50 protein-coding genes, 1 tRNA gene and 4 pseudogenes (2 of these 55 only partly in view) are annotated in these 56,655 nt (G+C 69.9%); 25 read left to right on the forward strand and 30 right to left on the reverse strand.

All coding sequences use genetic code 11. The features are described 5' to 3' along the window. Positions 1-10, reverse strand: partial view of a DUF4190 domain-containing protein gene (locus ACVW19_RS17775; RefSeq protein ID WP_457460337.1) — the beginning only. The gene continues 278 nt to the left of window position 1, outside the view; only the first 10 of its 288 coding nucleotides appear in the window; it begins with the start codon at positions 8-10; the stop codon falls past the left edge of the window. 307 nt (positions 11-317) lie between these two features. Between ACVW19_RS17775 and ACVW19_RS17780 the strand changes: the two genes are divergently transcribed. Both ACVW19_RS17780 and ACVW19_RS17785 read left to right on the forward strand, forming a co-directional pair. Beyond that, entirely contained in the window at positions 318-1,193 is an 876-nt protein-coding gene (locus ACVW19_RS17780; protein ID WP_457460338.1) for a hypothetical protein, read from the forward strand. Positions 1,194-1,211: 18 nt separating this feature from the next. After that, the gene (locus tag ACVW19_RS17785) at positions 1,212-1,439 is read left to right on the forward strand and encodes a hypothetical protein (RefSeq protein WP_457460339.1); all 228 of its coding nucleotides are present in this window, start codon (positions 1,212-1,214) and stop codon (positions 1,437-1,439) included. Positions 1,440-1,740: 301 nt separating this feature from the next. Here the strand turns inward: ACVW19_RS17785 and ACVW19_RS17790 are convergent, their stop codons facing one another. After that, entirely contained in the window at positions 1,741-2,049 is a 309-nt protein-coding gene (locus ACVW19_RS17790) for a hypothetical protein (protein WP_457460340.1), read from the reverse strand. 715 nt (positions 2,050-2,764) lie between these two features. Next, positions 2,765-3,550, reverse strand: coding sequence for a GntR family transcriptional regulator (locus tag ACVW19_RS17795; protein WP_457460341.1), 786 nt, complete (start codon positions 3,548-3,550; stop codon positions 2,765-2,767). Between the two features lie 323 nt (positions 3,551-3,873). Between ACVW19_RS17795 and ACVW19_RS17800 the strand changes: the two genes are divergently transcribed. Beyond that, a complete protein-coding gene (locus ACVW19_RS17800; protein ID WP_457460342.1) occupies positions 3,874-4,311 on the forward strand; it encodes an ATP-binding protein in 438 nt (145 codons plus the stop codon). Between the two features lie 492 nt (positions 4,312-4,803). Here ACVW19_RS17800 and ACVW19_RS17805 read toward each other — a convergent pair whose 3' ends face one another. Beyond that, positions 4,804-6,270, reverse strand: a complete 1,467-nt coding sequence (locus ACVW19_RS17805; RefSeq protein WP_457460343.1) for a hypothetical protein — start codon at positions 6,268-6,270, stop codon at positions 4,804-4,806. A gap of 113 nt (positions 6,271-6,383) precedes the next feature. On the opposite strand from ACVW19_RS17805, the gene ACVW19_RS17810 reads away from it, so the two are divergent. Next, positions 6,384-7,619, forward strand: coding sequence for a molybdopterin-dependent oxidoreductase (locus tag ACVW19_RS17810; RefSeq protein WP_457460344.1), 1,236 nt, complete (start codon positions 6,384-6,386; stop codon positions 7,617-7,619). Further along, positions 7,619-8,086 (forward strand): hypothetical protein, encoded by a 468-nt coding sequence (locus ACVW19_RS17815; RefSeq protein ID WP_457460345.1) that lies wholly within the window; start codon positions 7,619-7,621, stop codon positions 8,084-8,086. Before ACVW19_RS17810 ends, ACVW19_RS17815 begins: the two co-directional genes overlap by 1 nt. Before the next feature lie 327 nt (positions 8,087-8,413). Here ACVW19_RS17815 and ACVW19_RS17820 read toward each other — a convergent pair whose 3' ends face one another. The 3 genes from ACVW19_RS17820 to ACVW19_RS17830 all read right to left on the reverse strand — a co-directional run bounded on the left by ACVW19_RS17820 (position 8,414) and on the right by ACVW19_RS17830 (position 10,998). Beyond that, complete coding sequence (locus ACVW19_RS17820) at positions 8,414-9,070, reverse strand: TIGR04282 family arsenosugar biosynthesis glycosyltransferase (protein WP_457460346.1); 657 nt, start codon at positions 9,068-9,070, stop codon at positions 8,414-8,416. Beyond that, complete coding sequence (locus ACVW19_RS17825) at positions 9,067-9,762, reverse strand: glycosyltransferase family 2 protein (RefSeq protein ID WP_457460347.1); 696 nt, start codon at positions 9,760-9,762, stop codon at positions 9,067-9,069. The genes ACVW19_RS17820 and ACVW19_RS17825 overlap by 4 nt, the downstream gene beginning before the upstream one ends. Positions 9,763-9,996: 234 nt before the next feature. Beyond that, entirely contained in the window at positions 9,997-10,998 is a 1,002-nt protein-coding gene (locus tag ACVW19_RS17830; RefSeq protein WP_457460348.1) for an NAD-dependent epimerase/dehydratase family protein, read from the reverse strand. Positions 10,999-11,135: 137 nt separating this feature from the next. Here ACVW19_RS17830 and ACVW19_RS17835 point away from each other — a divergent pair. From ACVW19_RS17835 to ACVW19_RS17850, 4 genes and pseudogenes are all read left to right on the forward strand, one after another. Beyond that, a pseudogene (locus tag ACVW19_RS17835) lies at positions 11,136-11,867 on the forward strand (flavodoxin family protein). Positions 11,868-12,402: 535 nt separating this feature from the next. Beyond that, positions 12,403-14,439 carry an FAD-dependent oxidoreductase gene (locus ACVW19_RS17840; RefSeq protein ID WP_457460349.1) on the forward strand — a complete coding sequence of 679 codons (2,037 nt, stop codon included), beginning with the start codon at positions 12,403-12,405 and terminating at the stop codon, positions 14,437-14,439. Next, complete coding sequence (locus tag ACVW19_RS17845; protein ID WP_457460350.1) at positions 14,436-16,316, forward strand: thiamine pyrophosphate-binding protein; 1,881 nt, start codon at positions 14,436-14,438, stop codon at positions 16,314-16,316. Before ACVW19_RS17840 ends, ACVW19_RS17845 begins: the two co-directional genes overlap by 4 nt. Positions 16,317-16,397: 81 nt before the next feature. Further along, a complete protein-coding gene (locus ACVW19_RS17850) occupies positions 16,398-16,907 on the forward strand; it encodes an inclusion body family protein (RefSeq protein ID WP_457460351.1) in 510 nt (169 codons plus the stop codon). Between the two features lie 425 nt (positions 16,908-17,332). Here the strand turns inward: ACVW19_RS17850 and ACVW19_RS17855 are convergent, their stop codons facing one another. Beyond that, positions 17,333-17,914, reverse strand: coding sequence for a hypothetical protein (locus ACVW19_RS17855; protein WP_457460352.1), 582 nt, complete (start codon positions 17,912-17,914; stop codon positions 17,333-17,335). A gap of 364 nt (positions 17,915-18,278) precedes the next feature. Beyond that, a complete protein-coding gene (locus ACVW19_RS17860; RefSeq protein ID WP_457460353.1) occupies positions 18,279-18,479 on the reverse strand; it encodes a hypothetical protein in 201 nt (66 codons plus the stop codon). Between the two features lie 409 nt (positions 18,480-18,888). Between ACVW19_RS17860 and ACVW19_RS17865 the strand changes: the two genes are divergently transcribed. The 3 genes from ACVW19_RS17865 (at position 18,889) to ACVW19_RS17875 (ending at position 22,583) form a co-directional block, all read left to right on the forward strand. Further along, a complete protein-coding gene (locus ACVW19_RS17865) occupies positions 18,889-21,261 on the forward strand; it encodes an SCO7613 C-terminal domain-containing membrane protein (RefSeq protein WP_457460354.1) in 2,373 nt (790 codons plus the stop codon). 609 nt (positions 21,262-21,870) lie between these two features. Then, positions 21,871-22,131: a ribbon-helix-helix domain-containing protein gene (locus ACVW19_RS17870; RefSeq protein ID WP_457460355.1), complete on the forward strand. Its 261-nt coding sequence runs from the start codon at positions 21,871-21,873 to the stop codon at positions 22,129-22,131. Next, complete coding sequence (locus ACVW19_RS17875; RefSeq protein WP_457460356.1) at positions 22,128-22,583, forward strand: PIN domain-containing protein; 456 nt, start codon at positions 22,128-22,130, stop codon at positions 22,581-22,583. The genes ACVW19_RS17870 and ACVW19_RS17875 overlap by 4 nt, the downstream gene beginning before the upstream one ends. A gap of 791 nt (positions 22,584-23,374) precedes the next feature. On the opposite strand, the gene ACVW19_RS17880 is transcribed toward ACVW19_RS17875, so the two are convergent. From ACVW19_RS17880 to ACVW19_RS17905, 6 genes are all read right to left on the reverse strand, one after another. Beyond that, complete coding sequence (locus ACVW19_RS17880; RefSeq protein WP_457460357.1) at positions 23,375-24,628, reverse strand: cytochrome P450 family protein; 1,254 nt, start codon at positions 24,626-24,628, stop codon at positions 23,375-23,377. 70 nt (positions 24,629-24,698) lie between these two features. After that, positions 24,699-25,964 carry a cytochrome P450 gene (locus ACVW19_RS17885; protein ID WP_457464653.1) on the reverse strand — a complete coding sequence of 422 codons (1,266 nt, stop codon included), beginning with the start codon at positions 25,962-25,964 and terminating at the stop codon, positions 24,699-24,701. Positions 25,965-25,966: 2 nt separating this feature from the next. Continuing rightward, positions 25,967-26,566, reverse strand: coding sequence for a GTP-binding protein (locus ACVW19_RS17890; protein WP_457460358.1), 600 nt, complete (start codon positions 26,564-26,566; stop codon positions 25,967-25,969). After that, positions 26,544-26,909, reverse strand: a complete 366-nt coding sequence (locus ACVW19_RS17895; RefSeq protein ID WP_457460359.1) for a DUF742 domain-containing protein — start codon at positions 26,907-26,909, stop codon at positions 26,544-26,546. The genes ACVW19_RS17890 and ACVW19_RS17895 overlap by 23 nt, the downstream gene beginning before the upstream one ends. Then, positions 26,906-27,313, reverse strand: a complete 408-nt coding sequence (locus ACVW19_RS17900) for a roadblock/LC7 domain-containing protein (protein WP_355889307.1) — start codon at positions 27,311-27,313, stop codon at positions 26,906-26,908. The genes ACVW19_RS17895 and ACVW19_RS17900 overlap by 4 nt, the downstream gene beginning before the upstream one ends. A 2-nt stretch (positions 27,314-27,315) precedes the next feature. Next, complete coding sequence (locus ACVW19_RS17905; RefSeq protein ID WP_457460360.1) at positions 27,316-28,869, reverse strand: ATP-binding protein; 1,554 nt, start codon at positions 28,867-28,869, stop codon at positions 27,316-27,318. Between the two features lie 443 nt (positions 28,870-29,312). Between ACVW19_RS17905 and ACVW19_RS17910 the strand changes: the two are divergent. Beyond that, a pseudogene (locus ACVW19_RS17910) lies at positions 29,313-30,312 on the forward strand (tyrosine-type recombinase/integrase); the annotation flags it as partial. Positions 30,313-30,615: 303 nt separating this feature from the next. Here ACVW19_RS17910 and ACVW19_RS17915 read toward each other — a convergent pair. The 3 genes and pseudogenes from ACVW19_RS17915 to ACVW19_RS17925 all read right to left on the reverse strand — a co-directional run. Next, positions 30,616-30,789: pseudogene (locus tag ACVW19_RS17915) on the reverse strand (IS256 family transposase); the annotation flags it as partial. Positions 30,790-31,237: 448 nt separating this feature from the next. Next, entirely contained in the window at positions 31,238-31,819 is a 582-nt protein-coding gene (locus ACVW19_RS17920) for a hypothetical protein (RefSeq protein WP_457460361.1), read from the reverse strand. A 402-nt stretch (positions 31,820-32,221) separates the two neighbouring features. Next, complete coding sequence (locus ACVW19_RS17925) at positions 32,222-32,347, reverse strand: hypothetical protein (RefSeq protein WP_457460362.1); 126 nt, start codon at positions 32,345-32,347, stop codon at positions 32,222-32,224. 329 nt (positions 32,348-32,676) lie between these two features. Here ACVW19_RS17925 and ACVW19_RS17930 point away from each other — a divergent pair. Next, positions 32,677-32,760, forward strand: a pseudogene (locus ACVW19_RS17930) (hypothetical protein); the annotation flags it as partial. Between the two features lie 558 nt (positions 32,761-33,318). Here the strand turns inward: ACVW19_RS17930 and ACVW19_RS17935 are convergent. Further along, positions 33,319-33,519, reverse strand: coding sequence for a hypothetical protein (locus ACVW19_RS17935; protein ID WP_457460363.1), 201 nt, complete (start codon positions 33,517-33,519; stop codon positions 33,319-33,321). 272 nt (positions 33,520-33,791) lie between these two features. On the opposite strand from ACVW19_RS17935, the gene ACVW19_RS17940 reads away from it, so the two are divergent. Beyond that, on the forward strand, positions 33,792-34,130 hold the full coding sequence (locus ACVW19_RS17940) for a transposase (protein WP_457460364.1): 339 nt from the start codon (positions 33,792-33,794) through the stop codon (positions 34,128-34,130). Between the two features lie 74 nt (positions 34,131-34,204). Here the strand turns inward: ACVW19_RS17940 and ACVW19_RS17945 are convergent, their stop codons facing one another. The 5 genes from ACVW19_RS17945 to ACVW19_RS17965 all read right to left on the reverse strand — a co-directional run bounded on the left by ACVW19_RS17945 (position 34,205) and on the right by ACVW19_RS17965 (position 38,643). Further along, positions 34,205-34,828: a transposase gene (locus ACVW19_RS17945; protein WP_457460365.1), complete on the reverse strand. Its 624-nt coding sequence runs from the start codon at positions 34,826-34,828 to the stop codon at positions 34,205-34,207. Positions 34,829-34,885: 57 nt separating this feature from the next. Further along, a complete protein-coding gene (locus ACVW19_RS17950; protein ID WP_457464655.1) occupies positions 34,886-35,839 on the reverse strand; it encodes a transposase family protein in 954 nt (317 codons plus the stop codon). Between the two features lie 252 nt (positions 35,840-36,091). Next, entirely contained in the window at positions 36,092-36,649 is a 558-nt protein-coding gene (locus ACVW19_RS17955) for a hypothetical protein (protein WP_457460366.1), read from the reverse strand. 508 nt (positions 36,650-37,157) lie between these two features. Further along, positions 37,158-37,658, reverse strand: a complete 501-nt coding sequence (locus tag ACVW19_RS17960) for a hypothetical protein (protein WP_457460367.1) — start codon at positions 37,656-37,658, stop codon at positions 37,158-37,160. Positions 37,659-38,295: 637 nt separating this feature from the next. After that, entirely contained in the window at positions 38,296-38,643 is a 348-nt protein-coding gene (locus ACVW19_RS17965) for an anti-sigma factor family protein (protein WP_457460368.1), read from the reverse strand. A gap of 716 nt (positions 38,644-39,359) precedes the next feature. On the opposite strand from ACVW19_RS17965, the gene ACVW19_RS17970 reads away from it, so the two are divergent. After that, positions 39,360-39,854 (forward strand): hypothetical protein, encoded by a 495-nt coding sequence (locus ACVW19_RS17970; RefSeq protein WP_457460369.1) that lies wholly within the window; start codon positions 39,360-39,362, stop codon positions 39,852-39,854. Here ACVW19_RS17970 and ACVW19_RS17975 read toward each other — a convergent pair. Continuing rightward, on the reverse strand, positions 39,820-40,602 hold the full coding sequence (locus ACVW19_RS17975; RefSeq protein WP_457460370.1) for an IS5 family transposase: 783 nt from the start codon (positions 40,600-40,602) through the stop codon (positions 39,820-39,822). The two genes, ACVW19_RS17970 and ACVW19_RS17975, sit on opposite strands and share 35 nt — an antisense overlap. Before the next feature lie 1,146 nt (positions 40,603-41,748). On the opposite strand from ACVW19_RS17975, the gene ACVW19_RS17980 reads away from it, so the two are divergent. After that, on the forward strand, positions 41,749-42,213 hold the full coding sequence (locus ACVW19_RS17980) for a helix-turn-helix domain-containing protein (protein ID WP_457460371.1): 465 nt from the start codon (positions 41,749-41,751) through the stop codon (positions 42,211-42,213). A gap of 1 nt (position 42,214) precedes the next feature. After that, entirely contained in the window at positions 42,215-42,781 is a 567-nt protein-coding gene (locus ACVW19_RS17985; protein WP_457460372.1) for a PIN domain-containing protein, read from the forward strand. A gap of 552 nt (positions 42,782-43,333) precedes the next feature. On the opposite strand, the gene ACVW19_RS17990 is transcribed toward ACVW19_RS17985, so the two are convergent. Beyond that, positions 43,334-43,407 (reverse strand) — tRNA-Gly (locus tag ACVW19_RS17990). Between the two features lie 527 nt (positions 43,408-43,934). Between ACVW19_RS17990 and dcd the strand changes: the two genes are divergently transcribed. Both dcd and ACVW19_RS18000 read left to right on the forward strand, forming a co-directional pair. Continuing rightward, the gene (dcd, locus tag ACVW19_RS17995; protein WP_387042538.1) at positions 43,935-44,510 is read left to right on the forward strand and encodes a dCTP deaminase; all 576 of its coding nucleotides are present in this window, start codon (positions 43,935-43,937) and stop codon (positions 44,508-44,510) included. Positions 44,511-44,512: 2 nt separating this feature from the next. After that, entirely contained in the window at positions 44,513-45,037 is a 525-nt protein-coding gene (locus tag ACVW19_RS18000; RefSeq protein ID WP_457460373.1) for a phosphoribosyltransferase, read from the forward strand. 80 nt (positions 45,038-45,117) lie between these two features. Here ACVW19_RS18000 and ACVW19_RS18005 read toward each other — a convergent pair whose 3' ends face one another. Together ACVW19_RS18005 and ACVW19_RS18010 are read right to left on the reverse strand one after the other, a co-directional pair. Next, positions 45,118-46,200, reverse strand: coding sequence for a Yip1 family protein (locus ACVW19_RS18005; RefSeq protein WP_457460374.1), 1,083 nt, complete (start codon positions 46,198-46,200; stop codon positions 45,118-45,120). A gap of 138 nt (positions 46,201-46,338) precedes the next feature. Beyond that, positions 46,339-48,621, reverse strand: a complete 2,283-nt coding sequence (locus ACVW19_RS18010) for a (Fe-S)-binding protein (protein ID WP_457460375.1) — start codon at positions 48,619-48,621, stop codon at positions 46,339-46,341. A gap of 509 nt (positions 48,622-49,130) precedes the next feature. On the opposite strand from ACVW19_RS18010, the gene dnaK reads away from it, so the two are divergent. The 5 genes from dnaK (at position 49,131) to ACVW19_RS18035 (ending at position 54,852) form a co-directional block, all read left to right on the forward strand. Continuing rightward, on the forward strand, positions 49,131-50,984 hold the full coding sequence (dnaK, locus tag ACVW19_RS18015; RefSeq protein ID WP_457460376.1) for a molecular chaperone DnaK: 1,854 nt from the start codon (positions 49,131-49,133) through the stop codon (positions 50,982-50,984). Then, a complete protein-coding gene (grpE, locus tag ACVW19_RS18020; RefSeq protein WP_452984042.1) occupies positions 50,981-51,652 on the forward strand; it encodes a nucleotide exchange factor GrpE in 672 nt (223 codons plus the stop codon). Before dnaK ends, grpE begins: the two co-directional genes overlap by 4 nt. Before the next feature lie 90 nt (positions 51,653-51,742). Continuing rightward, complete coding sequence (gene dnaJ, locus ACVW19_RS18025) at positions 51,743-52,930, forward strand: molecular chaperone DnaJ (RefSeq protein WP_457460377.1); 1,188 nt, start codon at positions 51,743-51,745, stop codon at positions 52,928-52,930. A gap of 5 nt (positions 52,931-52,935) precedes the next feature. Then, complete coding sequence (locus ACVW19_RS18030; protein WP_457460378.1) at positions 52,936-53,388, forward strand: heat shock protein transcriptional repressor HspR; 453 nt, start codon at positions 52,936-52,938, stop codon at positions 53,386-53,388. 357 nt (positions 53,389-53,745) lie between these two features. Further along, entirely contained in the window at positions 53,746-54,852 is a 1,107-nt protein-coding gene (locus ACVW19_RS18035; protein WP_457460379.1) for a sugar ABC transporter substrate-binding protein, read from the forward strand. A 93-nt stretch (positions 54,853-54,945) separates the two neighbouring features. Here the strand turns inward: ACVW19_RS18035 and ACVW19_RS18040 are convergent, their stop codons facing one another. After that, positions 54,946-56,109, reverse strand: coding sequence for a DUF418 domain-containing protein (locus ACVW19_RS18040; RefSeq protein WP_457460380.1), 1,164 nt, complete (start codon positions 56,107-56,109; stop codon positions 54,946-54,948). 17 nt (positions 56,110-56,126) lie between these two features. Next, positions 56,127-56,655, reverse strand: partial view of a hypothetical protein gene (locus tag ACVW19_RS18045; protein WP_457460381.1) — the 3' portion only. The gene runs 356 nt beyond the window's last position; only the last 529 of its 885 coding nucleotides appear in the window; the start codon falls outside the window, past its right edge; the stop codon is at positions 56,127-56,129.

Below are 56,655 nucleotides of genomic sequence, written 5' to 3' on the forward strand. Positions count from 1 at the left end.
GACTCGTCATTGGATACTCCCGGTTGTCGGTTGCACGGACCGAACGGGCCGCACTCTCCTTGCTTTTGGCTTGTTTGTCCGGATGCCCCGTCAGGACGTTTCCATGTCGATGCCCCGTCAGGCGCGAAGCCCGTCCTGCGAACTCCCGTACTCCCCTGGGCAGTCAGGAAGGGCCGCTCACCGCGCTGCCTCCGCCTCCCGGACTCCCGGGCCGACATCGCGCCGGAGGCTTCTTCCAGCGCCTCCAGGTCCGTGGCCGGCGGTGTGACCAGTGGTCGGCCCACTTACAGGGAGTGGATGACGTCAGAATGCAGCCCATGCCCGAACGAACACACCCCTCCCTCGGGGCTCCGCTCACCGAAGCCGATGCGCTCGCTCTGACGGGTGCGGATGCCACGGCGGTCGAGCGCCATGTCCTCCCCGGCACGGAAGTGCTGTCCGGCCCGGAGGGGGCGGTGTTCACCGTGGAGGCAGGGGATCAGCCGGGCCGGAGCGGGGTCTGGAACGCCGACGAGATACGGCTCGTCGGCCCCGCGTCGGAACCGGTCGTCGCGTTGCTCCGGTGGAACCCGTGGCGCGGGGAACACCCTCCCCTGCACTTCGCCGTGCGCACTCCGCAGGACACCCTGTACCTGGGCAAGGGATATGCGGGTCAGTACGGAAGGCTTGACGGCGCGTTCATCGATGCCCGAATCCGCCCCCTCACCAGCCTGCCCCGTGTCCTCCTCGACCGTGCCCGCCCGCCCCTGCCGCCCGTGGAACTGCCCGGCCTGGCATGGCTCGACCATGTGAACGGCGATCGAGCGAAGGCCCTTGAGCTTTTCGTCACCGCCTGGCACCCCGTCGAGAACCCGGAGGAGACCCTACGGCCGGAAGCGTCCGCTCCCTCCCTGCCGACCGCCCTCCGGCACTTCTACCGCCTGGCGGCCGGTCGCCCCCAAGTGCTCGGCCGGCAGAACCACATCCGGCCCGCCGACATTCTCCGCGTCGACGACGCCGGGGAAATGATCATCCTCGGTCACGAGAACCAGGGAGGTTTCCGCTGGCTCCTCCGCTGGACCCTGGACGACTCCGAACCCGACCCGACGGTCTGGTACGACGAGGACGGTGAGCCCCTCGTCCCGGAGACGGAGCCCCTGAGTGGATTCCTTCTCCAGTTCTGCCTCTTCGAGGCGGCCCTGTGCTCCGCATAGCGTGGTTGGGCATATCCCATGACCGCGGCCGAAGTCGCACAGCTCACCGATCCCCTCCGGGAGGTACCGCTGCACCCTTTCTGGCCCGGGAAGCGCACCCGCTTCTTCGTCGCCCCCGGCCTGGTCGCGGCGATCGGTGACGGCTGGGAGAACGGCACCTTCGACGTCACTGTCGGCGCCACGCACCGCCAGGCTCTGGCACCCCTTGTGGACGTCCCCGTCAACTGGTCCGGCTTCGACGGCTGACCTGCCTCGAAGAGCCGACATCCCAACGGTCCTCACTCTCTCCCGGTGAGCAACAAACCGCCCCCAGACCGCCGACCTGAAGCTTCTCTCCGGAGCGGATGACGAGAATCGAACTCGCGCTCTCAGCTCGGGAAGCTTAAGTCTTCCGGAAGTCGTCGCCGGGCTGACCTGCGGGGGCGCGACGCTGGGCGCTTGGATGTCTGCCGCCTTGATCCCCGGTGTTCCCCGTGGTTCCCCGCAGGATCTGGCACGCATCTGGCACGGGAGGGTGACCAGCGGAGACAGTGCTCACGATGTGCGATCACTCGGCCTGGTGCATCAGTTCCATCACGATGGGCGCGGCAGAGCCGATCTCGATCGTGGCTCCCTCATCCTCCTGCAGCGGGTCAGTGGGGTGATCAACGGGCAGCACGACCAGCATGGTGTGTGGTCGGGGGAGCCGGCCGAGGTCCGCGGGCGGATCGTAGTGAGCGATGTCGATGACACGTACGAGGGTCTCGGGGATGCCGACCTGGCATGGGTCCCCAGATCTCAAGTCCTGAGGGCTTGGTTCGGTGCGGAACAGCGTGTGCGACCACTCCCATGAGTCAGGGTCGACCGGGAAGGCCACTTGCCCGTCCCACCGAAACCTGGAGTCCGGATCGATTTTTTCCCATGGCCAGTGAAGAGAGACGTAGGAACCCAATACCTTGGCAACTCGTGCCGGGGCTGGGGAGCAACTCACTTTCAGCACATCGCCTACTCGGTAGGCCGGTTGACCGACTCCGTCTTTCACTACTTTGCCCCCACTTGCTAGATCCGTAGCCGGAGGCTACCGCTGGCCGCGGTCTTCTTCTTTCCCTGGGTCTTGCCGGGGATCTTGGTGACCTGCGTTTTCGCTGCTCAGAGACGGTGGGCCTGTGCGCCTGATGGTCGTCGTTGGTCGTCATTGGCCACTGTCGAGCGGCCTCGGACGGCCCAGAGACGGCCCAGCTCTGCCGCACTCGACTGACGGCCGGCACCATGATGCGTCCCGTCTGAGCCTCAGCCGACGACAGTCAGCCGCGACGGCGGGCGCGCCGACAGATGAGGTGCGCGTATGTCTCGCTGCACCCTCACTGGCCTCAGCCACGCAATCGAGTGTGTCGTCGACCAGAGCAAGTGGTACGGCCGGGCCGTGACGACGGCGGAGCCCTCAGCTGGGAAGCCCCGGGGCTGCGACCACGCAGTTTGAGTGAGTCCGTTGAGTTCCAGGCCGGTACTGCACTCAACCAGCTCTCTGAGAACGTGAGAAGTCAGCATACTCAGCGTGTTGTTGCCCTAACCTTGGGCTCGAAGGTCGTAACTCAGCTGTTGGCCGGGGCGGTTCTCGGGCTTGCGTCGAAGTCGTACTCCAGGACGTAGGAGGCGGCGTCCAGTGTCATCTCGTTGACCTCGACGGGGTGGCCCTGGTCCGTGAGGGCGGTGCGGCAGATGAGGATGACCGGAGTGCCTGCGGACATGCTCAGCTGTGCCGCCTCGTCCTTCGACGGCATGCGTGAGCGGATCTCTTCGCGGAAGTGCACCGGCTCGTATCCGAGTTCGGCGAGCCTGGCGTAGGTGCCGCCCGGCCCGGTGTCCTCCTGGGTGATCGCGGATCCGGCGACCAGGGACATGGGGAGATAGCTCGTCGCGAGCAGGACCGGTTTGCCGTCCAGGACGAAGCGTCGGCGCCTCACACATGCCGTCTCGTCGTCGGTCAGGTGCAGGGCTGCGGTGATGCGGTCGGGCGCCCTCTCCTCGGACACGGTGGTCCGGTCGACGTCAAGTACCCGGTCCCCGACGTCTGTCGACCAGATGGAGCGGCCATTGCTCCACTGGTCGCGGGCCAGTCGCTGGATGCCTCGGCGTCGGATCGGGTGGAAGGCCCGGACGAACACGCCGGCGCCCTTGCGGGCTTCGGCGACGCCTTCGTCCCGGAGGACGCTCAGGGCCTGGCGGGCCGTCATGCGGGCCACGCCGTACGTGGTCATGAGGTCGTTCTCCCCCGGAAGCCGATCACCGGGACCGTAGTCGCCCGACTGGATCGCCTCACGCAGGGCGTCCGCGATCCGCTGGTACTTGGGCCGACGGTCGTCGTCGGTAGTCGCCATTCCAGGACCCCTCCTCGCTTCTCTAGACACCGTAGGCCATAGGTCGGGGGGCTCGCTCGCTGCGTGTAACCGCTCGGGCTTCCTGCTCAAGGGCACCCTGGTTGACATCTCTAGAGATGTGGCAGAATCTGTAGATGTCTAGAGAGATCGTGCTTCGGTCTCTGTGGACGCGGGGCGCCCGTGTGCCGTCGTTCGGCATCGGCCCCTGCTCGATGACCGGGCGGCGGTGCCGTCCTTCGATGCTGTGGCGCCGCTCGAGACGCTTCGACGGCCGGAACCAGCGCTGCCGTGCTCGCGACGGCGGCGGCAGAAAGTGAGCGCGGATGACCTTCGTGATCGACCGGTACGCCTGTGAGGAGTCGCCGCGGATCGGGATGATGGCCCTGCAGCCGACCTTGGAGTCCGTCCCCCGGGCCCGGCGCTGGTTCCGGAGGTTCATCACCCCCTACCAGCCGCTGTGCGCGGTCGACGACTGCGTGCTGATGCTCTCGGAGCTGGTGACCAACGCGATTCTCTACGGGCGGTCGGACGAGGCGTGGGTCGTACGGGTCGAGTGGTTCCGGGAGGGGACCTCGCTGCGTGTGGAGGTGCACAACCCGGGATGCCCGGCGAGCGTGTGCCTCCGCCGGCCGGAGGCCGACGACGCGCACGGACGCGGGCTGCTCCTGGTCGACTCCCTCGCTGCCTCCTGGCACTTTGGCCCGAGCCGTTTCGGGGGGACGGTCGTCTCCTTCGTGATGGCTGACGCCTGGCCGGCCTGAGGGGGCTTGGGTGGCATACGGCACGGGGAGATCGCCGGGTGCCCGCGGGCCGGCGCCGGGCGTCGCCGTCGCGCATGCCTGACCGTCACGCCGGGGAGGCGGGCGGTGAGTCTCTGGCGCGGATCTGGCACGCGGCAACCGATGACTGGGGACAGCGGAAAGGCCCGGGTCTTTGACCTGGGCCTTCTTCGTGGAGCGGGTGACGAGAGTCGAACTCGCGCTCTCAGCTCGGGAAGCGACGGTGCTTGCGCGGCCAGATGGGCGCTGACCTGCGTCGATTCGCTGCGCTGACGCTGTTTCATGGGTCTGGTCGCACCGCTGTCGACCGTGGTTGTCCGCCCTTACGGGCACGGACGGGGGCACGGCCTCGAACTGTGCCGCCCGGCATTCCCCTTTTGCCGGTGGAGAGCCGTACCGGCGGCACGCCGACAGCCGCCCCCCGGCCGTCACGGCGATCGCCGTGGCTTCAGGCTTCCGCATCCTCGGGAGCGGTCACCACCTGGTGAGCAGCAGGTGGTTGAGGAGCAGGGCGAGCAGCGCCTGGGCAGTGAGCCAAGCGCGGACGGGGGTCCCCCCTGCTCGTGGGGGTCCCCCCTGTTCGAGCACAGTCGAGAACTTGGGGGAGGAGCCGGAAGCTCGGGGGAGGGTGAGGAACGCGCACGCCGGGAGCAGCCACAGGGTGAAGGGCAGCCAGATGCGTTCCGTCTCCGCCTTGCTCATGCCGGACAGGTCGGCGACCAGCAGGGCGAGGAGGGCGGCGGACACGAGGAGTGCGAGACGGGCCTCGGCTGCCCGTCCGGCGCCATCGCGACGGCGCCGGACGAGCACCGCACCGGTCCGCCGCAGGCCCGCCGCCGTCGCCAGGCCCGTGACGAGCACCGTGCAGGCGAGGTTGGCCCACACCCAGTAGCCGTAGGGGCGGATGCCGCCCACGCCCTGGTGGTAGCGCGTGACCAGCAGGCGGTACGCCTCCCACCAGTCGAACCCGGCGAGCGTGAACGCCGTCGGGACCACCGCCAGTCCGGCGAGCAGGGGCACCAGCAGGGCGGGGCGCCCCCGGATCCCGTGTCGGCCGAGCACCAGTACCGTCGCCGCGATCAGCGCGACGAGCGTGAGGCCGTACGACAGGTAGCAGGTCAGGCCGAACAGCAGCCCGGACGCCCCCGCCCACCACGGGGACCGTCCGGTGACCGCCAGGGCGAGCAGCGCCACCGCCCACGCGGCCACCGCCGCGAAGTACGCGTCGGCCGAGGTGCCCATCCACACGGCGGTCGGGGCCAGGACGAGGAAGGGCGCCGCTCCTCGCGCGAGTCCCTCGTCGGCCAGGGCGCGGACCGTGACCAGCACGGCCACGCAGGCCGTCGCCCCGACGGTGACGCACCACACCCCGGCCCAGCCCCCGCCCCGCAGCCCGATCCGGTCGAGCAGGACGAAGGTGAGCGTGGCCGCGGGCGGGTGGCCGGCGGTGTGGGCGGGCCAGTGGTCGGGGGAGCCGAGCAGGATGTGCCGGGTGAAGCCCCGCAGTGCCGCCGGGATGTCATGGAAGCGGTCGATGACCTGGAGGTACTCGTGAGGGGTGGTGAGCCGGCCCGCGATGCCCCGCTGCCAGCCGTCGACCAGGGCGAGGGAACAGGTCCACGCCGTGGCCGTGCCCCACGTCAGGGGAAGCAGGGCCCGCCAGGGGAGACGGGCCGCGAGAGGGGGACCGTACGCCACGGTGGCGATCGCCACCAGGACGGCCGCCGGAGTGCCGGGGCCGAGGTGGGGCTCCCAGGACGCCACCAGTGGGGGCCAGTCGGCGAACAGCGTACGGCTGGTCCCCTGGATGTGGCGGCCGACCAGCACGGCCGCCGTCACGAGCAGCACGGCGGCCCCGGCGGCGCACAGGTCACGGCTCGGGCCGCGGGGCACGCCGGAGTGCTCGGTGCCGGGCTCGGTGGAGGGCAGGGGGCGGATCACACCGGAACGCTAGGCCGCCCGGCCGGTCACGGACCGCCGTCCGGGTCCGATGTCAGCGTTTCGGCATGGGTCGCTCACCCTTTCGCGGGGTGCTTCCGGCCTACCGTCGGGACATGCGTGACCCCGACGCCCCACGGTCTCCCTCCTCGCCCGGCTTCTGGCGCAGCCCCCTGCGCGGCCCCTGGTTCACCTCGGTGCTGGGCCTCGTCCTGCTCGCCGGCATCACCGTGCTGTTCGTGACGGGCCTGGTCTCGTACGCCGCTTACAACCCCGATCTGTCGCCGGTGAACGACAAGACGCCGGACAAGGGGATCCTCGGCTTCTACCTCTTCGCCTGGCCGACGGACCCGCACTGGCTGTACCGGCTCAACCAGGGCGTCCACGTCACCCTCGGCATCACCCTGATCCCCGTCCTGCTCGCCAAGCTGTGGTCCGTGGTGCCGAGGCTGTTCGCGCTGCCGCCGGCCCGTTCGCTCGCGCACGCCCTGGAGCGGGTCTCGCTGCTGCTCCTGGTGGGCGGCGCACTGTTCCAGTTCGTGACCGGTGTGCTCAACATCCAGCTCGACTACGTCTTCCCCGGCTCCTTCTACCGGCTGCACTTCTACGGGGCGTGGGTGTTCTTCGCCGCGTTCGTCGTCCACGTGCTGCTGAGGCTGCCCACGGCGCTGCGCAATCTGCGGCACCTGCGGGAGGAGAAGGACGACCTGGTGTCCCCGCGCCCCGCCGAGCCGACCTTCTCCCGGCGGGGCGCCCTGTGGTTCGTCGGGGGCGGCTCGCTGCTGCTGTTCGCCACCACGGTGGGGCAGAACTTCGACGGTCCGCTGCGGCGCACCGCCCTCCTCGCACCGCACGGCGGCGGCGATCCCGGCAGCGGCCCGAACGGCTTCCAGATCAACAAGACCGCCGCGTACGCCGGGATCGACGCGGCGGAGACGGGCCGGGACGCGTGGCGGCTCGTCGTCAGGGGACGCACGGGCACCGTCCGCCTCCGCCGGGACGAGCTGCTCCGGCTCCCTTTGTACAGCGCGGCGTTGCCCATCGCCTGCGTGGAGGGCTGGTCGACGTCGGACCAGTGGTGGCGCGGGGTGCGGCTGCGCGACCTCGCGGCGCTCGTCGGGTACGACGACCCGCCGGACGTGTTCGTCGAGTCCCTCCAGCGCAGCGGCGCCTTCCGGGAAGCCGCCCTGCGCGCCAACCAGGTCGCCGACCCGCGTTCCCTGCTCGCCCTGTACGTCAACGGCGAGGAGCTGTCCCCCGACCACGGCCACCCGGCGCGGATCATCGTGCCCGCCGCGCCCGGTGTGCTCAACACCAAGTGGGTGGCCCGGATGACGTTCGGAGACCTGTGATGCTTCCGCGGCTTTTGCGCGTTCCGGTCGGCAGCCCCCTGCAACTCCTGCTGCTCGCCTGCTCGTTCGCGCTCGCCGCCTACGCGGGGGTGCGGCTGCTCGCGGACGACTGGTTCGGCGTGGCGCTGTGGTTCGTGGGGGCGGCGCTGCTGCACGACCTCGTGCTGCTGCCCCTGTACACGGTCGCGGACCGGGCGGTCGTACGGGGGCTCGGTGCGGTCCGGCGCCGGGAGTGGGTGCCGTACGTGCGCGTACCGGCGGCCCTCTCCGGGCTGCTCCTCCTCGTGTGGTTCCCGCTGATCAGCGGGAGGGTGGAGCAGCGCTACCGGCTCGGCACCGGGCTGTCGGCGGACGTGTTCCTCGCCCGCTGGCTGCTGGTCACCGCCGTCCTCTTCGGCGGCTCGGCGCTGCTGCTGGCGCTGCGGCTGCGCAGGGCGGCGAAGCACCGTCCGCCGGCCGTCCACTGACCGGCCCGCTCCCAGCCCTGTGCGTACCGGAGCAGCGCCCGCCTCCCGAGCCGCACGGTGTGGTCCACAGCGGCCTTTCCGACGTCGATGCCGAGGACGGCCCGGCCCCGGGCGCACCAGCGGTCCACCTCCAGCGGTAGCAGCCGGCCGACGGCGCGGCGCAGGAACAGCGTGCCGCGGCCGACGCGCAGGGCGGCGGAGGGGGCGGCGGTCGCCCGGGCGAGGGCGGTGGTGGGCGGGGTGCTCATCGGGGTGTGGCCGGGGCGGAGTCTGCCCCGCGACGGGCCGGGGCCGGTGGGGAGTCCGGTCGTTCGATGGGGAGTCCGGTCAGTCGTTCGGCGGGTCGGCCCCCGCGACCGGTCGCGCATCCGGCCGCGCGACCGCCGTGCACCGGGCCAGCCGTGCCGCGAAGCGGCCGTGCGGGACCAGGGCGGCGACGGCGTGGGCGTCGGCGGCGGTGTCGACGTCGCGCAGGGGCGGCAGGTCGCGCACCCGCAGGCCGGCGGTGAGGAGCCGGTTCCGTTGGGCCGCTCCCGTCACCGGGGTCGACATGGGCACGCCCCGCAGCAGGTCGGGATCGGGGTGCGCCAGGCCGAGGGCCCAGAAGCCGCCGTCCTCGGCCGGACCGAAGTGGGCGTCGCAGTCGGCGAAGTCCACGGTGAGCAGCTCCGGCGTCACCTGCGGGGTGTCCATGCCGATGAGCAGGGCAGGGCCGGCGCAGCGCGCGAAGGCGTCCGCCAGCCGCTCGTCCAGCCCGCCCGCGCACTGCGGTACGACGTCGAAGCCGGGCGGCAGCCAGGGGCCGGGGGTGCCGTCGAGGACGAGGACGCGCCGGGAGGCGGGCGTGGCCGCCACGGCGTGCAGGGTGTCCGCGAGGGCCGCCTCGGCCAGCTGAGCCGCCTGGCCGGGCGTGAACGGCGGGGTGAGCCGGGTCTTGACCCGGCCCGGCCGCGGCTCCTTGGCGATGACGAGGAGCGTGGTCAACGGACGGTTCCTCCTCCGTGCGCGGGGGGTTCGTTCAGCACGCGGCCCATGTCCCGTACGGCCTGCCAGGTGCCGCGCCAGGTGCCCGTCACCTTCGAGGCCCCGGTGCGCGGCAGGTACGGCACGTCGTGCTCGGCGATCCGCCAGCCGGCGTCGGCCGCGCGGACGACCATCTGGAGCGGATAGCCGCTGCGCCGGTCGGTGAGGCCGAGGGCGAGCAGGGGCTCGCGGCGGGCGGCGCGCAGGGGACCGAGGTCGTGCAGGCGCAGCCCGGTGCGGCGGCGCAGCATCCGCGCGAGCGCCAGATTGCCGGCGCGGGCGTGCGCGGGCCACGCGCCCCGGCCCCGCGGACGCCGCCGGCCGAGCACCAGGTCGGCCTCGCCGTCCCGGACCTCACGGACGAAGGGGATGAGGAGCGACGGGTCGAGGGAGGCGTCGCCGTCGCAGAAGCACACCACGTCGGCGGTGGCGGCGGTCAGCCCGGCGTGGCAGGCGGCGCCGAAGCCCCGGCGCGGCTCGTGCACGACGGTCGCGCCGCACGCGCGGGCGACCTCGGCCGAGCCGTCGGTGGAACCGTTGTCGACGACGAGCGCGCGCCAGCCCGGCGGGATCCGTTCGAGCACCCAGGGAAGGGCCTCGGCCTCGTTCAGGCAGGGCAGCACCACGTCGACGTCCGGAGGAGCCGTTGTCACGGTCTCACCCTACGAACGCGAACCGGGCATACCGGACTTCCGCCCCGTGTGAAACGCGGACGCCCGAGGCCGGGGTGGTGTTCGGGGGATCGTGCAGGCACACCGGGGTGGGGATCGTTGAGGCGCACCAGGGCCGGGCCACCGTGCGCAACGCTCCCGGCGGGTGCCGTTTCGAGGTGGTGCTGCCCGCCGCCGCTTCCTGAGCGCGGGCGGCACCACCGGTCCACCGCGGTCCTACGCCCTTCGCATTCCGGCCCGCGCGAACTCCGCCATGCCTTCCTCGAAACCGACCTCCGGCTTCCACCCCAGCCCGGCCCGCAGCCGCGACGAGTCCGCGGTGATGTGCCGTACGTCCCCGAGCCGGTACTCGCCGGTGACGACCGGTGCGGGCCCGCCGTACGCGGCGGCCAGCGCCCGGGCCATCTCGCCGACGGTGTGCGGTTCACCGCTGCCGGTGTTGTACGCCGTGAGCACCCCCCGGGCGGCCTCCGCCTGCAGCGCCACCGCGTTGGCCGCCGCCACGTCCCGGACGTGCACGAAGTCCCTCAGCTGCCGCCCGTCCTCGAACACGCGCGGTGCCTCGCCCCGGGCGAGCGCCGAGCGGAAGAAGGAGGCGACACCGGCGTACGGGGTGTCGCGGGGCATTCCGGGGCCGTACACGTTGTGGTAGCGCAGCGACACCGCCGACCCGCCGGTGCAGCGGGCCCAGGCGGCGGCCAGGTGCTCCTGGGCGAGCTTGGTCGCCGCGTACACGTTCCGGGGGTCGACCGGGGCGTCCTCGCCGACCGGGCCGGGGGCGAGGCCGTCCCCGCACATCGGGCAGGTGGGCTCGAACCGGCCCGCGTCGAGGTCGGCGACGGCGCGCGACCCGGGCCGTACGGTCCCGTGCCGCGGGCACTCGTACCGCCCCTCCCCGTAGACGACCATCGACCCGGCCAGCACGAGGCGCCCGACGCCGGCCTCCGCCATGGCGGCGAGCAGCACGGCGGTGCCCAGGTCGTTGCGCGAGACGTACTCCGCCGCGTCGGCGACCCCGTTGCCGAGCCCGACCATCGCGGCCTGGTGGCACACGGCGTCCACACCGGGCAGGGCACGGCGGACGGCTGCGGGGTCCCGCACGTCGGCGCCGGGATCCTCCCGCACGTCGAACACGAGCGGCTCGTGTCCGCGCTCCCGGAGCGCGGCGACGACATGGGACCCGATGAACCCGGCGCCGCCGGTGACCAGTACGCGCATACGGCCACGCTAGGCCCGCACCGGCGCCGCACCACGGGACCGCGCCCGTACGTCATGGCTCCGTGAGGCATGCGGGGGAGGCATGCGCGGGTGCGTCGAACCGGGGCAAACCGGAAACCGTGCGAGAGGCTGCGCCCATGACCGCCTCACCCTCCACCGGCACCCCGTACCGCTACGACGACCTGACCGCCCTCTACGTCAACTGCACCCTCAAACCGTCCCCGCAGCTCAGCCACACCCAGGGCCTGATCGACAGGAGCCGGGCCCTCATGGACGCCGCCGGCGTGACCACGGACCTGATCCGCGCCGTGGACCACGACATCGCACCCGGCGTCCACCCGGACATGACCGAGCACGGCTTCGCCACCGACGCCTGGCCCGGGCTGTACGAGAAGGTGATGGCCGCCGACATCCTCGTGCTCGCCGGCCCGATCTGGCTGGGCGACAACAGCTCCGTCACCAAGCGGGTCGTCGAGCGTCTCTACGCCTGCTCCTCGCTGCTCAACTCCCAGGGCCAGTAAGCCTACTACGGCCGCGTCGGCGGCTGTCTGATCACCGGCAACGAGGACGGCGTGAAGCACTGCGCCATGAACGTCCTCTACGGCCTCCAGCACCTCGGCTACACGATCCCGCCCCAGGCGGACGCCGGCTGGATCGGCGCGGCCGGCCCCGGGCCGTCGTACCTCGACCCGGGCTCGGGCGGCCCGGAGAACGACTTCACCAACCGCAACACCGCCTTCATGACCTGGAACCTGATGCACCTCGCCGCCCTGCTGAAGCACGCCGGAGGCATCCCCGCCCACGGCAACCAGCGCACACAGTGGGACGCCGGCTGCCGCCCGGACGCGGACAACCCCGAGCACCGCTGACCGGTCCCCGGCGGACGTAAGGATTTCGTCATCCGCCGAGCGGCCCGGGACGGCCGCTCCGCCCGTCGAACGGGAGTGGGACGAGAGGGGCGTACCCGCGGTCGGCATGGAGCGCGCGGGGCTTGCGCCGGGGCCGGCCCCACTCGCCTCGTACCGGCGGCGGACCGTCGGCCGGCGGGCAAGGGCCGGACGACGTCTTCGCATCACGCCGCCGCCTTCCACACCGGCATCCACGGCTCCCGGGAACGAGGCCGCGGTGGCGACGGCCGGGCGGAAAATCGCCGTCCTGGCGTTCTTTCCGGCCCGGCCGGCCGGCGGGACCACCGCCATTGAGGCACCAGGATTTCCGCACTCCGTAAGTGCATTATCGATTCGGCTTCGTTTCTTTTTCCTCATCCGTCCCTGGTGAATCTGCCGTCCGTCAAGAGGAACCCGGGAAAGCCGAATTTCCGTCGAGCGATGCGATCGGTGTTTTTTGGACTTTATCCGCCGAGGAAACCGAAAAACCGTTCCTCCATCTCTACGATCGCACGTCATGACCGACATTCCACGGGAGAACTCGGCCATTCGCGCCCGCTGGCAGACCTGTCTCAGGCTTGCCCGCGAACTCCTTCTCGTCGGGCCGGACGACGAGGACCTCAAGCTCGGCTACCTCCACACCCTGATCGACACGGGCCACCTCGGCCCCACCCACCACCCGCGCAAGAAGATCCTCGTCATCGGCGCCGGCATCACCGGCCTCGTCGCCGGCCGCCTGCTCAAGGACGCCGGCCACGACGTCACCGTCCTCGAGGCCAACACCGGCCGCGTCGGCGGGCGCATCAAGACCTTCCGCGCCACCGGGCACCACCGGCCCTTCGCCGATCCCGCCCAGTACGCCGAGGCCGGCGCCATGCGGCTGCCCGACTTCCACCCGCTCGTCCTCGCCCTCGTCGACAAGCTCGGGCTCGGCCGCCGCCAGTTCTACAACGTGGATGTGGACCCCTCCACCGGCAGCGGCCCCGACGTCCCCGTCCCCCCGGTGAGGTACACCTCCTTCACCGGCCGGACATGGACCTACGGCGACGACAGCCCCGACTTCCGCGAACCCGGCAAGCGCGGCAACTCCTGGATCCGCGCCAACCGCGTCCAGGTGCGGCGTGCCGCCTACACCACCGGTCCCGAACGGATCAACGAGGGCTTCCACCTCACCGACGACGAGGTCCGCGCCCCCGTCGTGAAGATGGTCGACGACGCGCTGGAGAGCGTGCGCGACTACTACTCCGACGTCGTCGACGGCAGGCGCGTCGACAAGCCGTTCCACGAGTGGGTCGAGGGTTGGGCCCGGGTGATCCGCGACTTCGACGGCTACTCGATGGGCGGCTTCCTGCGCGACCACGCCGGGCTCAGCGACGAGGCGATCGAGGCCGTCGGAACCCTGGAGAACATGTCCTCACGGCTGCACCTCTCCTTCTTCCACAGCTTCCTGAGCCGCAGCGACATCAACCCCACCGTCCGCTACTGGGAGATACCCGGCGGCAGCTGGCGCCTGCCGCACGCCCTTCACCAGGGCCTGCGCGACGAGGTGCGGCTCGGCCACCGCATGATCCGCCTCGAGTACCACGACCCCAGCCGCGACGCCGACCCCGAGGGCACCGGAGCCGTCGGTCCCGACGGATGGGGCGTGGCCGTGCAGACCGTCGACGAGAACGACCCGCAGGCCCCGCCGCGCCTGTGGACCGCGGACCTGGCGGTCGTCACCATCCCGTTCTCCGCCCTGCGCTTCGTGGAGATCGTGCCCTCGATGTCGTACAAGAAGCGCCGCGCCGTCATCGAGACCCACTACGACCAGGCCACCAAGGTGCTGCTGGAGTTCAGCCACCGGTGGTGGGAGTTCACCGAGGACGACTGGCGGGCCGAACTCGAAAGCATCGCACCGGGCCTCCACGAGTTCTACCGACTGAGCACCGGGGCGGACACCGACCCCACCCCCACGCTCGCCGGGGCGGACGCCGGCCTGCTCGGTGCCGCGGTCAAGGACAGCGGCGTCACCGAGGAGATGCGGCGGCTCAACAGCACCATGCCGTTGCGCGGCCCCGCCGTCCGCCCCGCCACCCACTGCTTCGGCGGGGGCTCCGCCACCGACAACCCCAACCGGTTCACGTACTACCCCTCGCACCGGGTCGAGGGCAGCACCGGCGGCGTGGTGCTCGCCTCGTACTGCTGGTCCGACGACGCCGCGCGCTGGGACTCCATGCGGGAAGCGGAGCGCTACGTCTACGCCCTGCGCAACCTCCAGGCCCTGCACGGCCGCCGCGTCGAGGTGTTCTTCACCGGCCGGGGCGCCACCAAGAGCTGGGCCCGCGACCCGTACGCCTTCGGCGAGGCCGCCCTCTACACCGCGCACCAGATGACCAGCTTCCACCTGGACGTCTCCCGGCCCGAAGGCCCCGTGCACTTCGCCGGCGAGCACACCTCCCTCAAGCACGCCTGGATCGAGGGCGCCCTGGAGAGCGCCGTCCGCGCCGCCGTCGCCGTCCACCAGGCCCCGCCGGTGACCACGCCGGGCCCCAGCGAGGAGGACCGCCCGTGACCGCGACCACCCCCGGGTGCACGGTCGCCCGTTACCTCGCCCTGCGCCTGGCCGAGCTGGGCATCACCCACCTGTTCGGCGTCCCCGGCAACCACCTCGGTCCGTTCCTGACCACCCTGCGGGCCGAGGGCGGCATCGAGTGGGTCGGCACCCCCACCGAGGGCGGCGCGGGCCAGGCCGCCGACGCCTACGCCCGCCTCCACGGCGTCGGCGCGGTCGCGGTCACCTACGGCGTCGGCGCGTTCAACCTGCTGGGCGCCTGCGGCGGCGCCTACGTCGAACAGGTCCCGCTCGTCGCCGTCAACGCCTCCCCGTCCTACGAGCAGTGGCAGAACCACCGCGCCCTCGGCATGCTCACCTCACACATGAGCCCCCGCCCGGAGAGCAACCTGGACGTCTACCGGCAGGTCACCGTGGATGCCCAGGTCATCTCCCACCCGGGCCGCGCCCCCGGACAGATCGACGCCGCGCTCACCGCGTGCCTCTCCGAGCACAGGCCGGTCTACCTGGAGGTCATGGAGGACCTGTGGGACGAGCCCTGCGCCAGGCCCGAAGGGCCGCTCCTCCGCCGCGAGCGGCCGTTCGGCGCACGCGACCAGACCATGCTGGGCAGTGCCGTGAACGCGATCCTCACCCTGATCGAGGAGCATCCCGGGCCGGACGGCAGGCCCCGCCCGATCGTGTGGGCCGGTGAGGAGATCGACCGGTTCCACCTCGGCGGGCAGCTCACCGACCTGGTGGAGGCCACCGGAGTGCCGTTCTGCACCACCGTCGGTGCCAAGGCCGTCGTCGACGAGGACCAGCCGCAGTTCCACGGCGTCTACAACGGCCACGCCAGCCACCCGGACGTGCACTGGGTCTTCAAGGACTGGGCCACCTGCCGGATCGGTCTCGGAGCCTGGTCCACCTCGAAGAACCTCGGCGGCGAGCAGTGCGTCGGCGGCGACTGGGTGATGGCCGCGAACGGCGGCGTCAGCGTCGGCACCTCCTACTTCCCCGACGTCCGGCTCGAACAGCTGCTGCCCGCCCTCCAGGACGCGCTGGTGAAGGGCTACGGCTCCGGAGGGCTGGCCGCCGACTACTACGCCGAGGCCCATGCCCACCACGGCGCACCCGACCACCGCCCCGCCGGCCTGGAGCACCACCGAGCCTCACTCCGCGTCCCGGGCTCGCCCCGGCACGTCGAACGGCTCACCTACGACGGCGTGTTCGACCGGATCAACCACTTCCTGGGCCACGAGACCCGGGAGGACTGGACGGTCGTCTCCGACGCCGCCTTCTCCCTCATCGGCTCGATGAACCTGTCCCTGCCCGCGGGCGGGTTCCTGTCGCAGGTCAGCTGGCTGTCCATCGGCTGGTCGGTCGGCGCGGCCACCGGCGCCGCGCTCGCCCCCGAGCACACGCACGCCCGCCCGATGGTGTTCGTCGGCGACGGCGCCTTCCAGGAGACCTGTCAGGAGATCTCCACCCACACCCGGCTCGGGCTGAGGTCGGTGGTGTTCGTCATGGACAACGGACACTTCTACGGCATCGAGCAGATGCTGGTCCACCCGTCCTACTACACCGAGCCGGACTCCACCGGCTCGAAGGGCTCGAACGGCTCCACCGACTCCACCAGCTCCGACGGCCCGGACTTCTACAACGTCCTCCATCCGTGGCACTACGACCGCCTCGCGGCCGTCTTCGCCGGCAAGAACACCCCGGCGAACGGGGTCGTCATCGCGGACACCTCCGAGATGGACGCCCTGCTGGCCCGCCTCGCCGACCCGGCCGACCCGGTCAACGCCGGACCGCTGCTGGTCCGCGTCCGCCTGCGCCGGCACGACTACCCGCGAGCGATGGCGTACAAGGTGCCGAAGCCCACCGCGACGCCCTGACGGGCCGGAGAGGCGGCAGGGGAAAAAGGGCGCGCCAAGGCGGCGCGTCTCAGGGAACTCTCGTGTTCGAAGGGACAGGAAATGGCTGATCTCAACGTACTGATCGCGTTCGACGCGGCCACGATCGTCGAGCAGAACCCCAACGCGTCGAGGAACCCCGACGCGCCGACGTACGTCGACCACCGCCTGATCTACATGACGACGCGTCAGGACCACGTCGTCGGCACGTCGGGGGCCGAGTTGAACCTCCGGGCCGAACCCGGGGACAGCATCAGGTGGCGGGAGACGACGCTGTCGCTCAGCAGCGACTACAAGGCGTTGCTGTACAAGTACGTGAGCAGCGACAGCAGCCACGTGCTCATCAGGACGCCGGAGATCGAGGTGATCGACGGCGTCTATCCGATGCCGCAGGAGGGGGCCGAAGGCAGGCCGGAATTCGTGACGCAGAATTACCAGGACCATTACTGGCGGACGACCGTCAAAAGGGCCGGCAAGGTCGTGTACCACTTCTCCTTCCAGATCCTGGACCGCCATCGGCAGTTGAAGGGGTACTTCCAGTGGGACCCCTTCATCACCATCGAGAACCCCTGACGGATCGGGTGGGGGCGGCGGTCGGCACGGCCACCGCCCCCACCGTCGGGGTGCCGCCCTTCGTCCGGGCAACGCCCACGTTCTCACTGACGACACAGAAGCCGCTGCCGTCCCCCGCCGGCGACGGGGGACGGTACTCCCTCCGCGGACTGCCGCTCTGCGGAGGCGACCACTCCCACGCAAGCACAGGAGAGGAACCCCCAGCCACTGACCCGGGGTTTCACCACGGAGCGGGTGACGAGAGTCGAACTCGCGCTCTCGGCTTGGGAAGCTGCGATCATGTGGGCCGGATCAGCCCCTGAAACGGGCGAACGGTTGGGTCGCGGTCTTGGCGGTGATATCCGGCTCCACCGTGATTCACCGTGATTCACCGCTGTTCCCCGCCCGTTCCGGTGCGGCTGTGGTGCGGGGCTGACCGGCCACGGCTAATCGTCGACGCCCAGATCGGCGCGCATGGACTGCTTCAGTGCCCCCAGGTAAGGCCAGACCTCGTCGTGGAGTTCACCCTCCAGCGTCGCCAGTTCCTCCGCGTATGTGGAGGGTGCCGCTCCGTACTTCCTGAGCCTGCCGTACGCGGCGTTCAAACGCTTCTTTGCCGTGCTGGAGGCGCGCAACACCGTGTCCGGAACAACCATCTGGGATTCCGCGTAGCCGTCCCGATAGGCCAGCCTGCCCGCCTCCAGATTCTTCAGGGACGTGTCAACGTCCTCGTCGCGTTGCAGCGCGTGAAGATAGTTGGTCATCGCCGTCAGGTACTGGCGTGAGGCGGTGTTCAGTGTGATGTAGCAGGTGCGCCGCCGTTCAAGGCTCTCGCGCTGCCGTTGTCTGGCCTGCTCTGCCCGGAGCAACTCCTCGGCATGACCGCGTTCCTCGCGCCGCTGGTCAGCGGCGGCCTGGAGCTCCATGCGCTTGGTGCGGTCCGCGCGGTTCTGTGTCAGCAGCGCTGCTCCCAGCGTTCCTGCCACGCCTACCATGGCGATCAACAACCCCGCCCAACCGGCGCCCATGATGCCCCCTTCGTGAAGCCGGAAGAACTCGCCCCACGGCAGGTACTCCCCCGGTACGCCTCAGCGGAACCCTCGGGCCTTTCCAGGCTGTTGCCGGGAGCCCTGGAACAGGGTCTCGCCCATCACGCGGGGGCACACGAGCCCTGCGTTCTCGAGCAGGACCAGTTTGGAAGATCGCGTAACTGGGTCCTGCCCGACCTGGCGAGACGCTGACCTGGACTGTTTCGAGTCGTCAGCTGGTGTTCCCCGTCGCCCCCGTCCGTTCCTGCCGGATCGGGCACGCTGGTGCGCGGGCGGCTCTCTCCCGGCTTCCTGGGAAGGGGAGGCCGGGAAGAGAGAGGGCCTTGTCGGGTCTAGTCGACGGTCACGCGGTCGCCTGCGGCCGTCGGGCCGATACTGCGCTCACCGCGGAGCCGCAGACCAGGACTGCTGACAGCGCGATCAAGTTGGTCAGGACGTCCTGGATCTGTGCGGCGGGGACGTAGATGACCACGATGACGACGAGGACGGCAGGCCGGCCTCGCAGTCGGGGGAATGAAGGTGGGTTCGCCGAGGTCACACTCATAGCAGTACCTCCTGGGTGCCCGCCCGCCGATCGCTGCTCTTGCCGGGAGGCCTGCGCAGCGATCGGCGGGCTTTTGCGTCGGGCCACTGTGATGTAGATCTCCCCTCGGCGCGTGTCGAAGTAACGGTGCGTAAGGGTGATCTGATTCTTGGTCATGAGGTGCGGGGGTGTGCGAAGTCATGGCCCGGGGCTGGGGCCTGCTGCGTCGCCGGACCGGGGAGAAGGCTCCGGGCCGGGTGGGGGACGTGCCCGCCCCGTACACGTCGTTGCGGTGCAGTGCCTGTGGCTGGATCGAGAAGGACTCGCGCAGCGGTAGTGGTCCCGGTCCATGCGGCGAGCCCGCAGGTCGGGGCCTTTGCCGCGCGGGATCTGAGTACGGACCTGAGTACGCTCACTCATGCTCCGCGGCATGACGCGCGCCACACTCCACGGCATGGACCACCTACCACCACCGGCCGAGGAGTTGCGGATCCTCGACGCGGAGTTGTGGCAACTCGACGCTCGCCGGGCCCAGTTGCTGGCCCGACGTGCCCAGCTGATCGGTCTCCTCCAGCCGGCCTTCCCGCCCGCTCCGCCGGTGCCGCGGCGGCCCGAGACCACCGCGCCCCGTGTGCAGAACGTGCTCCTCGTCCTCGGCGGCGTCCTGCTGACCGTCGCCGCGATCGCGTTCACCCTGGTCAGCTGGGGGCACCTGGGGATCGCCGGGCGGTCCGTGGTGCTCGCCACGGTGACTGCGGCGGCGCTCGGCGCTCCCGTGCCCCTGCTGAAGCGCGGGCTGCGCTCGACGGCGGAGACGCTGGCGGGCCTCGGTCTGGCGCTGACGGTGCTCGACGCGTACGCGCTGCACGAGGTCGCGCTGACGGCCGCCGACGGCACGGGGTACGCGGCCGTCGCGGCGGCGTTCCTGGCCGGGGTGTGGTGGGGATACGGCAGGGGACTCGGTTCCCTGCGCATCCCCTTCCCCGCCGCGCTGGCCGCCGCCCAGTTCCCCCTGCTGCTGTGGGCGGTGGCAGCCGACGCGGGCCCGCACGCGATCACGGCCGCGCTGTTGCTGACGGCCGCGTTCGACACGGTCGTCGCGCTCCGGACGTCCGCGAGGTCCCTGCGCATCGCCGCCGCCGTCGGCGCGTACGGGACGGGCGGCTGGGGCGTGGCGGTGGCCTGCGTGCTCTCCTGGGAGGCCGTCGGCCCGAACGCCGCCGCCCGTGCGGCGGTGCTCCTCGCCCTTGCGGCGGCGATCGCGCTGTACGCCGCATGGCGCGTCCCGCAGCAGGGCCTTGCCACCGGCGCCGCGGTGACCGGCGGGCTGCTCCTGGTCGCGGCGCTCGGCGGCGTCCCGCGCGCGTCGCTGCCCGGCGTGTGGACGGTGCCCGGCTATCTGGCCTGCGGGGTCGGGCTGCTGTCGGCCGTCCGCTGTCCACTCCCTGAACCCGTGCGGCGCGGTGTCGCCCGGGCGTCGGCCTCCGTCCAGACCCTGGCGGTGGTGTGGGCACTGCCCCTGGTCGTCGTGGCGCTGCTGGGGCCGGTCGGATGGACGGGACGGGCCTGGTCCGGGGCGCCGTCGGACCTGCGCGCCGCGGTGACGGTCTGGGCGCCCTGGCCGGCGGACGCGGCGGCCGCGCCGCTGGTGCTCGCGGTCGTCGCGGCGGTTCTGGCCGGGGCGGCCCGCGCCACCGCGGCCTGGCGCGACCAGGCCGCGGCCGGTGCCGTGGTCCTGGTCTGGGCGAGTGCGATCGTCCTCCCGGTCACATTGCAACTCCCTTACGTGGCAGGGCTGTTCGCGCAGGGGCTGACGGCTGTGGCGGCGCTGGCCGTGGCGGCGTACGCGCGTCGGACGCCGACGTCCCTCACCGCCGTCCTCCTCTCCCTGCTCACCGCGGTCGGCCTCGCGCTCCTCTCGCTCGCCTCCCAGGGCGCGACCCTGGCCGTGCTCGCCGCGCTGACGGGGATCTTCGCGGTGGCCGCCGCACACCGGCGTCTGACCGCCGTCTGCGCGAGCGCGTCCCTGGCCGGTGCGGCGGGTCTGGCGTGTGCGGTGGGTGCCGCCGCGGGCCGGCCGCCCGCGCACACGGCGCTGCTGGTCCTGATCGTCCCGGCCGCCGCGGCCCTGCTCGCGGCGCGGGTCCCGCGGACCGCGGTTCCGGTCGAGGCCACGGGCGCCGTCGCGGGGCTCCTGGCCATCGGGCTGGCCGTCACCGACGCACCCGTGCTGGCCCTCGTACTGGCCCTGTGCGGGGTGATCGCCGCGGGCACCGCCGTGCGCGCGGACCGACGTCAGGCCGGGTACGCGGCCGCCGCGCTGTTCGTGCTGGCCACCTGGGTGCGGCTCGGGTCGTGGGCCGTGGGCACCCCGGAGGCGTACACCCTGCCGGTGACCGTCCTGGCACTGGTCGTGGGCTTCGTCCGGCGCCACCGGGACCCCGAGGCCTCGTCGTGGACGGCGTACGGCCCCGGGCTCTCGGCGACGCTCGTGCCGAGCCTGTTTGCGGCGTGGGCCGACGCGGACTGGCCGCGCCCCCTGCTGCTCGGCACGGCGGCCCTCCTCCTCACCCTGCTGGGCGCCCGCCACCGGCTCCAGGCGCCGCTCGTCCTCGGCGGGAGCGTGCTCGTACTGGACGCGCTGCACGAACTCGCCCCCTACCTGGTGCAGTTGGCGGGCGCGCTCCCCCGCTGGCTGCCTCCGGCGCTCGCCGGGCTGCTGCTGCTCGTGCTGGGCGCGACGTACGAGCAGCGGATCCGGGACGCCCGGCGGGTACGGGAGGTGCTGGGACGTATGCGCTGAGGGAGACGGCTACGGCATCCGGACGGCGAGCGGCGATGCCGAAGCAGACCGGTGTCGCCGGAAATCCCCGCCTTGGCCTTGCTCGTCTTCAGAGCCTTGACGTACGCGTTCCAGGTCCAGCACCCACGGCTCGACGCCGAAGCCGATGCTCCGCCGGGTCTTCGAGGGCGAACCCTACGGCGCCGGGCCGGAGACTTCCGGTCGGCCGCGGCATCCACCAGATCTGGTCGGGCTCCGCGCACTTCCGGCGATCTGCCCTTGCCGACCGGGCCGGGACCGCTCACGAAGGCCGACGCCCACCGCGGTCAGGTTCTACGGCCTCCGTCACACCGGGCACACGCCGTCCACGTGGTCCGGTGTCACCCTCAAGGACACCATGGTCCGCGCCGGGCAGTCCTCCGAGAGGGCCGCGCTGATCCATCAGGGGCAGGACCACACGCCCCGCGCCGGCGGCAGGAGGGCAGAGTCCGAGGCGCTCACGGCCCGACCGGCGCGACAGCCGATCGTGTCCCGCCTGCTCCGTCCGTCCTGGGAGCAGAGCGGAGTCCACTCGACCAAGGGCGACAGCGCAGCTACACATCATGCCGGTACATGGACTGCGGTTGGTACATGTCCATGAAGCGCACGAACGTCTATGCCGACCCCGAGGACCTGGCGATCCTCACGGAGGCGGCCAAACGTCGGGGTGTGAGCGAGGCCGAGATCATCCGTCAGGGCATCCATCTCGCAGCCATGGCGAACCGGGTCTGGGACGAGCCGCTGTTCTCGCGCACCTTCGAGGGGCCGGGCCGGACTCCGTCCAAGGCCGAGGTCCGCGACGCGGTCGCCGACGCGGTCCGCCGTGAGACGGGCTCCGGAACCACTGCGTGATCATCGTCATCACGGACACGTCCGGCCTCCTGGCCGCCCTCGACTCGACGCACCCGGAGCACGGAGCGGCGAACGAAGCGATCATGTCCGCCGGGCTCTTGGTCATGTCCCCGCTCCTGCTTGCGGAACTCGATCACGTGGCTACGCGTGAGCTCGGGCGAGAGGCGGCCGTCAGCGCGGTCGACGACCTTCGCCGCTGGGTGAGCCGGGGCCGGGTCGTCATGCCGGAGATCACGGAAGACCACCTGGGCGCGGCCCAGTCCGTCCGCGCCCGCTACCACGCCCTGGACCTGGAACTGGACCTGGACCTTGCGGGCGCGGTGAACGTGGCGCTGGCCGCGGACTACGACACCGATGCGATCCTCACCCTCGACCGACGCGACTTCCGCGCCGTACGGCCCTTGAGCCGGCACGAGGCATTCCGGGTCCTGCCCGACGACCTGCCGCTGTGACGAGGGGCTTCCGGTTCGAAGTACCCGCTGCCGAAAAGGACTTCGGCAGTCGTCGCCTCCGCTGTGTACGCGACACCCTTCGGGCTTGCTGAGGGAACGGCAGGCTGACGCCTGCTGGTGCGGGGAGAGCGTGACACGAACAGTGAAACCGCAGGTCGACTCTGTGTTCCGATGCCGGAAGGGTTACGCGTAAGGCTGCCGCGCGACGTTCGTACCCTCCACATGCCCGATCTTCGTGCGCTTCACGGGCTGCAGGCTCCCCGGGAAACCTCGGCACGGTGCAAGCCCCGGTCTGCCGGCCCGGGCCTTCAGTGCGGAACGGGTGACGAGAGTCGAACTCGCGCTCTCAGCTCGGGAAGCGACGGCGCTTCTCAGGCCATGTGGCCTCTGACCTGGTCGTACGCGGCTGATACCGGGCCGTCGGCGTGCCGGATCACACCGCTGTTCACCGTGGCTGTCCGCTCTCACGGGCACGCTGTGGGCACGCGCCAGGGGCGCCGAGCCGCAAGCGGCGCTTGGCGGACCGCGGCGAGCTCGGTGCCCTGTCGCGGGGAGCGGCCCGGGGATGGTCGTTGCAACCGCACAGGGTGGGTACTTTCAGCCGCCGTACGGCTCCACCGGACTCAGGGCACTCCGAGTCCTCCATCCAACCCGGAGCGGTTCACCGACAGGTGTACCGATGCCCCCTGAGGCCGTGTGCCGGGCCACGAGCCCGGCATGATCCGGACGGAGAGACTGTCCCCGCACGGGCGGCCCGGCGGAACCCCCCGTCCGCCGGGCCGCCCAGCGGCTCAGCTCCCGAGCCGCACCGGCAGCGTCGAGGAACTGTTCGAGAACAGGGACGGCACCGGCACAAGGTCGTCCGGATCGACGGCCAACGACAGATCCGGATACCGCTCGAACACCGCAGGAAGGGCCAGTGCCGCCTCCAGACGTGCCAGTGGTGCGCCGAGGCAGAAGTGCGGACCGTTGCTGAAGGCCAGGTGCCTGCGCTGCTCCCGGGTGATGTCGAAGCGGTCGGCGTCCTCGCCGTGCTGGGCCGTATCACGTCCGACAGCGCTGAACGGAGCCATGATCGCCTCGCCCTTCGGGATGCGTACTCCGGCGATCTCGACATCCTCCAGTGGATAGCGGAACGGGAAGTTGCCGATCGGAGCATCCCAACGCAGCGTCTCCTCCACCACCTTCGCCCAGGTTTCCGCGTCCCCCCGTACGGCGATCTCCCGCTGGTCGGGGTGGGTCAGCAGCGCGCGTACCGCATTGGTGATCAGGCTCAGCGTGGTTTCCTGTCCTGCCGAGAGCATGAGCAACAGCGTGCCGACCAGCTCCTCCTCGCTCAGCGCGTCCGGGTCGGCGGCGCGGGCCGCGATCAGCGCGCTGGTGAGGTCGTCGCCCGGCTCACGCCTACGGCCCTCGACCACCCGCGCCAGCAGCTCGTACTGCTCGATCTGGCTCGCCTGGACCTCCTCGGGCCGCAGATCGGAGCGGAAGATGTTGTCCATCAGCTCCTGCAGACGAGGACGCTCGTCGGCCGGCACCCCGAACAGTTCGCAGATGACCTGCATGGGCACGGGGTGCGCGAAGTGCCGGCGGAGGTCGACGCTGCCGTCGGCCGCGGCGTGCGACGGCAGGTCGTCCAGCAACCGCCCCACGATCTGCTGGATACGGGGACGCAGCTCCTGCACCCGGCGCGGGGTGAACGTCTGGGTGACGAGTTTGCGCAGGCGGCGGTGCTCCTGGCCGTCCGAGGTCACCATGTTGGTGACCTTCACCATGCCGATGAGCGGCCAGCCGTCCGCTATCTCACCCCGGATGATGGCGTTCCAGTTACGCCAGTCCTTGCTGAAACGAGCGTCGGTGACCATGTCGTTCAGCAGGGCGTGGTCGGTCACCGACCAGGCCGTCACCTCCCCGGGCAGCCGGACCCGCACCACGGGGCCCAGCTCGCGGAGCCTGGCGGCCTCGCCGTGATGGTCCTTTCCGTGCGGATCCAGAGTGATGACAGGTACGTGCCCCTCGGCGGAGGAGTTCGTGGACGACGTCATGCTGGGCTGCTCCTTGTCTCAAGGACCCGCCGCCGTGCGGGGGTCTTTTCGGATGTGAGGGTTCGAGGAATCACGGCCCCGCGCCGGTCGGTACACGGGCCGATATGCGGGCTGCGGAGAACGCCGTGGGCAGTGCCACCGGCACCCTGGTCCAGGGAGAGGGGCGCCAGGCCAACTCGTCCGCGGAGACGGCGAGCCTCATGTCCGGCAGCAGATGCAGAGCGGTCTGCACCGCGGTACGGGTGATCAGCCGTGCGGGCACCTGCGCGGGACACATGTGCGGGCCCGCGGAGAAGGCCAGATGGGAGCGGTTGCCCCACCCGTCGTCCGGACCGTCCTGCCGGACCTCCGGATCGTCGTTCGCGGCGGCGAGCCCGAGGATGAGGCAGTCGCCGCGGCGGATGAGCCGGCCTCCCAGCTCGGTGTCGTGGAGCGCGTACCGGGCGGGCATGTTGTTCATGGGCGGATCGCGCCACAGCGCCTCGTCGAGGGCGTCGTCCACGCCGAGCTGTCCGCCGTGCAGCCGGGCGGCGAACCGCGGATCCGTGAGCATGAGACGGAGCGTGTGGGATATCCACGCCGTGACCGTCTCGTTGCCCGCGGAGATCATCACGACGATCGACTGCAGCCGCTCCGCCTCGTTGCGCAGATTCGGGTGGTTGATGAAGACCGTCGTCATGTCGTCGGCCGGATTCCGCCGACGCTCGCGCACCGTGTCGAGAAGGATCTGCTCGAAGGTGCGGTTACCCGCCTGGGAGTCGTCCGCGCTGCCGAACAGGGCGATGAGCGCGGCGAGCAGTTCGCGGCCCTCCACACTGTCCAGGCCGAACAGCGAGGCGAGGGAGAGCATCGGGACGATCGTGGCGTACTCGTTGACCAGATCGGCGCTGCCGCGCTCGGAGAACGCCGCGATCAGATCCGTGCACAGCGCCTCCACCTCACGACGTACCCTGCGCTGGTCCATCCGCGCGATGCCGTCGTCGAGAGGCTCACGCAGGCGCCGGTGCTCGGGGCCGTCGGCCCCGATGACGTTGGCACGCCAGCCCATCATCGGCAGGAGCCCCGAACGCGGCGGGACGATCCCCTCGTTGAGGTCGCGCCAGTTGCGGGCGTCGCGGGAGTACAACTGCTCCTGCCGGGTGATGGTCAGCATCTCCCGGTACCCCATCACCAGCCAGGCGGGGACACCCGGCTCCAGCTCGACCTTCGCGACGCTGCCCCACTTCTCGCGGAGGTCGCGGTACACCGCGCGCGGATCGGAGGACCCGACCACGGCGGCGAGCGGAACCGGACCGGTGCCGTGGTGTGCGTGCGCCGGGCACCCCGGCGGCGGCATGCTCACGAGGTGGCCCCCGCCGCACTCATGCCCGACACGTGCTGCACCAGGGTGATCAGGGCATCGACCGATGAGGTCTGCTGGCGGGCGTCGCAGGTCACGATGGGTGTCTCCGGGAGCAGATCGAGTGCGCCGCGCAGCTCCTCCTCCGAGTACAGCTCGCTGTCCGGGAACTGATTGACCGCCACCGCGAACGGAAGTCCCCGGATCTCCAGTTGTTCCAGGACGTCGAAGCTGTCCTCCAGTCTGCGGGTGTCGATCAGCACGAGCACCCCCAGCGCGCCTTCGGCCAACCCCTCCCACAGATCCCAGAACCGCCGCTGCCCCGGGGTGCCGAACAGATACATGACCAGCCGGGAGCTGAGCGTGACACGGCCGAAGTCCATGGCGACGGTGGTGGTCGTCTTGCCTTCCAGACCGGCCAGTTCGTCGACGCCCACACTTGCTTCCGTCATGACCTCCTCGGTGCGCAGCGGTTCGATCTCGCTGACGGACCCGACGAACGTCGTCTTGCCCACGCCGAACGCGCCCACGACGAGGATCTTGACGGCCTGCTGCACCGTGTCGGGCAAGTAACGGTCAGCGGAGCCGACGGAGACCATCCAGTACCTCCTGTAGCAATTGCTTGTCGGGCTGTGCGGCCCGTGGAACACCGGAGCGCGCGGACAGGTGTCCGCTGTCGACGAGGTCGGACGCCAGCACCTTCACCAGACTGACGGGCAGTTGGAGATGGGCGGCGGCCTCCACCAGCGACAGGAGCCGCTCGCACATCCGTGCGAGGGCGATCTCCTCCCTGGTGGCGGAGAGGGGGAGGGCCCGAGGAGGGTCGACCGCGATCAGGAGTGTTTCGACGCCGATGGTGTTGCGGGAGGGCCGGGAGCGTCCCTTGGTGATCACGTACGGGCGTAATGCGCCGTTCGTGAAGCCCGCTCCCGACCCGCTCACGCGGAGCCCTGGCGCGGCGGGCTGCTGAGGTTGTGCGCGCCGATCTTCATCACCTGCGCCTGCATCTGCCGCGCGACGAGCTTGGGGTCGACCACCGGTCCCGTCACCACGGCGAGATGCGCGCCGTTGGCACTGCGCATGAACAGGAAACCCCCGTTGAACTCCACCATCTGCTGGTGCACGGTGCCGCCGTCCTCACCGAACTCCCGCCCGAGACCACGACCGAGCGACTGAAGGCCCGAACAGCTCGCCGACAGCCGGTCGGCCAAGTCACGGTCCACACCCTCCGAGTTGGCCAGCAGCAGACCATCGGAACTGAAGACGATCGCCAGCCGTACGCCGGGCACCGCGGTGACCTCGGAGATCATCCAGCCGCGCTGCTCAGGGTTTTCCACGTAATTCATGCTCACATCTGTCCTTCCGAGGAATCGGGTTCGGGGGAGGGGGTGTACGGGTGGTCGTACGAGGTGGGGTCCGGAGGTACGGCTCCGGTCGGCGGGGGTGCGGATCCGGTCGAGGGGGACGTGGTCCGGCCGCCCTCGAAGAACTGCTCCATCCAGTCGCCCGCGTCCTCCGGTGAACCCGGCGGAGTGACGGCGGTCGGCGCCTCCTGGACCGCGGGGACGTACCCGTCACGCCGTGACCGGCGCTGGGGCAGCCGGCGGTGACGGGCGCCCGGAGCACGCGTGGCGGGCGGGGGCGGCTCGGCCGACGGGGCGGGCTCGGCGGCGGACTCCGGGGCCTGTACGGGAACGGCGTGATCGGAGGCGGCGGCCGGCGGGGACTCGGGGGAGGGCGCGGCGGCCGGCGGCGCCGGTGGAACAGGGGGCTGTGCGGGGAGCACACGTCCGCCGGGCGTCCCGGCGGGCTCGAGAGTCTTCAGGAGTTCGAGAGGCACCAGGATCACCGCACGGACGCCACCGTACGGTGACGGACCGAGGTCGACGCCGAAGCCGTGACGGTGCGCGAAGCGGCCGACCACCGCGAAACCGGTCTGCGGGATCTCGCCGACGTCTCCGACGCCCAGGAGGCGGCGGCCCGAGACGATCTCGCGCGCCTCGGTCAGCCGGTACTCGTCCAGGCCCAGGCCGCCGTCGTCCACCTCGATGACCGCGCCGCGCTGCACCGTGCGCACGGTGACCGACACGCTGGTCCTCGGCGGTGAGTACTCGGTCGCGTTGGCGAGCAGTTCCGCGACGAGGTGGATCAGGGGTTCGACCACCGACGCGGTGATGCCGACATCGGGATCGCCGGTCACCTCGACACGCTTGAACGAGACGATCCGGCCCGAAGCGGCGCGCACCACGTCGACCAGCGCCAGCGGCTTCTGCCACTGCTGGCCGGGCCACTCCCCGCACAGCACCTTGAGACTCTGGGCGTGCCTGGCCTGCTGCGTCGCCGCGTGGTCCACCTGCATCGTGGCCTCGAGCAGGCCCGAGTCGCCGGGGTGCCGCTCCGCCACACCCGTGATCGTGGCCTGGATCCGGTGCGCCGAGGTCTGAATCCGGCTCGCCAGCTCCACCAACGCGATGCGATGCGACTCCTCACGGTCGTCGATCGCCTCGGACACATCCGAGAGCAGCTTGTCGAACCACTTGGAGAGCTCCACCACCAGGGGCTCCCCGCTTTCCGGGGACGAGGGAACCTCGTTCCTGGCAAGAGCGGCGGGAAGCCGCTTCGCCACGAGGAACTCAGCTTCCTGGAGGGCCGCACCGGATTGCTTGCGCACATATGTGTGCCATTCGGCATCGCGGCGCGCGGCCTCCGCCTCCCGCTCACGTATCTCGGTGCGCAGGCGTGCTGCCTCCGCCACGCCTGCCCGGTGCTGCCCGCTCAGGCGGACGAGGCAGCCGAGGGCCAGAAGGGAAACGGCCGCATAGACCACGGCCGCAGCCACGCCGATGCCGGCGACGGGGACCATGGCCGCCGAGAACGCGAGGAACGTGAGCACGAGAGCCACTGCCCAAAGGGCTCTGCTCCCTCGGGGTTCGAGAGTGGACGCGGGGGAACGAGCCATGGAAAACCTTTGAGTCGGCGGTGGGTCGATGTCCGGTGGGCGCGAGGCGTAGGACGTCAAGAGCTGTGCGATGGGGGGAGGACCGGGGGAGCGGCAGTACGGGGACACGAAGCCCCGAACGCACCGTCGGCATGGCCCGGGTCGGTCATCGTCTTCATGGAGGACCACTTCTGCACCAGAGGTTGTTTGAAGATCGTATCTTCGATTCACCGCAACGGAAGTGTGACGTTCTGTGAACTTTCCTTGCATGCTTTCCACTTGGGTACGCCGACCCGCAGGTCACCGGCGCGGGAACCCTGTTGGGCGGGCCGGGCAAGGGAATGGGTGCGGTGAAGGACAACCGGCCGACAAGTCATCAGGCGGTGCGGCTTCTCACCGCCTTGCTTCCTGACGGGGGCCCCCTCAACCCGCAGAACTTGACAGGGAACGACTCCTTATCGGGCGTCCACGCCGAGAAGCGGGTCGAGGAACGGGAGGTGGCCGTTCGGACCGAGGGCCTGTACCGGCACCTGCTCCGCCCGCACATCCTCCCGGCGTTCGGTGGGCTCGACCTGGACGAGGTCACCGCTCCGCGCGTACGCCGAGTGGCGCGCCGAACGGCTCCGCACCACCCGAGCCAAGACCACCGTCGCCACGGCGTACCGCCTCCTCAAGGGCATTCTCGAAACGGCTGTCGACGACGACCTGATCACGCGCAACCCGTGCCGGATCAATGGGCCGGGCAAGGAGTCGGCGGCGGAACGGCGCATCGCCACCGTCGCCCAGGTCGACGCGCTCGCCGACGCGATCGGCATCCGCCGGCGGCTCATGGTCTACCTCGGCGCCTACGGTCCGATGCGGCCGGAGGAACTGGCCGGCCTCCACCGTCGGGACGTCGACCACCTCGTGATCCGCGTGCGGGTCGCCGAGCCGGAGCGGATCAACGGCAAGGGGGTCCCCGGGGTCGACCGAGTCCGGTGCGGGTGCTCGCGTCGCTTCACCTCCTCCCGGCCTTCCTCCGGGAGGAGGTGAAGCGACGCCTCGACCGGTTCGCCGAGAAAGGCCCCCGATGGGCTGGTCTTCGCAGGAGGGAAAGGGGCCGCTTTCCGACGCGCCTTGTTCGGGCGGAAGTGGCGTCGGGCTCGCACGGCCGCCGGTCTCCCGGACGGCTTCCGCTTCTACGACCTGCGCCACACCGGACACACCCTGTCGACCCGCTCGGGCGCCACCCTCCGGGACACGATGGTGCGCGCCGGCCGGTCCTCCGAGAAGGCGGCGCTGACCTGTCAGCACTCCGACGAGGACCGGCAACGGGAGGCCGCCGCCGGGCTGGGCGGCGGCCTCGTACGGGCCGAACGTGCGAAGCACCACGACGACGACCGTGCGCACCACAAGGAGGAGCCGTAGGCGAGCTAATGGTGCGGGTTGTGGTGCGGCGCCCGCTCACCGGTCTGGACAACAAAGAACCCCCGGGTCCATGACCTGGGGGTTTTGCTTGGAGCGGGTGACGAGAATCGAACTCGCGCTCTCAGCTTGGGAAGCGACGGCGCTTGTCAGGCCATGTGGCCTCTGACCTGGTCGTACGCGGCTGACACTGGGCCGTCGGCGTGCCGGATCACACCGCTGTTCACCGTAGCTGTCCGCTCTTACGGGCACGCTGTGGGCACGAGGAGGCGGCGAGCTGACGTGCGGGGCCTGCGGGAGTCTTGGTCATGTCCCTTGGCGCGGTGCAAAGGCGTCGGGTTGATCTTCGTCGGGATAGATCTTGTCCATGCTGCCTTCGGGGAGGTGGCGGCGGGGGGAGGCGGTCCATTCGTCGTGCATCTCGATGAGGACGGCGGTGGTGAGGCGTTCGAGAGCGTCGGGGTTGGGGAAAATCTGGACGATGGCGACCACGAACGGGTGACGCTTTGTGTGTCGGCGCCGCGGACCGGTCGCGCGGTGCTGATGAGTGGGCGACCTGGCCGGGCGGATGGTGGAGGACTGACGGCACATCGAAGCTCCGTTGTGTGCGGGGGGCCTGGGAAGGCCGCCTGCGCAACGGAGTTTCGTTGCGTACGGTTGCGTACCCGCCCGGCATCGTCACCCCGCCGTGACCTGCGCACCTGCAGGATCGCTCCGACTGTGAAGCCGCCCCGAGTGCGCGCTGTGAAGCCGCCCCGAGTGCGCCGGTGTGGTGGGGCTGGGCTGGCAGGGCGTCGCTGTCCGGTTTTACGATGGGGTGCCCGGGCGGGTGTGTGAAAGCGCGGGTTCGGGGTGGGATGCTGCAGGGGGACCCCGGCCCGATTCCAGCGGGCCGGGGTCCTTGTGCTGTGCCGGGGTGGCGGTTGGGTCAGCGTCCGCCGTGTCCGCCGTGTCCGCCGAATCCTTCGTTCCCGCCGTGTCCGCCGAAGTGGTGGCCGACGACCCGGAAGCTGGCCACCACTCCGTCCTCGACGAAGACGCTGCCCTCGACGGGGCAGGGGACCACGCCGTCGCTGGAGCTGTGCGGTCCGACGGTGGCGATGGGGGCGCCGTTGTCGCAGGTGGCTCCGCGGAAGACCTCGACGCTCCTCCGGCTGTCGTTGCGGATGTTCAGGCTGCGGGAGCCCAGGCCGCTCACGATGGTGACGCAGCCGCCCGGGTTGTCCGAGTAGGAGCGCTCGTTGATGTGGATCCGGCCTTCGAAGTCCCGGTCTTCGAAGCCCCGGTCTTCGAAGCCCCGGCCTTCGTTGCCCTTGCCGGATTCGCCGCCCAGGGGGGCCGCGGCGGGGACGGCCGCCTGCTGGACCATGGGGGCGGCCGCCTGCTGGACCGCGGGGGCGGCCTGGGCCGGCCCGTAGGCGGCCGCCGAGGCGTAGGTGATACTGGTGACGGCTAGGCCCGCGGCAACCGCGACGGCCGCCGCGGTAACGACGGTGGGACGGGTACTCATCACGTGCTTCTCCTGTCTCGGGGGATCGGCCGGCCGGCCGACTCGTGATGAACGTACTGACCGGTTCTCATATCTGTCATATCGGGACATGAGGGAAAGTCGGCAAATTGACTCCGATCAGGTCACAGGAGGGGCTCGCATGCCGTGCCATGGCGTGCTGACGTGTAATCAGATGTCTTTTTCTGTAGTGGACTTGATGCACCGATACGCTGTCCGGGGGACTTTTCCGACACCCGCTCACCCCCAGCCGCAGCGTGTCGTTCGTTGACACATCAGGTCAAACCGGTATTCCCGTCGTACTGCCGGGTGACGGACGGGGCGCTCGAGCGCGCGGGCGGGCCCGTGACGTGACGTGTTGCCGTCCGCAGGGTGACGTTCCCCCTGGTCACGGACAACGGGTGGTTACGCTGCGGGGGCGAGGTCTTGCGTCGTCAGTGCCCTGGTTTCGAGCGGGGTGGCGTACCCGTGGACGGGGTGCTTGCGCAGACGGGTGTGGTTGTACTCGACCTCGATGACCCTGTTGTCCAATGGGGTGAACCTGAGGTGATCTGTCGGCTGGGTGCGACTGGGCCGTGAGACTGCGGTTGGCGGTCTGATCCAGCAGTGGCGCATCGTTCGGCCGAAGGGCGGGGTGGTGTGGTGTCGATGGGGCGGGGATCAGGGGCAGAGGTCCCGCAGGTGACACGGCAGGTGGCTCTCGCCGCCTTCCCCGAGGGCTGCCTGGCCATGCGCGTCCGAGACGAGCTCGGCCCGCTGTTCGATGGCGAGGTGTTCAGGTCCGCCTTTGGTGTCCGGGGGCGTCCTGGTGTCTCGCCGGGACAGCTGGCCCTTGTCTGGTCCTGCAGTTCGCCGAGAACCTGACCGACCGCCAAGCCGCGCACGCAGCAAGGGCAAGGATCGGCTGGAAGTACTTGCTCGGAGTTGAGCTGTCGGACCCTGGGTTCGACTTCACCGTGCTGACCGGGTTCCGCGACCGGCTCCTGGCGCACGGGATGGAGGAGACGGTCCTGGACCTGCTGTTGCGGCGATTGGTGGAGCTGGGACTGGCCGCCCCCGGGGGCCGGCAGCGCACCGATTCCACACATGTCGTGTCTGCAGTAAGGGACTTGAACCGTCTGGAGTTCGTCGGAGAGACGCTCCGGGCGACCCTGGAGGCGGTCGCGGTCGCCGCGCCGGCATGGCTTCGAACGTGGAGGGACCCGTCCTGGCAGCAACGCTATCGGGCCCGGGTGGACGCCTACCGCTTGCCCGGTGCCCAGGACGAGCGGGACGAGTTGGCGCGGCGGATCGCCACCGACGGATACCGGCTGCTTGAGACAGTCTTCACACCCACGGCACCGGGCTGGCTGCGGGAGGTCCCCGCCGTCGTCGTCCTGCGGACGGTGTGGCTGCAACAGTTCGGCCGCACGGTGACCGACGGGATCGAGGAGGTGGCATGGCGGGGCAAGGAGGATTGCCCGCCCAGCAGAGCCGGGGTCACCCCGCCCTACGACGTAGATTCACGCTATGCCGTCAAGCGCGGGTCCGGCTGGGACGGTTACAAGGTTCACCTCAGCGAGACCTGCGACGACCCCGCTGAGGCCGGGCGCCCGCACGTGATCACCCACGTCATCACCACCGATGCCACGGTCCACGACGCGGCGGTCGTCGAGCAGATCCACGATCGTCTCGACGACAAGGGCCTGCTGCCGTCCGAGCACCTCCTGGACTCCGGCTACGTCTCCGCCGAACTGCTGCTGACCTCGCCGGTGGAACGCGGTGTCGAAGTCGTTGGTCCGGTCAGGCCCAACAGCACCCGCCAGGCTGTCCAGGCCGCCGGCTATGGCAAGACATCCTTCAGCGTCGACTGGGACGCCCGGCAGGCGACATGCCCGAACGGGGCGAACAGCAGGTACCGGACTGAGGGTTACGACCACAGCGGCCGTCTGGCGGTCCGGATCCGCTTCGCCACCAGACATGTGCGCCCTGCCCGGTGCGCGACCAGTGCACCCGCTCAACCCAGTACGGCCGGCAGCTCACCGTCCGCCCGCAGGACCAAGACATCCTCCTCGAACGCGTCAGGGCTGAACAGGACACCAAGGAGTGGAGGGCCCGCTACGCGGCCCACGCGGGAGTCGAAGGCACCATCCACCAGGCCGTTGCCACCACCGGAGCCCGCCGCACCCGCTACACCAGCCTGGCGAAGACGCGCCTGGCCCACATCTTCATGGCCACCGCCATCAACCTGATCCGACTCGACGCTTGGTGGAACGGAACTGCACTCGCACCGACGCGCACTTCCCACCTCGCAGCCCTAGACCTCGCCGCGTGAGATCAATTGGGCAACAGGGTCCCTCGATGAGGCGGAAGACGCCGGCTCGGGCAGTCTCAGAGCTCGTAGCACGATCATGGTCGGGCCTCCTTGAGGCGTCGCCAGCAGATCAGGCCGCAGGCCAGGGAGACAAAGGCGTCGTGGAGTTCGGTGCGGCGTTCCCAGCGGACGGCCAGGCGTGTGAACCGGTGGACCAGGGCGAAGGTCTGCTCCACCACGTACCGGAGCCTGCCCGGGCCCTTGATGTTCGGGGCGCCCTTGCGGGAGACAGTCGGCAGGATGCGGCGCTTGCGGAACTCGTCGCGGTTCGGGTGGGAGTCGTGGCCCTTGTCGCCGAGCAGGGTCTCGGGACGGCGGCGCGGACGGCCGGGACGGCCGGGACGGCCGGCCACGGGCGGGATGCCGTCGACCGGGGCGAGGGTCTGGGTGACGTCATGGACGTGGGCCGCGGTGGTGAGGACCTTGAACGGGGTGCCGCGGCCGTCGCAGAACAGGTGGTGTGTGCTGCCCCTCTTGCGCCGGTCGACCGGCGACGGACCGATGCTGGAGCTGAACCCCAGCTCCAGGGGCGGGTGTTGCCAGGCCATATCCTTGTGGAGGGCGTAGAGGATGCCCTGCAGGCAGAGCCGGTCCGCCACCGGCTGTGGCCCGGCGACCGCTCGGGCCAGGGCGGCAGCAGCGGTTCGATCAGTGCCCACAAGTCGCCGTCCACGATCCACGGCCGAGTACTCACAGCATCACGAACGGCCGAATCGTCAGATCGGCCGCGCCCGACCAGGCCACTTCAACAAGATCGTGTTACGCGCTCGTAAGCGCTGTCCCGTGATCCCGCGAAGCTGAGGGTCATGCCGTGTCCGGGTCGGTGCCGATGGCACCGGCCGAGCGAAGCGAATGCCCGAGGTCTCCGGTGAGGATGCGGGGGTGGCGCCACCACCACACGTCGGGGCCGGGCAACCTGTGGAACTGATCGAGTGCTTGGCCGTCGTCGACGGTCGCGGCCTTGTACCGGTCGTCCAGAGCTTTGATCTGCGGGATCCAGACCTGGGCGACGTGTTCGTCCAGCAGGAGCCACGCCTCGTGCAGCCAGTTTCGGCAGTTTGATCAGAAACGGTTCGGGTTCCGGGGCGTTGGACGGGTGGGAGCGACCTGGTGGGGGACGCGCGGCATCTGTCGCCGTCGGCGCAGGAGGCCCTGTGGCTGCGGGCGGTGGCCGCGTTGGTGGCGGGGCGGGACTGTGAGGACGTGACAGCGGCCTTCGGGGTGTCGTTGAAGGCGGTCGACGCGCGGATGTCGGGCCCGGCCGGGTCGTGCTCGAGGAGGACGGCCAGGCCGCCGGGGCAGGTGTCCTTGATGACTCGGTGGATGGTCGCACTACTGGGCGGGGTACGTACGGCCGGGGCCGCCGTGGTGCGGGCGCCGAGTCGGGCCAGGACGTCCTGCGGGGCCTTTGTCGCCCGCCCGCCGATCGCCGTGAACGACTTCGCTCCGGTGACGACAGCGGAGCACGCGATCAGCAGGACTGCCACGAACGGGTGACGCTTTGTGTGTCGGCGCCGCGGACCGGTCGCGCGGTGCTGATGAGTGGGCGACCTGGCCGGGCGGATGGTGGAGGACTGACGGCACATCGAAGCTCCGTTGTGTGCGGGGGCTTGGGAAGGCCGCCTGCGCAACGGAGTTTCGTTGCGTACGGTTGCGTACCCGCCCGGCATCGTCACCCCGCCGTGACCTGCGCACCTGCAGGATCGCTCCGACTGTGAAGCCGCCCCGAGTGCGCGCTGTGAAGCCGCCCCGAGTGCGCCGGTGTGGTGGGGCTGGGCTGGCAGGGCGTCGCTGTCCGGTTTTACGATGGGGTGCCCGGGCGGGTGTGTGAAAGCGCGGGTTCGGGGTGGGATGCTGCAGGGGGACCCCGGCCCGATTCCAGCGGGCCGGGGTCCTTGTGCTGTGCCGGGGTGGCGGTTGGGTCAGCGTCCGCCGTGTCCGCCGTGTCCGCCGAAGTGGTGGCCGACGACCCGGAAGCTGCCCACCACTCCGTCCTTGACGAAGACGCTGCCCTTGACCTGGCGGGGGTGCACGCCGTCGCTGGAGCTGTGCGGTCCGACGGTGGCGATGGGGGCGCCGTTGTCGCAGGTGGCTCCGCGGAAGACCTCGACGGTCCTCCGGCTGTCGTTGCGGATGTTCAGGCTGCGGGAGCCCAGGCCGCTCACGACGGTGATGCAGCCGCCCGGGGCGGCCGAGTAGGAGCGCTCGTTGATGTGGATCCGGCCTTCGAAGTCCCGGTCTTCGTGGTCCTTGCCTTCGAAGTCCCGGTCTTCGTTGTCCTTGCCTTCGTTGTCCTTGCCTTCGTTGCCCTTGCCGGAGTCGCCGCCCAGGGGGGCCGCGGCGGGGGCGGCCGCCTGCTGGACCGCGGGGACGGCCTGGGCCGGTTCGTAGGCGGACGCCGAGGCGTAGGTGATACCGGTGGCGGCCAGGGCCGCGGCGGCCGCGACGGCCGCGGTAACGACGGTGGAACGGGTGATCATCACGTGCTTCTCCTGTCTCGGGGGATCGGCCGGCCGGCCGACTCGTGATGAACGTACTGACCGTTTCTCATATCTGTCATATCGGGACATGAGGGAAAGTCGGCAAATTGACTCCGATCAGGTCACAGGAGGGGCTCGCATGCCGCGCCATGGCGTGCTGACGTGTAATCAGATGTCTTTTTCTGTAGTGGACTTGATGCACCGATACGCTGTCCGGGGGACTTTTCCGACACCTGCTCACCCCCAGCCGCAGCGTGTCGTTCGTTGACACATCAGGTCAAACCGGTATTCCCGTCGTACTGCCGGGTGACGGACGGGGCGCTCGAGCGCGTGGGCGGGCCCGTGACGTGACGTGTTGCCGTCCGCAGGGTGACGTTCCTCCAGAACGTCTCGATGAAGGCGAAGACCTGACGTTGGCCTCAGGTGGGCATCACTGTGCACCTGAGGCCGGCCGGCGGGTCCATGCGAGCGTCCTGGAGGCGTGTCCGCCGCCCGCAGCGGGCTCTGTTCATGGTGATGTGGGCGGCTCGTCCGGCGGACCGGAACCTGGGTCATCGGGCCGGAGGCCGGGTGTCATCGACCTGGCCTCCTGGGAGAGGTGGCCCGGCCGTACCGGGGCGGGCCCGCTCAGAGCCACGGCGGCCATGACGACGATGATGCCCTGGATGACCAACGAGCAGACACCCAGGGGTTCCAGCCAGTTGCCGTAGTCGGCCTCGTCGGTGGGAATGGGCGTGGCACGGGTGACGATGTAGCCGATGGTGGTCAGCAACGCGGTGAGTCCTCCCACGACCCAGCCCAGCCGCGGTCCGCGGGTCAAAAGGAGAAGGGCGCCCGCAACGGCGCCGACCGCGGCGGCGATGAAACCGCCGATGAGGAAGGGCACGTCCGCGTCGGTGACCTCATAGGCGTGGATCCCGGCATCGGCCAGGAGAAGAGCTCCGGCCAGAACGCGCGCCCCGCCGTGCTCCGCACGGCCTCGCGGGGTGGAGGCAGGACTGTCCAGCATGATCCATCCCGTGCTCGATTTCTGGTCAACAGGTTCCACGCGCCACCGCGCGAGCAGGCCAGGGACATGATGCCCGTCGCCGCGGGCCAATCGCGGGCACACGGGGTGGCGTGTCCGGTGCCAGGCCCCTTCGTGCTTTTTTGCTCACCCATCCGCCCCCTTCACCGGCATCTGCACCGGTCCGAGCGGACGGTGTGGACCTCCCGCCATCCACGTCGTCGGCGGCGGGCGGCATGCTGTCGTAGACCTCGGCGGGCGGCCGCAGAAGCCGCTCGCCGCCCTCCTCACCGAAGCCCTTAGCACCAGACCCGCCGCCCCACGCCCGAGCCGGAGCCGGTCCTGATCGCCCGGGAGTGCTGCCGGCTGCTCCGGCCGGGGCACCGGCCCGCTCGCAGCGCCTCCTCGGCCACCCGTGAGACAGGGCGATTACGGCCCGTCGCGGCAGCCCCAAAGAGGCGGCGGTGCCCGGTGCGGGAGGCCCGGCAGCGGGCACGCGCATGATTCCTCCTGGTCGTGTACACAACCAGAAACCGCCGGCGGCGACCGCCACGGTTCGCGGCGGGCATCTTGCACCGGCGTGCCCGGGCGGCACACTTCCCGTGTGCCGCCCGGGCGGATCAGCACGCCGCCCGGTCGCTCACCTGACACAGGCAAGCCGGTTCACCCACTGGGACAGCGTGAGCGAGGCGGTCCGGGCCCCCCGGGCCGCGCCGGGCCGGCGGCGTCGGTGCCGCGCGCCGGGGCGGCACCCGGCCGCCCCGGGCAGGTACGACGGCTGCTGCCCGCCCGAACCGTGTGCCAGGGCCTGGCGAAGAGAGGACAGGTGTGCGGCCACGGCCGCGAGACAGTGGTGCTCCTCCCGGCAGCCGGGGCAGGTCGCCAGGTGGGTGCGGACCGCGCTCGCCTCGCCGGGGTCCAGGACGTTGAGGGCGTGTCCTTCGAGCAGGTCGCCGATGGTGCGGCAATCCTGGGCGGGAGTGAACATGGCGAATCCCTTCGTGCCGGGGCGCGAATCGCACCGTCAACGGGGCCGGTGTGCGGCTGGCGCACCGGTACCCGGCTCCGTTTCCTGACCTCACCCTCGCCCAGGAACGGCCCCGTGCGCGTCGTCCCCGGGCAGCAATTCCCGGGTACCACGGCCGCGGTATCCGGCAGGCCGGCCTACCACAGGGCCACAGCGCGCTCCGCGGGCCCGCCGGCACTCACCCGGCCCCCGAGGGACGCGCCGCCGGCGTCGGGCTGACCACGCCGCACTGGTAGGCGATGACCACCAGCTGGGCCCGGTCGCGGACGGCGATGCTCATGCCGTGGCGTTTGTGTTTCCCGGAGTGTGCGCCGTGAGGCGCTTGTTTCTCGAGTGGAGGTGAAGGCCATCACGCTCGCCCTGTCACAGCAGGGCGGTTGAAGCCGGGGGCAGCCTGAACCGGGAGGTGCCGGGGAGGGCGGGAAGCAGCCCCGACAAAGCCGGACGTGCCAGTACTGCCAGATGGTGCGGGCTCGGCAAGCGGGACGGAGAGGAGAACGCGAGGAACCGGCGTCCACGCCTCCTCAGACCATGTCCTACGTGGTGGGTCGGGCAAGTCGCTTGGAAGCCGTTGTCTCTCCGAGAGCGACGGGGTTGTTTCCGCTGGTCAGGTGTAGGGGTGGTGTTTCGGCGGGAGGGACGGGGTGCCGTGTCGTCTTTTCGGCGGAGGTGCCGGGATGCCGTCGGTGATGGGGTTGCTGGAGGAGCGTGAACGCGCCGCTCGGCAGCGGGTGGAGGCCCTTCAGGCCGAGCTGCGGGAAGCGGAGGCGGTCTGGGAGAGGTTCGTGATCGCCCGTGAGACGGTGGGCGAGGTTCTGGCGGAGCCCCGCGGAGGCGAGGACGTGGCGCCGGTCGTGGTGGCCGGCGAACGGCCGGTGCAGGTCAGGCAGGCGGTGCCCGGCTCAGTGGTGCCGCACTGGGAGGAAGGGCTCGCCCCGGCGGTTCTCGCGCCGGACTACCAGCGGATCATGGGCGTCCTGGCCGGCGGGAACGGGATGCGCGGCAAGGCGATGGACTGCCGGCAGCTCGCGGCCGCGGTGGGGCTGGAGCCGGTCCCGGCGAAGGTGGAAGGGGTGCGGTCGAAGGCCAAGCGGCTGACCGCGCGGGGCTGGCTGACCGAGGAACGGCCGGGGCTGTTCAGCGTGCCCGTCGGGCGAGGCGGCGGCTCATGACCATGCTCATCGCCCACCAGATCACTGCCTCCGAGGTGTCGGTGCGCGTCTCGTAGTCGCGGGCCAGTCGGCGTGAGTGCATCAGCCATGCGAACGTGCGCTCCACCAGCCACCTCTTCGGCAGCACGGTGAAACCGTTGGTGTCGTCGCTGCGTCTGACCACGGTCAGCGCGATCCGCCAGGCGTCGCGGGCGAGGTCGACCAGGCGCCCGGTGTGGCCTCCGTCGGCCCACACCCGCGTGACGCGCCAGTGCCGTTCACGCAGTCGGGTCAGGAGTGTCTGCCCCGCGTCCCGGTCGGTGACCGGGGCCGCGGTCACCATCACGGCCAGCAGCAGTCCGAGGGTGTCCACCATGATGTGCCGCTTGCGGCCGTTGACCTTCTTCCCGCCGTCGAAGCCCCTGGTCGTGGCCGGCACCGACGCGGCTGCCTTCACCGACTGCGCGTCGGTGATGCCGGCCGTCGGCTCCGCATCCCGGCCCGCGGCCTGGCGGACCCGTTCGCGCAGCCGGTCGTGGAACTCGGCGGTCAGACCCTTGTCCCGCCAGCGCCGGAAGAAGGCGTGGACGCGGTCCCAGGCGGGGAAGTCCGCCGGCAGCGCCCGCCAGGTGATGCCGCCCGCGACCAGGTAGCGCACCGCGTCGACCATCTGCCGGTGGCAATAGCTCTCCGGTTGCCCGCCGCGGCCCTCCAGCCAGCCGGGCACCGGCAGCGCGTCGCGTACGACGGCCCACTCCGCGTCGCTCATGTCGGACGGATACTTCGGTCGCCTGTACGGCCGGTCCGCGGCGTTCCCGAACCGGTGAGCGAGACAAGCACACTCCAGGGAAGCCGAGTTGGACGACATCGACGCCGGCACGGAAGACTGCAGCACCAGGGGCCCCTCCTGTTGCTCGGTTGGATTCGACACCCACGAGCTGTGCGGGAGGCCCCGCTTTCATGCCCGGTCGGACACGAGATCACCCGATCGAGTCGACGACCTCGAACTCACGCCCACCAAGATCGATAGAGCAACAGCTTCTTACAGCAGCACAGGGCGGCGGCGAGGCCGAGAAAGGCCCGGATCACTCCCTTGTCCGGACGGATAAGTGCCGTCGCGAGTGCACATGTGCGGGGTTGTTCAGGAGGGGGGATCTTGCGGCGAGTTCGGAAGACGTACGTGGTTCTGGATTTGCACTGAACGTCGTGTATGCCTCGGCAGCTCTCCGACAGGAACCAGGACTTGGCCGCCCACTACGCTCGGACGTCGACGGGCCTGCTGTGCATGATGTGCAACCCGTCCAGCTTGTCGGGCAGGGGCCCGGTGGACCCGCTCAGCTCATCCGGCCCGATAAGGGCGCTCCACACTCCCTCCACGACTCGTCGTTGACGTGCGGCACACGCATCAGGTCATGCGGATGATTCATACGGCCGCGGCCGCGGTGCCTCTCAGTGGTCGAAGCAACCGCTGAGCCATCGCTACACCGGCTTGTGGGCAGGGCTGACATTGTCCGGTGCAATGGCCCGAGTACAGCGCCTGTCCCGGTGTATCGCCGGGGCGCTGGTTTCCGCCCGACCTTCTCACGCTTGGCGCCGTGCATCCTGCGTGACCGACGGGGTCACATCGCCACCGTTGTCACACGGGCGGTGAGCAAGCCGTACCTGCATCTGCCCGGCTATGGCAGATGACAGGCTCACGGGTTCGCCCCGCAGGGGCGGACCACAGGCGGGAAATGCTCAGCGCGTGTCAAGGGAAGCCGGCATCTGGCTCCACCTGGGTGTGTGCAGAGGAGACGTATCCGAGCTTCCAGCCAACAGAGTGAGTTTCATCTGTTCGTGGGAACCGTTACCCGAGATGGGGTTGCGTTCGCTTCGTTCGTTGCGAATAATGCGAATACGACAGTGGAGGGACGTCATGGGGACTGCCGCAGGCAAGAAGCTCGAACCAGGCGTGGTCAACGCAAGCGACGCACAGCGGGCGCTACGGCGGGTCAACGACTACCTTTCACGCACAGCCCAGAGTGACGAGGACATCCAGGTTCACCTGGAAACGGGCGCAGGCGATGAAGCTCTCGTCCTGCCGCGACCGGTGGCAGAGATGTTCGCATCGATGCTGGCAGCCCTCGCCAACGGGCAGGGCGTCCAGATCATGCCAGTCGACGCAGAGCTGACGACCCAGCAGGCCGCCGACATACTGAACGTGTCCCGTCCGTACTTGATCGGTCTCCTTGAGTCCGGCGAGATCCCTTACAGGCTCGTGGGACGTCACCGCCGTATCCGCTTTGCCGATCTGCACCAGTACCTGCGTGAGGACGACGCGAGGCGCAAGGATGCAGCCGACGGGCTGATGGAGCTGGATCAGGAGCTGGGGCTGCTCTGACATGGCATTTATCGTGATCTACGACGCATGCGTCTTATATCCTAATACGCTGCGTGATCTGCTGATCCGTGTCAGCCAGAAGGGGTTCGTTCGTGCCAGATGGAGCGACGCGATCCTCGATGAGGTGGATCGGAACCTCGCACAGGACTACAACATCGCTCCCGAGACCCTGAAGCGCCGGAGGTCCCTCATGAATGGGGCCATACGTGATTGCCTGGTCACGGGCTTTGAGCCCCTCATCGAGGGACTCAAGCTGCCGGACATGAATGACAGGCACGTGCTGGCTGCGGCGATCCAGGCGGGTGCCCAAGTGATCGTTACGAACAATCGCAAGGACTTCCCGCCCGACTACCTGGCCAACTGGGGTGTTGAGCGCAAGAACGCCGATGAGTTCATCATGGATCTCATAGGGCTGGACGATCGTGTCGTGTACGCCTGCGTGCAGGAGATCGCCACCTCTCGGCGGCGTCCGCCGCAGACATTCGACGACGTGTTGGGCCAACTGGAAAGGACAGGCCTCACCGAGTCCGTGGCCGCTCTGCGCCATGGACCGGGAGCCGTGAGCTAGCCATTTCCAAGATCGGATCGTGAGCGGTCAGCGCTGCGGTCCTTGCTCTGCCGGACCGTTGCCCGGCACCCCCCCCCGGCGGGACGGGCGAACGATTGGATCCGCCGGTGCTGATCACCATGCCCGACGTCCAGCTTGGTGGGTATCGGTATCCACCTTGAACCGGAGCGACCTCACAGACCGATGTGTCCGGCGAATCATGCAGAAGCTGCACCGCGGAGGGTAGGCCGTGAACCGGGAACGGGGGTGCACCGGTCATCGCAATCGGGAGCGGAGCCACTCGACCATCAGCTACTCACGTCGTACGAAGCGAAGGCCGGGTACCGACGAGGGCTGGGTCTCGTGGTACAAGAAGGAAGCATCGGGACCTGAGGGATCACTTCAATCGTCACCGTTGCCTGGCCGTTCTCCTTCTTTGCCGTGTCCATCCGAACTGTGTGGTGGCCGGAAAGAAGGCTACCGGCGGCGCTCTTATGGCGCGGTTGTGGTGCACGTCCCGCCCACTGCCCCAGACAAGAAAGAACCCCCGGTCTGTGACCTGGGGGTTTTTCGTGGAGCGGGTGACGAGAATCGAACTCGCGCTCTCAGCTTGGGAAGCTGATGTTCTACCATTAAACTACACCCGCGTGTGATCCAGGCCGCCGGAATCGACCGGTGACCGGATGCTCGGTCACTCTACCCCATGGCAGGTCCCCGGTGTTTCAGGTCCCGGGGGCCTGATGGTGTTTCAAGGGTGGAAGCGGGTGCGGGGGGCTGGAGTTGGGGCGTACGGTGGGGGCTGGTGAGGGGCTGGGCGGGGTCGGGGTGCCGCCTGGAGGGTTGTCTCTTTGATCCCGTAATGTTCCTTTCGGCGTCAGGGCAGGAAGCCAGGCGCGGCTCTTGGGGAAGGGACTCTTGGACTTGATGGAGCGCACCGTCGTCCGCTGTGCCGATGGGCACGTGTTCACCACCGCCTCGTTCCCGATGCAGCAGGCCGAGCGACTCGGCCCCGGTCGGCTCTTGCGGTGTCCGCGCTGTGCGCGGCTTCGCAGCGTCGTGCCGGTCGCTTACCAGAAGCGGTAGGGCGGGCACGGGGGACCGGCAGGGTCAACAGGGCGTGGGCGCGTGGGACGGCGATTGTGGCCGGTCCGCGCGCCTTGCGTATCCTCGGGGCGTGCTTCTCTCAGACAGGGACATCCGGGCCGAGATCGATTCCGGGCGGGTACGGATCGATCCCTACGACGAATCCATGGTGCAGCCGTCCAGTGTCGACGTGCGCCTCGACCGCTACTTCCGGGTGTTCGAGAACCACCGCTACCCGCACATCGACCCGTCCGTCGAGCAGGCGGAGCTGACCCGGCTCGTGGAGCCGGAGGGGGACGAACCGTTCATCCTGCATCCGGGCGAGTTCGTGCTGGCCAGTACGTACGAGGTCATCTCGCTGCCCGACGATCTCGCGTCGCGGCTGGAGGGGAAGAGTTCGCTGGGGCGGCTCGGGCTGGTCACGCACTCGACCGCCGGGTTCATCGACCCCGGGTTCTCCGGGCACGTGACCCTGGAGCTGTCGAACCTCGCGACGCTGCCGATCAAGCTGTGGCCCGGGATGAAGATCGGCCAGCTGTGCCTGTTCCGGCTCAGCTCGCCGGCCGAGGCCCCGTACGGCAGTGAGCGGTACGGCTCCCGGTACCAGGGGCAGCGCGGGCCCACGGCCTCGCGGGCCTTCCTCAACTTCCACCGCACCCAGGTATAGGTATGGGCGGGCAGGAGAGCCGTCCGCGGCGGGAGAACCTCGGTTACGAGCAGTTCGGGGTGGCCGTGCGTGAGCTCGCACAGGCCATCGTGGACGACGGGTACCGGCCGGACGTCGTGCTCAGCATCGCGCGCGGCGGTGTCTTCGTCGCCGGCGGACTCGCCTACGCCCTCGACTGCAAGAACATCCACCTGGTGAACGTCGAGTTCTACACCGGGGTGGGCACCACGCTCGAGATGCCGGTCATGCTCGCGCCCGTGCCCGACGTCGTCGACTTCACCGACAAGAAGGTGCTGATCGCCGACGACGTCGCCGACACCGGCAAGACGCTCAAGCTCGTCCGCGACTTCTGCCTCGACGCCGTCGCCGAGGTGCGCAGTGCCGTGATCTACGAGAAGTCCCAGTCGCTGGTGAAGTGCGAGTACGTCTGGAAGCGGACCGACGACTGGATCAACTTCCCGTGGAGTGTCTTGCCTCCGGTCCGGAGGTTGGGGGAGCCGGTCACACCGTCCAGGGATGCGCTTTAAGCACCGGTCACAGGTCGGAGCGAAGCCGCAAGAAGACGGGGTGAACGGGCCTGCCGTTCACCCCGTCGCCGTCCCGTGGCTCAGAACGTGCCCAGCTTCACGATCGACAGCAGGGCGAGCAGCTGGATCGCGGACGCGCCCAGGGCCTTAGGCCAGGGCAGGTCGTGGGAGCGGCTGACCATCAGGGTGAGCAGCGCTCCGGCCGCGACCCAGGTGGCCCAGCCGAGGAGCTGGACGAACGTGGCGTCGCCGCTCGCGAACATCGCGAAGACCAGCCGGGGGGCGTCCGTGAGGCACGCGATCAGCATGGACAGGCCGACCGTGGGCTGCCAGGCGCCGTTGCCGCCGAGCTGGCGGGCCAGACTGTGGGTGACCACGCCCAGGACGAAGAAGCTGATCACCATCGCCACGGCCGTCGTCAGGACGATCGGGATGGCGTTGGTCAGGGTGGCGCCGATCGCCTCCTCGCGGGCGCCCTCGAAGCCGAAGACCGCGAGCAGGCCGTAGAAGAACGTGACGACGAGGGCGGGGCCCCACATCGTGTAGTCGCGCATCCGCAGGAACGTCTGGTCGGGGGCGGTGACGATGCCCTTCAGCAGGGCCTTCCAGGGCAGGGGCGGACCGACCGGGCCGGGCACGGGCTCGGGGGCACCGCCGTGGTGCGTACCGCCGCCCTGCAGGTAGGGGTCCTCGCTGACCGAGAAGGCCTGGGTGTGGCCCGGGTTGTTGGCCGCGTACGGGTCGTACCCGGCCTGCGGGCCGCCCGGGTGCGCGCCGCCGCCGTCGCCGAAGTACTCCGGCTCGCCGTGACCGCCGTGGCCGTGCTGACCGCCGTAGCCGCCACCGGGGCCGCCGTGTCCGCCGGGGCCGCGGTTCACCTGCGGCCACGGGCTGCCGCCGCCGTTGCCGCCCCCGCCGTGGCCGCCTCTGCCGTACGGCGGCTGCTGTGGGTACGGCTGCGGAGCCTGCGGGGAGCCGTACGGCGGTCCCTGCGGCGTCTGCTGCCCGTACGGAGGGTGTTGCGGTCGCGCGTGAGGAGCGCCGTTGTTGTCCCGGCCGCGTCCGATCCTGAATCCAGCCACGTCAACGAACGTACCTGCTCCGGGGGCGTGGTGGGCCGGGCCCGGGGTTTCGGGGCCCCCTTTGCGGCCGAGATGTGACATCCCCTAAGGGGCAGTCAGCTCCGCTCTCCGTCCTGCGGAGGGGTGCGGTCCTCCGCAGGACGGAGCGTACGTGAACATGACGAAGGGGCCGCCCTGCTGGGCGACCCCTTCGTGCCTACGCGCTTACGTGCTTCGCGCCTACTTCACCGGCTCCGGCTCCGGGGCGTTCTCCGCCTCCGCCTCGCCCGCCGGGTCGAGCGGCGTCTTGACCGACTCCAGCAGCAGCTGGGCGACGTCGACGACCTGGACGGACTCCTTGGCCTTGCCGTCGTTCTTCTTGCCGTTGACCGAGTCGGTCAGCATGACCAGGCAGAACGGGCAGGCGGTGGAGATGATGTCCGGGTTCAGGGCGAGGGCCTCGTCGACGCGCTCGTCGTTGACGCGCTTGCCGATCCGCTCCTCCATCCACATCCGCGCGCCGCCGGCGCCGCAGCAGAAGCCGCGCTCCTTGTGGCGGTGCATCTCCTCGTTCCTGAGGCCCGGGACGTTGGCGATGATCTCGCGCGGAGGCGTGTAGATCTTGTTGTGCCGGCCCAGGTAGCACGGGTCGTGGTAGGTGATCAGGCCCTCGACCGGGGTCACCGGGATCAGCTTGCCCTCGTCGACGAGGTGCTGGAGCAGCTGGGTGTGGTGGATGACCTCGTAGTCGCCGCCGATCTGCGGGTACTCGTTGCCGAGGGTGTTGAGGCAGTGCGGGCAGGTGGCGACGATCTTCTTCGCCGACTTCGGCTTCTTCGACTCCTCGGTGAAGTTGCCCTCGTCGTCCATCTCCTCGCCGAAGGCCATGTTCAGCGCGGAGACGTTCTCCATGCCGAGCTCCTGGAACAGGGGCTCGTTGCCGAGGCGGCGGGCGGAGTCGCCGGTGCACTTCTCGTCGCCGCCCATGATCGCGAACTTGACGCCCGCGATGTGCAGGAGCTCGGCGAACGCCTTCGTGGTCTTCTTGGCGCGGTCCTCCAGGGCGCCGGCGCAGCCGACCCAGTACAGGTACTCGACCTCGGACAGGTCCTCGATGTCCTTGCCGACGACCGGGACCTCGAAGTCGACCTCCTTGGTCCACTCCAGGCGCTGCTTCTTGGCCAGGCCCCAGGGGTTGCCCTTCTTCTCCAGGTTCTTGAGCATCGTGCCCGCCTCCGAGGGGAAGCTGGACTCGATCATGACCTGGTAGCGGCGCATGTCGACGATGTGGTCGACGTGCTCGATGTCGACGGGGCACTGCTCGACGCAGGCGCCGCAGGTGGTGCAGGACCACAGGACGTCCGGGTCGATGACGCCGTTCTCCTCCAGGGTGCCGATCAGCGGGCGCTCGGCCTCGGCCAGCGCGGCGGCGGGCACGTCCCCCAGCTGCTCGGCGGACGCCTTCTCCTCGCCCTCCGTCGTCTTGCCGCCGCCGGCCAGCAGGTAGGGGGCCTTGGCGTGCGCGTGGTCGCGCAGGGACATGATCAGCAGCTTCGGCGAGAGCGGCTTGCCGGTGTTCCAGGCGGGGCACTGCGACTGGCAGCGGCCGCACTCGGTGCAGGTGGAGAAGTCCAGCAGGCCCTTCCAGGAGAACTGCTCGACCTGGGAGACGCCGAAGACGTCGTCGTCACCGGGGTCGGTGAAGTCGATCGGCTTGCCGCCCGAGGTCATCGGCTGCAGGGCGCCCAGCGCGGTGTCGCCGGTGGCCTCGCGCTTGAACCAGATGTTCGGGAAGGCGAGGAAGCGGTGCCAGGCCACACCCATGTTCGTGTTGAGGCTGACCGTGATCATCCAGATCATGGTCGTGCTCAGCTTGATCATGGCGAAGAGGTAGACGAGGTTCTGCAGCGCCGTCAGGCTCAGGCCCTTGAAGGCCAGGACCAGCGGGTACGAGGCGAAGTACGCGGCCTCGTAGCCGTCCACGTGGTGCAGGGCGCCCTCGAGGCCGCGCAGCACGTAGATGGCGAGGCCGATGGTGAGGATGACGTACTCGACGAAGTAGGCCTGGCCCATCTTCGAGCCGGCGAACCGGGACTTGCGGCCGGGCCGCGAGGGCAGGTTCAGCAGCCGGATGACGATCAGTACGGCGATGCCGAGGGTCGTCATGGCGCCGATGAACTCGATGTACATCTCGTACGGCAGGAAGCCGCCGATCACCGGGAGCGTCCAGTCGGCCCGGAACAGCTGGCCGTAGGCGGTGACGATGGTCGGCGGCAGCGTCAGGAAGCCGACGGCCACGAACCAGTGGGCGACGCCGACGACGCCCCACCGGTTCATGCGCGTGTGGCCGAGGAACTCCCGCACCAGGGTCACGCTGCGCTGGTAGGGATTGTCGGTCCGGGTGCCGGCCGGGACCGGCTGGCCCAGCTTGAAGTACCGGACGAACTGGCCGATCGCGCGTGCGAGCAGGGCAACGCCGACCACGGTCAGGACCAGCGACACGATGATCGCGGCGAGTTGCATGGGGGCTCCTCGGGCCTGCGAGGGTTTGGTCGGGGGGCTCCTGCCACGGAATTCCCGACATTACTAAGCGGTAACTTATGCAGTCCGTCTGAGACTACCCCTATTTTCGGCCGCACTGTAGCCGGGTACGGGGTGATCTGAGTCGCTGAGGGTTGCCTTGGGGGGCAGCCTGGAGGTGACCGCGTCACGCCCCACAAATCTGGGCATACGTCACTAACTTATATCCGTGCCGCACACTTGTGTGCGTAGGCCGTTGGCTTGAGGCGCCATGGCCGCCCGCCTCGGGGTCACTCCCGGCGGCTGACCCCCGCCCCGCTGTCGCCCCGCTGCCGTCTCGCCGTCGCTCCGCTCCCGTGCGGGCGTTGGTGCCCCGGGATGCGCAGGTCGGACCCTCCTTGCGTGTAAGGAGTGGATAAGAGTTGAGTCTGCTCGACTCAGCTCTGTTGACCCCGCGCTGGACGTCAGGCATGCTTGAGTCTGTTCCACTCAAGTCAGCTGGAGGAATCGAAATGGCACGTGCGGTCGGCATCGACCTGGGCACGACTAACTCCGTCGTCAGCGTTCTGGAGGGCGGTGAGCCCACCGTCATCACCAACGCTGAGGGCGCCAGGACCACGCCTTCCGTCGTCGCCTTCGCGAAGAACGGCGAGGTGCTGGTCGGTGAGGTGGCCAAGCGCCAGGCCGTGACCAACGTCGACAGGACCATCCGGTCGGTCAAGCGCCACATGGGCACCGACTGGAAGATCAACCTGGACGGCAAGGACTTCAACCCGCAGCAGATGAGCGCCTTCGTGCTCCAGAAGCTGAAGCGGGACGCCGAGGCCTACCTGGGCGAGAAGGTGACCGACGCGGTCATCACCGTCCCGGCGTACTTCAACGACGCGGAGCGCCAGGCGACCAAGGAGGCCGGCGAGATCGCCGGTCTGAACGTGCTGCGCATCGTCAACGAGCCGACGGCCGCCGCCCTGGCGTACGGCCTCGACAAGGACGAGCAGGTCATCCTGGTCTTCGACCTCGGTGGCGGTACGTTCGACGTCTCGCTCCTGGAGATCGGTGACGGCGTCGTCGAGGTGAAGGCCACCAACGGTGACAACAACCTCGGTGGTGACGACTGGGACCAGCGCGTCGTCGACTACCTGGTCAAGCAGTTCCAGTCCGGGCACGGCGTGGACCTGGGCAAGGACAAGATGGCGCTCCAGCGCCTCCGTGAGGCCGCCGAGAAGGCCAAGATCGAGCTGTCCGCGTCCACCGAGACCACGATCAACCTGCCCTACATCACCGCCTCCGCCGAGGGCCCCCTGCACCTCGACGAGAAGCTGACCCGCGCCCAGTTCCAGCAGCTGACCGCGGACCTGCTGGAGCGCTGCAAGACGCCGTTCAACAACGTCGTCAAGGACGCCGGCATCGCGCTGTCCGAGATCGACCACGTCGTTCTCGTCGGTGGTTCCACCCGCATGCCCGCCGTCGCCGAGCTCGTCAAGGAGATGACCGGCGGCAAGGAGGCCAACAAGGGTGTGAACCCGGACGAGGTCGTCTCGATCGGTGCCGCGCTCCAGGCCGGTGTCCTCAAGGGCGAGGTCAAGGACGTCCTGCTGCTCGACGTCACCCCGCTGTCCCTCGGTATCGAGACCAAGGGCGGCATCATGACCAAGCTGATCGAGCGCAACACCACGATCCCGACCAAGCGCTCCGAGATCTTCACCACGGCCGAGGACAACCAGCCGTCGGTGCAGATCCAGGTCTACCAGGGCGAGCGCGAGATCGCGGCGTACAACAAGAAGCTCGGCATGTTCGAGCTGACCGGTCTGCCCCCGGCGCCGCGCGGCGTCCCGCAGATCGAGGTCTCCTTCGACATCGACGCCAACGGCATCATGCACGTCACGGCGAAGGACCTCGGCACCGGCAAGGAGCAGAAGATGACCGTCACCGGCGGCTCCTCGCTCCCGAAGGACGAGGTCGACCGCATGCGTGAGGAGGCCGAGCGGTACGCGGAGGAGGACCATCAGCGCCGCGAGGCCGCCGAGTCCCGCAACCAGGGCGAGCAGCTCGTCTACCAGACCGAGAAGTTCCTCGCGGACAACGAGGACAAGGTTCCCGGCGAGATCAAGACCGAGGTCGAGGCCGCCGTCGCCGAGCTGAAGGAGAAGCTCAAGGGCGAGGACGCCGCCGAGATCCGCACCGCCACGGAGAAGGTCGCCGCCGTCTCCCAGAAGCTGGGCCAGGCCATGTACGCCGACGCCCAGGCGGCCCAGGCCGCGGGTGGTGCCGCCGGAGCCGACGCGGGTGCCGGTGGGGCCAGGGCGGACGACGACGTGGTCGACGCCGAGATCGTGGACGACGAGCGTAAGGACGGTGCGGCGTGACCGAGGAGACCCCGGGCTTCGACGAACAGTCGCAGCAGCCCGACGTCCCCTCAGGCGTTCCGGCCGACGACGCCGAGCCGAAGGCCGCCACCCCCTCCGCGGAGGAGGCGGCGGCCCCGGCCGGGGACTCGGGTCCCGACGCCGGGCTGGTGGCCCAGCTGGACCAGGTGCGTACGGCGCTCGGTGAGCGCACCGCGGACCTCCAGCGGCTCCAGGCCGAGTACCAGAACTACCGCCGCCGGGTCGAGCGCGACCGGATCGCGGTCAAGGAGGTCGCCGTGGTGAACCTCATGACCGAGCTCCTGCCCGTGCTCGACGACGTCGGCCGCGCACGGGAGCACGGCGAACTGGTCGGCGGGTTCAAGTCCGTCGCCGAGTCGCTGGAGTCGACCGTGGCGAAGATGGGCCTGCAGCAGTTCGGCAAGGAGGGCGAGCCCTTCGACCCGACGATCCACGAGGCCCTGATGCACTCCTACGCCCCGGACGTCACCGAGACGACGTGCGTGGCGATTCTGCAGCCCGGGTACCGCATCGGTGAGCGCACCATCCGCCCCGCGCGGGTGGCCGTGGCCGAGCCGCAGCCGGGCGCTCAGCCGGGCAAGCCGGCCGAGGAGGAGACCGAGGCGGCTGCGGACGAAAAGGAGACCGGTGGCCCTCAGGAGGGCTGACGCCTCGACGGGCGTGAGGAAGCCGGGGCGGGCCGGGCAGGCAGGACCTGCCGGGCCGCCCCGGCGGGCAAGGAAGGAGGGACGTCGGGGATGAGCACCAAGGACTTCATCGAGAAGGACTACTACAAGGTCCTCGGCGTGCCTCAGGATGCCACCGAGGCCGAGATCAAGAAGGCGTACCGGAAGCTCGCCCGCGAGTACCACCCGGACGCCAACAAGGGCAACGCCAAGGCGGAGGAGCGGTTCAAGGAGATCTCCGAGGCGAACGACGTCCTCGGCGACCCCAAGAAGCGCAAGGAGTACGACGAGGCCCGGTCGCTCTTCGGCGGCGGCTTCCGGCCGGGACCGGGGGCGGGCGGCGCCGGGTCGTTCAACTTCGACCTGGGTGACCTCTTCGGAGGCGGCCAGGGCGGACAGGGCGGCCAGGGTGGCGCCGGCGGGTTCGGCGGCGGGATCGGTGACGTCTTCGGCGGGCTGTTCAACCGCGGCGGCACCGGCACCACGCGCACCCAGCCCCGGCGCGGCCAGGACATCGAGTCCGAGGTCACCCTGAGCTTCACCGAGGCCATCGAGGGGGCGACGGTCCCGCTGCGGATGTCCTCCCAGCAGGCCTGCAAGGGCTGTTCGGGCACCGGCGACAAGAACGGCACACCGCGCGTGTGCCCGACCTGCGTCGGCACCGGACAGGTCGCCCGGGGCAGCGGCGGGGGGTTCTCGCTCACCGACCCGTGCCCGGACTGCAAGGGCCGCGGCCTGATCGCGGAGAACCCCTGCGACATCTGCAAGGGCAGCGGCCGGGCCAAGTCCTCGCGGACGATGCAGGTGCGCATTCCGGCGGGCGTCAGCGACGGCCAGCGGATCCGGCTGCGCGGCAAGGGCGCACCGGGCGAGCGAGGTGGCCCGGCGGGCGACCTGTACGTCGTCGTGCACGTCGGCAGTCACCCGGTGTTCGGCCGCCGGGACGACAATCTCACCGTCACCGTCCCGGTCACCTACCCGGAGGCGGCACTCGGCGGGGAGATCCGCGTCCCGACGCTCGGCGGTCCGCCGGTCACGCTGAAGCTGCCCCCGGGGACGCCCAACGGGCGGACCATGCGGGCCCGCGGCAAGGGAGCGGTCCGCAAGGACGGCTCGCGCGGCGATCTGCTGGTCACCGTGGAGGTGAGTGTTCCCAAGGACCTGCCGGGGAAGGCTCGTGACGCACTGGAGGCGTATCGCGAGGCGACCGCGGGTGAGGATCCGCGGGCGGAGCTGTTCCAGGCCGCGAAGGGAGCTTGATGGAGATGGACGGCCGTCGACGCAATCCGTATGAACTGACGCAGGACACACCGGTCTACGTCATTTCGGTGGCGGCTCAGCTCTCCGGTCTGCATCCGCAGACCCTGCGCCAGTACGACCGTCTGGGGCTCGTCTCGCCGGACCGTGCCGCCGGCCGGGGCCGCCGCTACTCGGCCCGCGACATCGAGCTGCTCCGTCAGGTGCAGCAGCTGTCGCAGGCGGAGGGCATCAACCTGGCCGGCATCAAGCGCATCATCGAACTGGAGAACCAGGTCGCGGCGCTGCAGGCCCGGGTGGCGGAGCTGGAGGGCGCGCTGGACGGCGCGGCGGCGACCATGCGGCAGCGCGAGGCCGCGGTGCACGCGTCGTACCGCCGGGACCTGGTGCCGTATCAGGAGGTGCAGCAGACCAGCGCGCTGGTGGTGTGGCGGCCGAAGCGTCAGCAGCAGCACGACTGAGCGGGTCGGCTGACGGGAAAGTTCCGTTTGGCTGAAAAGTGAAGTGTCCTGAAGGGCCTGGAGGTTCGTCCGAACTTCCAGGCCCTTCACGTGTGTGCGCACGGCTGGCACCCCCTCACTCCCCGTCCCGCACGCCCGGCGCACGCCCCGCGCAAGCCTGTGATCAGCGGATGTGTGTGTCTCCAGGAGATCTGTGCGAGTCTTTCGCCGGCCCCTCACGACTTCAGCGCACCGTGTTGTGTTCATCTCGTTAAGTAGTTGCTCTTGACGCCGGTGGTGGCTGAAGCGTTGGCTTTTCAGTCACATGGGCCGCAATGTTGTGCCCACGTCCAAAACGCACCTGAAGTGAGCCCTCGCATGCGTCGTATCGCCATATCAGTGGCCGCCACCTCGATGTCCGTCATGCTTGCCGGTTGCGGCGTAATCAACGCGACAGGGAGCAGCGACGACGCGAGCCCCACGAAGGGGAACGACATCACGATCGGACTGCTGCTCCCGGAGAAGGCCAACACCCGGTACGAGCAGTTCGACTACCCCATCTTCAAGAAGAAGGTGGAGTCGCTCACCAACGACAAGGGGAAGGTCACCTACGCCAACGCCGAGGCGGACGCCGACAAGCAGTCGAGCCAGATGCAGCAGATGATCGACGACAAGGTCGACGTCATCGTGCTGGACGCGGTCGACTCGAAGGCCATCGCCGAGGACGTGAAGAAGGCCAAGGACGCGGGCATCCCGGTCATCGCCTACGACCGGCTGGCCGAGGGCCCGATCGACGCGTACATCTCCTTCGACAACGAGCTGGTCGGCGAGGTCCAGGGCCGCTCCCTGCTGGAGAAGCTCGGCGGAGACAAAGCGGCCACCAGCAAGATCGTCATGATGAACGGCTCCCCGACCGACCCGAACGCCAAGCAGTTCAAGGCGGGCGCGCTGTCGGAGCTCAAGGGCAAGGTCACCATCGCCAAGTCCTACGACACCAAGGACTGGACGCCGGAGAACGCCGAGGCCAACATGATCGAGGCGATCAACGTGATCGGCAAGGACAACATCGCCGCCGTCTACTCGGCCAACGACACCATGGCGGGCGCCATCGTCAAGGCGCTCGAGGCCGCCGGTGTGACCGAGCTGCCCCCGATCACCGGCCAGGACGCCGAACTGGCGGGAGTGCAGCGGATCATCGCGGGCGAGCAGTTCATGAGTGTCTACAAGTCCTACCCGCTGGAGGCCGACAACGCCGCGGAGATGGCCGTGGCGCGGGTCCAGGGCAAGAGCATCCAGTTCGACGCGCTGACCCGCGAGCGGGTGGACAGCCCCACGGACAAGGACATCCCGGCGCAGCTCGTGCCCGTGGTCGCCCTGACGAAGGGCAACATCAAGGACACGGTCATCGCCGACGGGTTCTACAAGGTGGAGGACATCTGCACGGCGGAGTACAAGGAGGCCTGCGCCGCGGTCGGCCTGAAGTGACATCGGGCGGCCTCTCGCGTCAACGGCTCGCTGGCCGTTGACGCGAGAGGCCGCCGCTGTTCGGTCGTCCTGCCCTCCGGGAGGCCGCAACTCTCACCGATCGGCACGTCCTTGCGGCGGACCCGCCAGGGTGATGATCCGGAGCAACCACTCGGCGGGGCCGTGCCGGAACCGCCGCGACCATGCGTCGCTGATCGCGAGTTGAACGCCGTACACGGCGCACACCAGCACCAACAGCGCGGCCGTACCCGTGCGTCCGTAGAGAGAGAAACCGTACGCGGTGGCGAGGACGGTCAGGATCACGGACTGCATCAGATAGTTCGTCAGCGCCATCCGGCCTGCCGGGGCGAGCCACCGCCGGGTTCCGTCTCCCCATGGCGAACGGAGCAAGAGCAGCAGCAGGCAGGCGTAAGCGCACGTCAGGGCGGGAGCCGTCAGTATTCCCACGCCGAGTCCCAGGTACTGCCACCGCTCATCGAGCGGCCCCGCCGAGGCGGATGCGAAGAAGAACGCTCCCGGCACCCCGACGATCAGTCCGACGGCGGCGCCCCGGATCAGTCGGGAGCGGGACGTGCCGTCACGGGAAAGCAGGTTCCGCTTGCCCGCGGCCAACCCGAGGAGGAAGGCGGCGAAAACCCCGGGAGCCATGATGAGAACACCGAGGACGGCATCCGGCAAGCGGTCCAGATTCGCCTGGAGGACCGTGCCCGCATCGCCGCGGTAGGCGCTCACGGCTTCTGCGATCTTCCCCTCCTCGGCGACACCACCGCCCGGGTCGAATGCCGCGAGTGCGCCCAGGCCCGTCAGGGCGACACCGAAGACCCCGTAGATCCAGACGGCGGTCCTCACCGCGGTGGTCGGCGTGATCCGCCCGGCGCACAGGAGGAGCAGCCCGAGGAGGCCGTAGGTCATGAGGATGTCGCCGTTGTACAGCAGCACGGCGTGCGCCAGGCCCAGCACCAGCAGGCCCAGTGACCGGCGCAGGAAACGTGGTGTGAAGTCCGCGTTCTCCCGGTCGGCCGAGGCCTTCTGGAGGGTGAAGCTGTAGCCGAACAGGAACGAGAACAGCAGGTAGAACTTGGTGGTGGCCAGTGCCGTCACCAGCCACATGGCGAAACTGTCCACAAAGGCCGCGCCGGGCTCGCGGACCCCTTCCGAGGCGTAGGGGTCCATGATCTGCGTGCTGTTGACCATGAGGATGCCCAGCAGGGCCAGTCCCCGGAGCGCGTCCACGGCAGGCAGACGTCGGGTGGACACCGATGTGCTCGGGCGGCTCACGAGACCGCCCGCCGCCGGTAGCCCAGCCATCCACAGCACGCGAGAACGGTCGCGTAGAAGCAGAATGTGCTCAGACCTGTCAAGGGGGCCAGGTCGCTGCCGATCAGCGCCTCGGTGAACCCGTCCGGTTGCTCCGCACCGTTCATCGCCGCCCGGGCGGCTGCGAACGGGAGCCACGACCGGACCTCGTCGGCACCTGTGACTGATGCGACGGCCAGGCCGAATATCCGCTCGAGGAGAAGCGGCCACAGGGCGATGGAGAGCACCGTCACCAGTCGGCTTCGGACCGACGCAGCCAGGCCTCCGGCCAGCACCGGCAGGAACGTCATGACGATCAGGTATCTCAGCAGGGGACCGGAGGCCGCCGGCCAGTCGGGTTGTGGCAGTCCTCGCACGGCAAGGGCGGTCGAGCCTGCGCCGATGCCGAGGCCGAGGCCGACGGTGGAACCGGTCAGCGCGCCCAGCGCACCCACGAGGAGTTTGGCCGTGTACGACAGACCACGGCCACCCACCGTCAACCAGGCC

It is taken from the genome of Streptomyces sp. TE5632, assembly GCF_054061295.1.

Coding starts and splice junctions, on each gene's coding strand:
- ACVW19_RS17970 (WP_457460369.1), top strand. CDS start 39,360: ATGCCGTCGGTGATGGGGTTGCTGGAGGAGCGTGAACGCGCCGCTCGG.
- ACVW19_RS17795 (WP_457460341.1), bottom strand. CDS start 3,550: ATGGCGACTACCGACGACGACCGTCGGCCCAAGTACCAGCGGATCGCG.
- ACVW19_RS17920 (WP_457460361.1), bottom strand. CDS start 31,819: ATGAGTACCCGTCCCACCGTCGTTACCGCGGCGGCCGTCGCGGTTGCC.
- ACVW19_RS17985 (WP_457460372.1), top strand. CDS start 42,215: ATGGCATTTATCGTGATCTACGACGCATGCGTCTTATATCCTAATACG.
- dnaJ (WP_457460377.1), top strand. CDS start 51,743: ATGAGCACCAAGGACTTCATCGAGAAGGACTACTACAAGGTCCTCGGC.
- ACVW19_RS17885 (WP_457464653.1), bottom strand. CDS start 25,964: ATGCCGCCGCCGGGGTGCCCGGCGCACGCACACCACGGCACCGGTCCG.
- dnaK (WP_457460376.1), top strand. CDS start 49,131: ATGGCACGTGCGGTCGGCATCGACCTGGGCACGACTAACTCCGTCGTC.
- ACVW19_RS17955 (WP_457460366.1), bottom strand. CDS start 36,649: ATGATCACCCGTTCCACCGTCGTTACCGCGGCCGTCGCGGCCGCCGCG.
- ACVW19_RS17880 (WP_457460357.1), bottom strand. CDS start 24,628: ATGACGTCGTCCACGAACTCCTCCGCCGAGGGGCACGTACCTGTCATC.
- ACVW19_RS17900 (WP_355889307.1), bottom strand. CDS start 27,313: ATGAATTACGTGGAAAACCCTGAGCAGCGCGGCTGGATGATCTCCGAG.
- ACVW19_RS18035 (WP_457460379.1), top strand. CDS start 53,746: ATGCGTCGTATCGCCATATCAGTGGCCGCCACCTCGATGTCCGTCATG.
- ACVW19_RS17850 (WP_457460351.1), top strand. CDS start 16,398: ATGGCTGATCTCAACGTACTGATCGCGTTCGACGCGGCCACGATCGTC.
- ACVW19_RS17870 (WP_457460355.1), top strand. CDS start 21,871: ATGTCCATGAAGCGCACGAACGTCTATGCCGACCCCGAGGACCTGGCG.
- ACVW19_RS17855 (WP_457460352.1), bottom strand. CDS start 17,914: ATGGGCGCCGGTTGGGCGGGGTTGTTGATCGCCATGGTAGGCGTGGCA.
- ACVW19_RS18000 (WP_457460373.1), top strand. CDS start 44,513: ATGGGCGGGCAGGAGAGCCGTCCGCGGCGGGAGAACCTCGGTTACGAG.
- ACVW19_RS18010 (WP_457460375.1), bottom strand. CDS start 48,621: ATGCAACTCGCCGCGATCATCGTGTCGCTGGTCCTGACCGTGGTCGGC.
- ACVW19_RS17780 (WP_457460338.1), top strand. CDS start 318: ATGCCCGAACGAACACACCCCTCCCTCGGGGCTCCGCTCACCGAAGCC.
- ACVW19_RS17810 (WP_457460344.1), top strand. CDS start 6,384: ATGCGTGACCCCGACGCCCCACGGTCTCCCTCCTCGCCCGGCTTCTGG.
- ACVW19_RS18005 (WP_457460374.1), bottom strand. CDS start 46,200: ATGTCACATCTCGGCCGCAAAGGGGGCCCCGAAACCCCGGGCCCGGCC.
- ACVW19_RS17975 (WP_457460370.1), bottom strand. CDS start 40,602: ATGAGCGACGCGGAGTGGGCCGTCGTACGCGACGCGCTGCCGGTGCCC.
- ACVW19_RS17815 (WP_457460345.1), top strand. CDS start 7,619: ATGCTTCCGCGGCTTTTGCGCGTTCCGGTCGGCAGCCCCCTGCAACTC.
- ACVW19_RS17980 (WP_457460371.1), top strand. CDS start 41,749: ATGGGGACTGCCGCAGGCAAGAAGCTCGAACCAGGCGTGGTCAACGCA.
- ACVW19_RS17860 (WP_457460353.1), bottom strand. CDS start 18,479: ATGAGTGTGACCTCGGCGAACCCACCTTCATTCCCCCGACTGCGAGGC.
- ACVW19_RS17800 (WP_457460342.1), top strand. CDS start 3,874: ATGACCTTCGTGATCGACCGGTACGCCTGTGAGGAGTCGCCGCGGATC.
- ACVW19_RS17890 (WP_457460358.1), bottom strand. CDS start 26,566: ATGGTCTCCGTCGGCTCCGCTGACCGTTACTTGCCCGACACGGTGCAG.
- ACVW19_RS17865 (WP_457460354.1), top strand. CDS start 18,889: ATGACGCGCGCCACACTCCACGGCATGGACCACCTACCACCACCGGCC.
- ACVW19_RS17965 (WP_457460368.1), bottom strand. CDS start 38,643: ATGTTCACTCCCGCCCAGGATTGCCGCACCATCGGCGACCTGCTCGAA.
- ACVW19_RS17830 (WP_457460348.1), bottom strand. CDS start 10,998: ATGCGCGTACTGGTCACCGGCGGCGCCGGGTTCATCGGGTCCCATGTC.
- ACVW19_RS17960 (WP_457460367.1), bottom strand. CDS start 37,658: ATGCTGGACAGTCCTGCCTCCACCCCGCGAGGCCGTGCGGAGCACGGC.
- ACVW19_RS17950 (WP_457464655.1), bottom strand. CDS start 35,839: ATGCCGGGCGGGTACGCAACCGTACGCAACGAAACTCCGTTGCGCAGG.
- ACVW19_RS18030 (WP_457460378.1), top strand. CDS start 52,936: ATGGACGGCCGTCGACGCAATCCGTATGAACTGACGCAGGACACACCG.
- ACVW19_RS17840 (WP_457460349.1), top strand. CDS start 12,403: ATGACCGACATTCCACGGGAGAACTCGGCCATTCGCGCCCGCTGGCAG.
- ACVW19_RS17785 (WP_457460339.1), top strand. CDS start 1,212: ATGACCGCGGCCGAAGTCGCACAGCTCACCGATCCCCTCCGGGAGGTA.